Raw genomic sequence first — 55,339 nt, 5'->3', positions numbered from 1 at the left:
GGCCAGCTGCCGGTGGTCGACCGGGTCGAACTCGACGACCGTCTCCAGCGAGCAGCGGGCCGCACCGACCCGCCGGGCGACCAGACTCGGCGCCTGCTTGCCGACCGGCGACTGGCCACCGTGGACGCGCAGGTGCGAGGGGCGCGCCCGCAGGTCGACCCAGTCGGCGGTGGCCGGGCGGCGCAGCGTGGACCACCAGGTGGCCAGCCGCGGCGCGTCGAAGTGGTCGGTCGCGGGCTCGTCGGGCCACGGATGGGCGGGCAGGTCCGGGGCGGGGATCTCGGTGGCCGGCACGCCGCCGGGAATGGTGGGCCAGCCGCCGCGCGGCCAGTCGACCTTCTGGATGGCGGTCTCCCGCCCCAGCACGCAGTTGCCCAGCGGAGTGTAGGGACGTCCAACGAGGTGGGCGAGGTACCAGTCGCCCCGCTGGGTGCGTACCAGGCTGCCGTGACCGGCCTTCTGCAGCGCGAGGTCCGGCCGGCCGACGGAGGTGAGCAGCGGCCCGGCCGGATCGACCTCGTAGGGACCGAGCAGATCCCGCGACCGGGCGACGGTGACCTGGTGCTCCCAGCTGGTGCCGCCCTCGGCGGTGACCAGCCAGTACCAGCCCTCGTGGCGGTAGATGTGCGGCGCCTCCGTCAGGCCGGCGTCCGTACCGGTGAAGATGATCTTCGCGTCTCCCACCAACTGTCGCCGGGCGCGGTCGTAACGCTGGATCTCGATGCCGCCGAACCGGTCGCGTCCCGGCCGCCAGTCGGCGCTCATGGACAGCAGCCAGGTGGAGCCGTCCTCGTCGTGGAAGAGCGAGGCGTCGAAGCCGTGCGCGTGCAGCGCGACCGGATCCGACCAGGGGCCGGTGATGTCGGGGGCGGTGGCGAGGAAGTTCTGCGCGTCCCAGTAGCCGCTGGCGAAGCTGGCGACGTCGCTGTAGACCAGGTGGAACAGGCCGTCGTGATAGGACAGGTCGGGTGCCCACACCCCGTTGGAGTCGCCGCACCCGCGCAGGTCCAGCAGGCGACGCTCGGTGATGATCCCGCCCAGCGCACGCCAGTGCACGAGGTCCCTGGAGTGGTGCACGCGCACTCCCGGGTACCACTCGAACGTCGAGGTGGCCAGGTAGTAGTCGTCGCCCACGCGCAGGATCGACGGGTCCGGGTGGAAGCCGGTGAGGACGGGGTTGCGGATCGACCGGGTGGTGACTACCTCTGCGATCTCGGTCGACATGTTCGACTCCTTCAGGTTTCCTCCCGGCAGCTTTCCGGAAATCGTCGCCGGGCAGCGTCAGAATTCCGCTCACCGTAGCGGCTCGCGCCCGGACCCGAACACCCCTTTACCGCTGATGTTTCACAAGGAGGGCTCCGCCATCCTGCCGGCACGAGCGTCGACCGAGGCCTCGAAACTTTCGGCCCGACGGCTCCGGTGGGCTACCGCCACCGACATCAGGCAGATCACCGCCGCCGCGATGAGCGGCGGCCGCCCGCCGAGGTGGACGGCGGCGGAGCCGAGCGGGATGGCCACGGCGATCGGCCCGAACATCGCGGTGGTCGCCGTCCCGGCCACCCGGCCGAGCAGCGCCGCCGGCGTGTGCGTCTGCACCGCGGTCACCGCCGCGACCAGCGTCCAGGGCAGGCCGACACCGGCGGCGACCGACGCGGCCACCGTGACCGGCCACCACGGCAGGCACCGCGCCAGGCAGCCGACCGCGAAGAGCACGGTGCCGGCGACCGCGACGGCGACCGGGCCGCGCCGGGCGATGAGCCGACCGACGATCAGGCCGCCGACCAGGGACCCTGCCCCCTGCGCGCTGACCAGCACGCCGAGGAACGTCGTCGGCAGGCCCAGTTCGGTGACGACGATCGCGTACAACGCCGCGGTGGAGAAGCCGGACATGGCGATCGACACCGCGGCCAGCACCACCGGCACGCGGGTCACCCGCTGCCCGGCCAGCACGGCGAGCCCGGCGCGGAGGTTGCCCCGCTCGGGCGCCGGGGAGTCGGGTGGGGTGTGGACCAGTCGCACCGCCAGGTACAGGCCCGCGACCAGGACCGGCATGGCCGCGCTGAGCACGGCGACGGCGTGGCCGCCGTGCCAGGCGTACAGGCCGGCGCCGGCCGCGGGCGCTACCAACTTCATGCCCTCCTGGGCGCTGGAGCGCCACCCGTTGACGTCGCCGAGTTCGGCGGGCGACAGGGCGGCCGGCAGCAGCGCCGTCTCGCCCGCGTCGATGAGCACGTAGCTGAGGCCGTAGGCGCACGACACGGCGAACAGCAGCCAGGTCTGCCCGGGGCCCCGGACGGCGAGGAGGCTCAGCAGGACGGCGGCCAACGCCAGGTTGACGCCGATGACCAAGGGTCGGCGAGGCGCCCGGTCGAGCAGGGCGCCCAGCCACGGGCCGGCGAGGACCGGGGCGTACACGCACAGGCCGGCGAGGGCCGCGAGACTGGTGGAGCCGGTGAGGTCGAGGATCCAGATGCCGGCCACCAGGGCCATGGCGGTGCTGCCGAAGCCGGACAGCAACGAGATCGCCACGAACAGGCCCGCATTGCGGCGCATGACCCCTCCAAGGTTGAGCCGGGACGACTCACATCCTCAGGTCTTGAGCGCGATACAGGCAACATTGGCGGCGGTCGTCAATGAGCTGTTGACAGCGCGGCGTCGAGGGCAGCCGCGACCGTCCGAACGGGTGCGGGCAGGCGATCCCGCCCCGCCTCGGCGAGGTCGGCGGCGATCAGCAGCGCCAGCGCGTAGAGCGAGCCCGGCGGGGCGTCGAGGGCCGCCTCGGCGGTTCGGCGCACCAGCTCCGCCCGGCGGAACCGGGAGTCCCACCGCCGGTCCGTGTCGATCCATCGCCGCAGGTCGGACACGGCGCTCCGGATGGTGGCGATCGCCTCCGGGTAGTGCAGGTCGAGGCTGCGCCGGCGCGCCGACCGGGCGGCTGCCAGGCGTTGCCGGCGCTGCTCCGCGGCCTGCCGGCTGGCCAGGCCCAGCGCGGCGGCGACCTGCGCCCAGGTCGCGCCGCCGTAGCGCGCCCGGTCGATCAGTTCCAGCTCCTGCTCGTCCAGCCGGACGCGGGTGGCGCGCAGGTCGGCCAACCGGGCCAGCTCCGAGGTCACCTGTCAACGCTACATTGACAAGAGGTCAGACAGACCGCCCCGGCCCGGCCGGCCACCGGGCTCGGGGACCGCACACCGTCGACGAGGGCCCGGCGCGGTGTGACCGGCACGACCAGGGTCGGGGGACCAACGGCCCTGCCGGGACGGTCACCGGCGGAGCGACGCTGGCGTCCGTGAGCAGCCGTATCGCCAGGCCGGACGCCAGGTGCCCGCTTCGCCCCGGCGAGCCGTGCACCCTGTGCCAGCTCGACGTGACCGGCCCGCAGGACTGCCCGCTGGTCTACCTCGTCATGACCGACGAGGAGTTGCGCGACGGGGTGCACCGCACCCGGCCGGTCGCCGCGCCCCACCAGCGGTCCTGACCGAAGACCTACGGCCGGCCGGCGCGGAAGGCGGCGGCGAGTTCCTCGTCGTACGTGGCGATCGGCTGGCCGTCGGCGGCGTACGCGACCAGCCGCCCGTGCGCCATGGTCGCCGACCGGAAGGAGAACGTCCGGCTGCCCGGGTACGCGGCCAGCAGCGGGATCTCCCGGGGCGCCCCGCCCGGTGCCGAGTAGTAGGCCAGCCGCGCCACCCGCGGGGCGACCACCCCGTTGACCCGCACCTTGGTCTTCTCCACCCGGGTGCCGAAGGTGACCGGCGCGCCGGTGCCGAAGGCGGCGCACTCGGCCGGCCCGCGGCAGACGAAGAAGTACCGCGGGTTGACCACGTCGTCGAGGTCGTACGCCTTGAAGGTGGGGTCGGCGCCGGCGGGTAGCGGCTGCACGGCGAAGAACGCCAGCGTGGCGGCGGCCGCGACGCCGACCCGCAGCCAGGCCCGGCGCGGCGCCGCCGTGCGGGCGGTGCGGGTGGCGGCGACCGCCACCCCGCCGAACCCGGCCAGGCAGAGCAGGCACACGCCGAGCGTGCGCGCGTTCTCGAAGAGGAACTGCACGCCCGGCCGGGTCGAGATCGGGCTGAGCACGGCACCGAGCGACACCACCATGGTCACCAGCAGCGCGACGCCGGCCACCCGGCGGGCGACGCCGGAGAGCCCGATCAGCAGCATGGCGGCGAGCACCGGCCAGATCTGGTGGTGGGTCCAGGACACCGGGGAGGCGGCCACTGTCGCGCAGCCGACGAGCACCGCCGCGTGCCCCGGCCGGCCGTGCGCGGCCAGGTGCCGGGCGCGCAGCAGCGCCACCGCGCAGATCGCGGCCACCAGGGCGGCCCACACCAGCGGCAGGGCGGCCTCGTCGACGCCGACGCGCAGCAGCATGCCGTGCACCGACTGGTTGCCCAGCGAGGCCAGGTTGCCGATCCGGGACGTCTCCAGCATGGTGCCGGCCCAGTAGGTCCAGCTCTCCGTCGGCAGCACCACCGCGGCGATCGCAGCGCAGGCGACGAAGGCGGCCAGCGCGCGGGCAGCGTCCCGCCACCGGCCGGTGGCCAGGAAGTAGACCACGAACAACAGCGGCGTCAGCTTGATCGCCGCGGCCACCCCGACCAGGATCCCGCGCAGCCGGGCCGGCACGACGCCCATCCCGTCGAGCAACGCCGCCAGCACGATGAAGATGCTGACCTGCCCGAAGCGCAGGTTGCTCTGCACCGGCGCGGAGAGCAGCAGCCCGAGCGCCACCGCCGCGACCACCAGCGCCCGCCGGGACCGGCCGGCGGTCAGGGCGGCGCCGACCGGCACGGCGACGGCGACCACCGCGGCGTACGTGGCCAGCAGCCAGACCCCCTGCGCCACGCCCTCCGGTACGGCGGTGATCGGCCACAGCACCAGCGCCGCGAACGGCGGGTAGGTGAACGGGCCGCCGTTGTCCGCGACGTAGCCGTAGAGCGGGCGGCCGGCGCGCAGGTCGGCCAGGGCTCCGTAGTAGATGTGCAGGTCGGAGAGGCGGTCCTCGCGGCGCAGCACGAGCAGCGTGGACACCAGCGCGGTCACCGCGAACGCGGCCCAGAGCAGCACCACCCGCCGGTCTCGCATGACCCGAGGATAAAAGAGACAGCAGCGGCATGGGGTGCGTCGAACTCGGCCCCTGCACCCGGCTCGCGAGGCGTGCCGGCGCAGGTCGAACCCGGGCCGCAGGAGCGCCTCCGCCGGGCCACGGCCGAGGATCGCGATCTTTCCGCTGTCCGCTCCCCCTCCTACAGTGAGGGCCACCCGTCCCTCGACCCCGGAAGGTGCCATGAGCATCCGCGTGTACCGCAACGCCGCGATCCGCACCGGCGACCGCGCCAACCCGTTGGCCCAGGCGATGGCCGTGGACGGCGAGCGGCTGCTGGCCGTCGGCACCGAGGCCGAGGTGCGCGCGGCCGCCGGACCGGGGGCGGAGCTGGTCGACCTGGCCGGCGCCGCGGTGCTCCCCGGCCTCTACGACGCCCACATCCACACCGCGCAGTACGCGCAGAGCCTGGACGCGGTGGACCTACGGGACGCGCGCTCGCTGGACGATGCGCTGGCCCGGGTGGCCGCGCACGCGGCGCGGCTGCGACCCGGCGGGTGGCTGTTCGGGGGCCGGTGGGACAGCAACACCTGGGCTCCGCCGGTCCAGCCGGACCGGTACGCGCTGGACTCGGTCTGCCCCGAGCTGCCGGTCGCGCTGCCCAGCGTGGACGGCCACACGGTGTGGGCCAACTCGGCCGCGCTGCGGCTGGTCGGCATCGACGCCGACACCCTCGACCCGGTGGGCGGGGAGATCGTGCGGGACGAGCAGGGCGAACCGACCGGGATCCTGCGCGAGTCCGCCTGCCGGCCGCTGCGCGACCTGATGGTCTCCCCCGACCTGCGCGACCAGCTCCGCGCCGCGCAGGAGGAGTTGCTGGCGCTCGGCCTGACCAGCGTGCACGACATCGACGGCGAGGACTGCCGGGCGGCCTACCTGGAGCTGCGCGCCGCCGGCGAGTTGAAGCTGCGGGTGCACAAGGCGATCCCGATGAGCCACCTGGACGCCGCGATCGCCGAGGGCCGCCGCACCGGGCAGGGCGACGACTGGTTCCGCACCGGGCCGGTGAAGATCTTCAGCGACGGCGCGCTGGGCTCGCACACCTGCCACATGAGCGAGCCGTTCGCCGGCGAGCACGGCAACGTCGGCATCGCGGTCACCCCGTACGAGGATCTGGTCAAACTGTTCGGCCGGGCCGCGGAGGCCGGCATCGCGGTGGCCACGCACGCCATCGGCGACCAGGCCAACCACCTGGTGATCGACGCCTACCAGGCGATCGGGCGTACGCCGGGGCTGCGGCACCGGATCGAACACGCCCAGCACCTGCGGGCCGGCGACCTGCCCCGGATGGCCCGGCTGGGCATCGTCGCCTCGATGCAGCCGGTGCACTGCACCAGCGACATCGACCTGGTGGACACCCTGCTCGCCGGGCACGACCTGGCCTCGTACGCCTGGCGGGGGATGCTGGACGCCGGCGTGCCGCTCGCCTTCGGCTCCGACGCCCCGGTGGAGCACCCCAACCCGTTCCCCGCGCTCTACGCGGCGGTGACCCGCACCCGCCCCGACGGGACCCCGGCCGGCGGCTGGCAGCCTGAGCAGCGACTCAGCATGGCCGAGGCGCTCGCCGCGCACACCCTCGGCGCGGCCCGGGCCGCCGGTGAGGAGGAGCGCAAGGGCGTCCTCGCGCCCGGCATGCTCGCCGACTTCATCGCCGTCGACACCGATCCCCTGCGGGAGTCACCGGAGGCGGTGCTGCGCACCCGGGTGCTGACCACTGTCGTCGGCGGCGAGATCCGCTGGCAGCGCGGCTGACGGACCAGCTACCGGAATGCGGGCCAGTGCTGCGCCCTTCAGGGCGGGCGTGAAGGCCCGTCTTGGGAGCGTCGCCAAAGCCCGAGCAGTGCCTTACGCTTGCCAGCGCTGTCCACCCCAGCAGCAGTGACGATCGGCGGCAATCGCAGCTGACTTTCGGACAGCATTCAACATCCGGACAGCGCACGTGGCGAAGCCAGCCCTCACGGGCCGGAGCGAGCACCATGGTCAGATGACTGCAGAACCCGGAGTGTCGATCCCCTACCGCGCGGCATGGGTGCCGGACGACGATCCGGAACGAGATTGGGACACCGCCTCAGCGCTGGCCCTGCGGTGGCTGGATGCGGAAGCATCCCACTCGGGCGGCACCGTCGTTCTGGTGACCCACTCGTTCGACAACGGTGCGGGCAGCCAGGTGCTCAGCCGGTTCACCCGCGGTCGCAACCACCTCACCACGCGGTCCAGCTCGTTGCCCGGCGTCCGCGGCCCGGTCCTGGCGTACGTTCCCACTAGTGAGGTGCTCGCCCTGGCGATCGCCAGGGCGCAGGGGTCGGCGCTGTGTGTGGTGGAGAGCGTCTCCAATCCTATGCGCGGCTGGGCGATGGTCACCGGTGCCGTCAACTTGCTCACCGGGGAGACCGACGTACTCGACGAACGGCTGCGCGAGCACCTGGACCGCTTGAAGTTCTACGGCAACAACGGCTACGGCCCGAAGTTCGATCAGGATCGCGCCCGCAATGTGTTGGACGACCTCCGAACCGATGGTCTGCTCAACGTCGATGTCATCGTAAGCGCGCTCGCCGCGCTGAACGTCTCCGTGCGGGGGCAGGAGAAGATCCGCGAACTGGCGAAGAGGTAGAGGCTCCGACTCGCGCGGAGGGTAGGGGCAGCACGGGGTGCTGGTGGCCTGGTCCGGGCACGACAGCGCTGCCGGAGCGGAAAGGGCCCGGTGAGACGCATCCGGCGCCGGCCCTGCCGTGGTCGCCGTCAGCGGCGCATGAGTGCCGACCGCCGGGAACACCGGCGCGACGAATAGCCTTGGGGCAGGCGCACGGAGGTACTCGTTGGCGGGGTGAGGGCTAGCCTCTTGGGTCAGGTCCGTCCCTGCACCGCGTCCGTTGCTGTTCCTTGACGTGGACGGCACCGTTATCCCGTTCGGCACACCCAGGGCGGCTGGGCCGGGCATGCCGCATGGCCACCCCGAGGCGCCAGCTCTACCGGCCGATGCCCATCCCCTGCTGCACAAGGTCGATCCGGAACACGGCCGCCGGCTGGAGGCCCTGCCGTGTGATCTTGTGTGGGCGACGACCTGGATGAGCGACGCGAACGACGTGCTCGCGCCGCTGCTCGGGCTACCGCCTCTGCCCGTGGTGGACTGGCCCGACTCCGACGAGGTCGGGCTCATGCACTGGAAGACCCGTGGGCTGGTCGAGTGGGCGCAGGGACGCCCCTTCGTCTGGGTCGACGACGAGATCTCCCTCGCCGATCAGCAGTGGGTGTCGACTCATCACCACGGTCCGGCCCTCCTGCATCGGGTCGACCCCCGTCGGGGGCTGACCGAGCACGACTTCACTGTCATCGAGAGCTGGCTCATGCAGGCGCGGTAGAACAAGCTGGTTGCCGTCGCAATCGCTGTGCTTGAGCCGGTTGGGCTGCTCTACGGGAACGGAACATTCGGAAGCACGTCGTCGTCGCGTCCGGTCTGGGGTAGCCCGGCGGCAGCGGCGATGGCCTTGACCGCCTCGTTCAGCCCGGTGGTCTCGGGGAGGACGAGTTCGTCGGGCCAGCCCAGGACGTCGTGGGCGGCGTACCAGCCGCTCATGTGCTCGGCGGTGAACTCGGTGGTCTGCGGGCGGGTGAGGTGCCGGCGGAGGGTCTCGGGCAGGGACACGTCGAGGTAGCAGAACAGCGACCGGCCCCGGTGGCCGTCCTGCAGGGCGATCAGCGTGCTGCGGTAGGGGCTGGTGTGCATGATGCCCTCCAGCACGACGTGATAGCCGTGGTTTCAGCGCGAACCGAACGGTCTGCGCGATCAACGCCGGTGCCGTGCCGCCGGACAGGTCCCTCTCGCGCAGCACGATGCGGCGCAGGTAGTCCTGCTCGACCAAGGCGCAGCCCCGGCCGTGCCGGCGTCGTAGCTCGCGGGCGATGCTGCTCTTGCCTGAGCCGGAGTTGCCCCGGATGCAGACGAGGATCGTGTCCGGGCTGCCGTTGGGTTCAGCGAGCACGATGCGTCCTCGGCTTCAGTTGTTGCGGACGGTGAGGTCGAGGGCGGCGACGGTCAGCTGGGTGAGGTCGGGAACCTGGTCCTCGCCGAGGGTGACGCCGCGCAGGTTGTCCAGCGGCGTCTTGAGGCCGTGGAGGCGGCTGCCCCGCAGGTCGGTGCCGTCGAGGTGGCAGGAGTCTAGTTCCAGGCCGGCGAGGTCACAGGATCGCAGTGCGATGCGCGGTAGTCGGCAGGACGACCATGCGCCGTTGGTGAGAGTGCAGTCGGTGAACGCGACCGAGCCGGCGGCGGTGACGCGGTCGAGGGTGGCGTAGTCGAAGCGGCATCCGTCGAACAGGACGTCCTTGAGGCGTACGTCGGTGAGTCTGGTGCCGGTGAAACGGGAGTCGGTGATCGCGCACCGTTCGATGGTGATGCCGGTCAGGGTCGCGCCGGAGAAGTCGGTGCGGGTGATCTCGCAGCCGTAGAGGCTGCCGGCTTCCCAGGTGCTCTCGCTGAGGTCCACGCCGGTGATCAGGCTGCTGCGGATGGTGACGTCCTCAAGTTGCGCGCCGTGCCAAGCTGCGCCCTCGACGAGGGCCTCGGTGAGGGCGTCGGCAAGGTTCGTCGTGGTGTCGAGGTCATCCGGGTCGAGGTCCGGCAGCAGGACCTTCACGTCGCCGATCGTGGTGGTACGCATGTGTCCTCAACCTGTGTGGGCGCGGGGTGGGCACCACCCCGCGCGTCCCGTGGTGGGGGCTACTTCTTCTTGTTCCAGTTGTCCCAGCCGGGTCGGCTGTCGAACTTACCCTTGTTATCCCAGGTGGGACGGTTGTCGAACTTCGCCGCGTCGATCGACGCTACCGACCGCTCCGGGTCGACGCCGAGGCGGGAGAGTTGCTCGGGTGCGGCGTTGACGAGGGTCGCGAGTGCGTTGGTCATGGTGCTTCTCCTTGCGGGGTGAGGTGGTCCGCGGCTGCGCGGACGAGGGCCTGTCGGGTGGTTCGGCAGTAGGTCGTCTCTCGGGCGGTGAACGTCCCGTGCTCGAAGTAGCGGTTGCCGGCCTGCGCGCCCCGACAGAAGTCGTAAAAGGCGCAGTGGTCGGCGCAGTCGTTGAGGGCCGCTATGAACTCGGCGACGTAGTCCAGGTCGCCGGCGCCGGCGAGCATGGCGGTGATGGGCTGATGGAGGACGTTGCCGGCGATGAAGTCGCCGTATCGCGGCTCGGTGATGCCGAGCAGCTCCGGCGACAGCAGCACCACCTGCCCATCCCAGGAGACGGTCGGGATCGGCTCGTACGGCGCGTGGTCGACGCGCCCGGCGCGGGTGACGGCGAGATAGTCGGCCAGCCGGTCCACGTCGCGGATCCGCAGCGGGCTGCCGCCGACGCGACGTGCGATGAGGTGCTTCCAGAACCGATACGCGGCATCATCCGACACCGGTGCCCGGTCGGTGCCCTCCTGCTCTTCGATGTTGAAGCCCACCGACTGGCAACCAGACAGGCCGGTGAAGAAATCGACGAGGGCTTCCGCGTGGCCGATGGTTTCCGGTGTCACAACACAGATCACCGAATACCCCAGCCCCGCGTCGGCCAAGGTCTGCATGCCGCGCAGGGTGCGGGCGTCCGTCGACGTGCCGGCCCGGTCGAGGCGGTTCCGGTTCAACGCGCCCGGTCCGTCGATGCTGACCCCGACCTCGAAGCCGTGGCTGGCGAACAGCTCGCACCACTGGCGGTTGATCAGCGTCGCGTTCGTCTGGATCTCGTGACGCACCATCCCCGCGCGCCGCAGTTCTTCGAACGGGGCCAGCAGATCCCGGAACAGCCCGGTGGGTGTGGCGGTGGGTTCGCCCCCGTGCCACACGACACTCACCGGATAACCGCTGTTCTGCTGGGCGATCGACTCGGCGCAAGCCTGCGCGACCGCGCCGCTCATCAGGCGCAGGGATCTCCGGTCGGGCAGGTAGCAGTAGGTGCAGTCGAGGTTGCAGAAGCTCGTCGGCTGCACGACCAGGGTGTGGAAGCTGCCGGCGATCGCCGGCTGGCCGGTGGCGTTGATGAGGCCGATGCCGTTCACGACGAGGCCTCCTCGTTCCTTACGGCCGTGATGGTACGGACGCGGTAGGCGTGGATATGGCGGGCGGGCCAGCCGAGGAACCGGTCGAACATGTCCGCCGCGCTGCCCGTCACGCTCGGGTTCAGCCGGTGCAGATCGTCGATCGCGTCGTGCAGGCAGCCGGCCAGGTAAAGGAACAGGCTCACCAGGCTGTCCCGGTACTCGACCACCAGAGCCGCCTTCGCCGCCCCGCAGGGCCAGGGCTGCCCGCACCGGCGGCACAGCCACAGCCGACGCATTGGCAGATGCTCAAGCCGTGCCGGCACGGTCCGGTGGGCCGTGAGGCGGCGCTGCTGGCCGGTCACCGCCGATCACCCTTTGTGGTCTGCTGTTCGAACAGCTGACGCCACACATGGGTAAGCAACGGCGGATCAGCAGGCCGCAGCTGCCACTGCGAAGACGAGCACGAGGGCTCGGGCCGCCGGGGCTGGTCGGCCGTCGCGTTACGCGAGACGTACACGGTCATGCCTGCACCCCCGGTCGAGACGGCCGGCGGTGGGCTCGTCGGGGGAAAGGCGAGCCCACCGCCGCACCACGGCGGCTGGGAGCAGACCGCCGATCACCCACCCACGCAGCTCTCATGGCGGTACGCAGGCGAGGCCTCAGCCGCACGCGTAAGAGGGCGTCACACGATGGGGCCGGCCGACGCGCCGACGCATACCCATGCCGTCCGGTGGTCCCGTCGTTCATCTCGAGTCCCCTGGCGTGAGGCTGCGATTCGGTGCCGGCCGCCTACTCACCAAGAGCGGCGCACCGGCACGATTAGGTTCGCTCGGCGGGCACGGCGATGGGGATGTCCTGGCGGTGCACTCACGGTGCACCTGAAAGCACGCCGAGTGCCGTTACGATCGTCCGGCTGACAACTGTCGCAACGGGAAGGACGCGCGATGGCCGCGGTGACGACCTGGACCGGCCGGGAAGCAAACGCGCTGCGCCGGGCGTTGCGGATGAGTGTCACCGGCTTCGCGGAACACCTGGGCGCGGCCCGGCGGACGGTGGCCAAGTGGAGCAGCCAGGGCGACAAGATCTACCTGCGTGCCGATATGCAGGCTGCTCTGGACACCGTGCTGGCGCGGGCTACCCCGGACGTCCGCGAGCGCTTCGAAGCACTGGTGAGAGCAGGTACCGGCGGTGCACTTGCGGATCCCGCGAAGCCGTCCGTCGCCGCCACGCACGTCCATACTGTCGAAGGCAGCATTCACGACATCGACTCGGACGGCGACGTGCGGCGCAGAGACCTCTTGACGGGCGTGACGATCAGCGGCATGGCCCTGCCGAACGTCGCAGCGCTGCTCAATGCACTGGTCGCACCACCCTTCCGAAACACCGAGCCAGTTGCCCTACCGCTCCGGCAGTTCGCTCGAGACGTCGCCGCAGCCAAGACGGACTACCAGGCCTGCCGGTACGAGCAGGTTCTCGCCGGGCTCGTGGCCCTGTTGCCCGCCCTGGAACCGACTCGCGCGGAGGCCGAGCGCGAGCAGCGAGCGCAGGTCGACGCCCTGACCAGCGACCTGTACCACGTCGTCGGCAGCGTACTGCTCAAGGTCGGTGACAAGGGCATGGCTCTGGTTGCCGCTGAACGCAGCAACCGCGCCGCCTTGATCAGTCAAGACCCGGTGGCGATAGCCGCCAGCGCGCGGATCATGACCCACGCCCTTATGAGCAACGGCCACAGCAATCAGGCACGGCAGCTTGCCGAACACGCGGCCGAGACCCTTCAACGTGGCACCCGGCTCGCCTCGACCGACGCGGTCGCCGTCTACGGCGCGCTGCTGCTGCGCGGTGCTATCGCCGCAGCCCGTGACGACAACCGAGACAGCGCACAAGTCATGCTCGACGAGGCCTCCCACGCCGCAGGACGACTCGGCTACGACGGCAACGACCGGTGGACCGGGTTCGGTGCCACAAACGTCCTGCTGCACCGCGTCAACGTCGCGCTGGCCCTGGGCGACGCCGGCACCGCGATTGCTCTCGCCCGCAAGGTGCCGCTGGACAGGATCGACCTCGCCGAACGCAAGGCCTCCCTGTTCGTCGACGTGGCACGCGCCTACACGCAGTGGGGTCGCTACGAGCACGGTCTGAACGCGCTACGCAGCGCGTATGAGGTGGCCCCACAGGAGATCCGGTGCCGGCCAGCGGTGCAGCGCATCGCCAGCGACCTGGCAGTCCTCACCCACGGGCACGTCCGTACCGCCGTCATCGACTTCGCCCAGCAAGCCGGGATCCACGTATGACTCGCCGCCACCTGCAAATCGTCGTCTGCGCTGCCGGGCCCGCCGCAGACGTGACTCAACTGATCACCACCGCGACGCAACAGTCGTGGACAACGGCGGTCACCGCCACCCCCAGCGCCCTCGAGTTCATCGACATTGAAGCGATAGAGCGGCTGACCGGGCACCCGGTCCGTTCCACGTACCGGTCGTCTCCCGGCGCCCGCCGCTCGCTCCCCGCAGCGGACGCGCTCATCGTCGCCCCCGCCACCTACAACTCCGTCAACAAGATCGCCCTCGGCATCGCCGACAACTACGCGATGACAACAGTCGCCGAGCTGATCGGCCGGCAGGTCCCGACAGTGGTCGTCCCGTTCGTCAACGCCGCCCTGGCAGTCCGCGCGCCCTTTCAGCGCGCGGTGGCGGACCTCCGCGACGAGCGCGTAAGGATCTTCCTCGGGACAGACGACGGATGGGAGCCTCACCAGCCCGGCAGCGGCAGTAGTCGCCGAAGGGCGTTTCCTTGGGCGGCGGCGTTAGAAGCAGCGACCCGGATGACCAGCGGCGTGCCTGCCAGGAGCACCGATCAGGGCTGAGCCCGCCTTACGGTCAGCGCGGAGACAGCAAGCAAGATCAGACTCCGAGGTCGGCCAGTCGCCGGGCGTTGGCATCCCCGGGCAGCCTCCGCACCTGGTCATTGGGCCAGTGCCGATACACCATCTCCCTGGTAGTCACCGCTATCTGCGATCGCAGCGGATCGCGGATCATGTCATCCAGCAGTTGCTCTCCACGCTCGGCGTCCTGAGCGATGATCAACACGCCCCGACCGGCACCGCTCGGTCGCTACGCAGGTAGCCGGTCAGCAGCCCGCTCAGTCCCGAGGTCCGCCTCTCCCAGTCGGCGATGACGTCCTTTAGGGCGAAGAGGATGTCAATCACCCGGGCGGCGCTAGCGGCTCCCGGCGCAGCGCGGCGAGCTGGATCTGCAGCGCCAGCCGGGTACGCGCCGAGCCCAGGTCGACGGGGACGACCTCGGCGAGGCGGCGCATCCGGTACCGCAGCGTGTTGGGGTGCACGTGCAGCCGTCGGGCCGCCCGCGTCGGGTCACCCTGCTCCTCGATCCAGGCGGCGACCGTGGCCACGTAGTCGGTGCCGTGCTGCCGGTCGTGCGCGACGAGGGCGGGCAGCGGCCCGCCGACCAGCAGGTCGGCCCTCGGCACCGTGCTGACCACCCGGTGCACGACCACGTCCGCCCAGACGTCCTCGAACCGCAGCACCGGACCACGCCGGGCCGGGCCGTGCAGGGCGAGCAGTTCCGCCGCCTCGGCGCGGGAGCGCCGCAGGTCCGGCAGGGTGCGGGCGACACCGCCGGAGGCGGCGGACAGCGCCGGGTCGTGCCGGGCGATGTCGTGGATCAGCCGCTCCAGCCACAGCCAGGAACCGGGCGCCTCGCCGTCGGCGGCCACCACGGCGAACAGCACCTCGCCGAGGTCGGCGATCAGCGGTTGGCGCCACCCGTGCCGACGGGTGATCGACTCCCACAGGGCGAGGTTGTGCACCAGCTCCGCCGTACCGCCGTGGGCCCCGAGCGCGACCACCCGCCACGGACCGGCGGGCAGGCCCAGCTCCTCGCGGCCCAGCCGGCCGGGGTCGCGCAGCGCGGCGCGTAGCCGGTCGGCCGCCGCGCGGCGGGCGACGTCGGCCTGCACCCGCAGCCGGAGCAGGTGCAGCGCCAGCTGGGACGCGGTGCCCTGGAGGTCGCGCAGTCGCTCGTCCGGCACCGGGCCGTCGACCACCGCCCAGATCGAGCCGAGCAGCTCGCCGCCGGCCCGGATCGGGATCACCAGCCGGGGCAACGTCCCGTCCGGCCCCTGCGGTACGAAGATCAGGTCGCTGCCGGTGGCGAGCTTGCGGAACACGCCACGGGACCGGAAGTGCGCGATCACCTCGCCGGGCACCCGCCGCCCGACGATGGTGGAGACACGCGCCGGGTCGGTGCGGTCCTGGCGGGACGAGTAGGCGAGCACCCGGGACTGGGCGTCCTCGATGGTCACCGGCGCGTCGACGATGGCGGCGGTCGCGTCGGCGAGGGCGAACAGCTCGTCGTACACCCCGGCCTCGCCGCTCTCCGGCGGGCCGGGCGCGACCGCCCGGTCGATCACCCCGCGGAGCAGCCAGACGAGTTGCGCCCACGAGCCGTGGCTCTGCAGCTCGACCAGGGTCAGGTCGCGGTCGGCGGCGGCCGCCGTCACCTCGGGGTGGGTGGCCAGTGGCGGCTTCAGCACGAGGCCGGCCGCGGCGGTCTCCGCGCACCAGGTGACCACGCCGATGGCCTGCTCTCCGGTCGCGATGCCGGCGCCGAGGACGAGGTCACCCCGCTCGCCGGTCGTCGCGTCGTCGGGGTCGGCGAAGGTGACGTCGCGGACCTCCGCCGCGGCGCCGCGGACGACGACCTGGAGCAGCGCGGCACCGACGGCGTCCACCACGCCACCCACGGTGATCATGATGATGATTATGCCTTGGGCGTTGTCTGTTCCGACCAATGGCCGGAACGATCGTTGGCCTGGCCGGACAATGACGTTGCGGCCCGGCGCGGCCAGGATTGGGCCCGATCCCCCGTTGATCCGAAGGAGAGAACCGATGTCTGCCGCCGAGTCCGGGCCCGCGCCCCAGCACGTCGCCGTCATCGGCGCCGGGATGGTCGGGCTGGCCACCGCCTGGTTCCTCCAGGAGCGGGGGGTGCGGGTCACCGTGCTCGACCGGACCGGGGTGGCGGCTGGCGCGTCCTGGGGCAACGCCGGCTGGCTCACCCCCGGCATCACCACTCCTCTGCCCGAGCCCGCGGTGCTCCGCTACGGGCTGCGCGCCGTGCTCAGCCCGTCGTCGCCGGTGTACGTGCCGCCGCGCGCGGACGTCAAGCTGCTGCGGTTCCTGGCCGGCTTCACCCGGCACAGCACGGCCGCCAAGTGGCGCACCGCGATGCGGGCCTACATCCCGATGAACCGCCGCGCGCTGGAGACGTTCGAGGCGCTGGAGGCGGGCGGGGTCACCGCCCGGGCGAACGAGGCGAAGTCGTTCATCGCGGCGTACCGGACCGAGACCGAGCGGTCGGTGCTGCTGGACGAACTGGGGCACATCCACGCCGCCGGTCAGGAGATCGAGTTCGACGTGCTGACCGGCGCCGAGGCGCGCGAGGTGGAGCCCTCCCTCTCCGACCACGTCGGCGCCGCCATCCGCCTGCACGGCCAGCGCTTCGTCAACCCCGGCCAGTACGTGCACGCGCTCGCCGACTCCGTCCGCGCCCGCGGCGCCTCGATCGTGACGGGGGCGGACGTGGTGGACGTCCGCGACGAGGGCGCCGGGGTGCGGGTGGTGACAGCGACCGGCGCCGACGACCGGTACGACGCGGTGGTGCTGGCCACCGGCACCTGGTTCGGTGAGCTGGCCCGGCGATTCGGCGTCCGGACCGTCGTGCAGGCGGGCCGCGGGTACAGCTTCAGCGTCCCGATCGAGCACCTGCCGGCCGGGCCGGTGTACTTCCCGGCGCAGCGGGTGGCCTGCACGCCGCTCGGCGACCGGCTGCGGGTCGCCGGGATGATGGAGTTCCGCCGCGCCGAGGCGCCGCTGGACCGCCGCCGGATCACCGCCATCGCCGAGGCCGCCCGGCCGCTGCTGCGCGACGCCGACCTGGACGCCCGTACCGACGAGTGGGTGGGCTCGCGCCCCTGCACCCCGGACGGCCTGCCGCTGATCGGCCGGACCCGGTCGCCGCGGGTCTACGCGGCCGGCGGCCACGGCATGTGGGGCATCACCCTCGGCCCGCTGACCGGCACGCTACTCGCCGAGCAGATCACCACCGGCCGGCAGCCGGCGGAGCTGCGCCCCTTCGACCCGCTGCGCTGACCACCACTCAACGAGCGGGCGGAGCGCGGCGGCGCTCCGCCCGCTCTGCCATGTGCCCACCGGAGGGAAAGCCGACGTGTACGCCGTGAGCAGGCAGGACGAGCTGGGGGTGCTGCGGATCGTCCTGGAGGAGCAGTACGAGCGGCACACGACCCAGCTCGCGCTGCTGGCCCGGCAGGCCAGCCAGCTGCCCGGCGCCGATCCGGCGGCCGCCGCCGCGTTGACCGCCGCGTCGCGGCGGGCCCTGGGTGACATCGCCCGCGCCCTGCACTACCTGGAACAGGACGGCTACGGCAGTTGCGAGGGGTGCGCCGCTGACATCCCCATCGAGCAGCTCGCGCACCGCCCGGCGACCCGCTTCTGCACCGCCTGCCGGCCGGCACGAGGTGGGTACTGACGGCGCCCGACCCGGGCTGACGCGGCGAGTGTGGGACGGCGGGACGCGCGGACGAGCGGGCAGCGGCGACCCGTCAGCGGGCCGAGGGCGACACCACGGCGCGCGAGCGCCACAGCAGCCAGACGAAGTACGGCGTGCCGATCAGCGCGGTGACCAGGCCCGCCGGGATCTGCGCGGGCGCGATGACCGTCCGGCCCAGGGTGTCGGCGAGGCTGACCAGCAGCGCGCCGAGCAGCGCGGCGACCGGCAGCACCCGGCTGTGCCGGCCACCGACCAGCGCGCGGGCGGCGTGCGGGGCGACCAGCCCGACGAAGCCGATCACGCCGACCGCCGACACGGCGGTGGAGGTGAGCAGCGCCGCGGCGACCAGCGCGACCAGCCGGGTGCGTTCCAGCCGCACGCCGAGCACCCGTGGCGTGTCGTCGTCGAGGGCGAGCAGATCCAGCTCCCGCCGGGCGGCCACGACCGCCGGGGTGAGCAGCACCAGCGCGAGCGCGACCGGCAGCACCTGCGTCGCGGTCCGACTGTAGGTGGAGCCGGAGAGCCAGGTCAGCGCCTTGCCGGTGTTCCACGGGTCGAACACGACGATCAGGAACGTGATCACCGCCATGCCGCCGTACCAGGCGCCGAACCCGATCAGCACCAGCCGGTCGGAACTCAGCCCACCCCGCCAGGCCGCGCCGTAGACCAGCGCGAAGGCGAGGATCGCGCCGACACCGGCGACGCCGGAGACGGCCCACACGCCGGCCAACGGCACGAAGGTGAGCAGCGAGACCGCGCCGAGGCCGGCGCCGGCGGTGATGCCGAGGATGCCCGGCTCGGCGAGCGGGTTGCGACAGACCGCCTGCACGGTGGTGCCGGCGACCGCGAGCGCCGCGCCGGCCAGCACCGCCGCGGCGACCCGCGGCCACCGCTGGTCCAGCACGAAGGTGTACGCCGGCCCGGTGCGTCCCTGCATCCAGTTGACGATGTCGCCGAGCAGCACCCAGGTGTCGCCGGCCAGCATGCCGACGACGACCGCGGTGCCGGCGAGCACGGCGCAGCAGGCGACCACGGCACGGTGGAAGGTCGCGGACCGCACTGCCGCGTGGCCGCCGGGCGGGCGGCGGGTCGGCCCGGCGTCGCGGTGCCGGCGGGCCAGCCAGATCAGGATCGCCGCGCCGAACAGCGTGGTGACCACGCCGGTGGGGATGTCCACCCCGGCCTGCGCGCCCATCACGGCGCGCAGCAGCACGTCGGAGCCGAGCACGATGATGGTGCCGGCGATGCCGGAGAGCGGCAGCAGCACGCGGTGCCGGTGCACGCCGGGCACCAGCGGCCCGAGCAGCCGGACGATGACCGGCGCGCAGAGCCCGACGAAGCCGACCGGGCCGGTCAGGGTCACCGCGGCGGCGGAGAGCAGGACGGCCAGCACGGTGACGATCAGCCGGGTACGCCGTACGTCGAGACCGAGCACGGTGGCGGTGTCGTCGCCGAGGGCCAGGATGTCGAGGCGGTGCCCGAGCAGCACCAGGGCGACCACGGCGATGCCGATCACCGGGGCGAGCTGGGTCAGCGCGTCCAGGTCGCTCTGCACGAGCGAACCGTTGCCCCAGGCGAACAGGCCGATGGTGGCCTGATCGAACAGGATCAGCAGCAGCATGGTGGCCGAGTTCAACGCCAGCGCGGTGGCGGAGCCGGCGAGGATGAGCCGGGTGGTGTTCGACTGGCCGCCGGCGGACATCGCCATCACCAGGGCAGCCGCGGCCAGCCCGCCGAACAGGGCGAGCCCGCCCGCGGGCAGCACGGGCAGCGAGATGCCGAACGCGGCGACCGTCACGATGGCCAGGTGCGCGCCGGCGTTGACGGCGAGGGTGTCCGGTGAGGCGAGCGGGTTGCGGGCGATGGACTGCAGGGCGACGCCGGCGAAACCGAGGGCGACGCCGATGGCGAGCCCGGCGAGCAGGCGCGGGATCCGGGAGGCGACCAGGACCCGGGCCGCCTCGCCCTCGCCGCCGGTGACCAGCCGCAGCAGGTCGAGGGCGCCGACGGTCGAAGTGCCCTGGGTCAGGTGCACCGCCGCGACCACGAGCAGCAGCAGCGCCCCGACGACGAGCGCCCCGACCACCCGGGGCGCGGACAGCGGCCCGGCCGGAGCCGGCCGGGTGGCCGGCTCCGGGCGCGGGCGCGGGGGCGCGGTCAGCGTGGTCACACCGTGTAGGTCTTCACGAGCTGGTCGATGTACTGCTTGCCGGAGAGCGGCCCGCCGAAGGTCCAGATGCCGTCCGGCATCCGGTGCAGGTTGCCCTGCTTGACGAAGGGCAGCGACTTCCAGATGGCGTTGCTGGCGAGACCGTCGGCGAAGACGTCGTCGCCGTCGGAGGCGTTGTAGAAGAAGTGCAGGTTCGGGTCCTTGAGCCCGGTCAGGCCCTCGACGTCGGTCTGGCCCAGGCCCCACACCTCGTCGGTCTTGCCGGTCCACGCGTTGGTGAGGCCCAACTGGATGCCGAGCTGGGAGACGAGCGCGCCCTGACCGAACATCCGGATGCTGACCGTGCTGCCCTCCTTCCAGCCGTCGGCGATGGCGAACGGCCGGCCGGCGGCCCCGGCGTCGGCGATCTTCTTCTTCCCGTCGGCGATGGCGGCGTCGAAGTCGGCGAGCAGCTTCTCCGCCTCGGTGGTCCGGCCGACCGCCTGGGCGATCATGTTGAGGTCCGACCGCATCCGGCCGAGATTGTCCTTGGCGTCGCTGCCCTTGGTGACGATCACCGGGACGTACTTCTCCAGCTGGGTGACCAGGGCACCGCCCCGGTCGTCCTCCATCACGACCAGGTCGGGCTGGAGGGCGACGATGGAGTCCACACTGGGCTCGGCCCGGGTGCCGACGTCCTTCACCCCGGCGTCGAGCTTGGCCGCGGTGACCCAGGTGGCGTAGCCCTTGGTGTCGGCGACGCCGACCGGCATGACGCCGAGGCTGACGAGCATCTCGACCTCGCCCCACTCCAGGCCGACGACCTTGGTCGCCGGAGCCTTGAGGGTGACCTGCTTGCCCCGGCTGTCGGTGACGGTCACCGGGCCGCTGGCGGAGGAGCTGGACGACGCCGGGCTGGCGGCGTTCTCGGTGGTGCCGCAGGCGCTGAGCAGCAGCGCGGCCGTCGCGGCGACCAGGGCGGTGACACGGATACGGGTCATGGTGATCTTTCTCGGGTACGAACGGGACTGACGGGTCAGGCCGGCAGCCGGGTCAGGTGCCGGCCCACCGGGCGGGTGGTGACGATTCCGCTGACCGGATCGGTGGTCACCTCGATCCGGATGCCGTACGTCTCGGTGAGGGCGTCCTCGGTGAGGACGTCGACGGGAGCGCCGGCGGCGCGGACCCGACCGTCGTGCAGCAGCACCACCTCGTCGGCGACAGCGGCGGCCTGGTTGAGGTCGTGCAGGACGACACCCACGGCGACGTGGTGGTCGTCGGCGAGATCCCGCATCAGGTCGAGGATCTCCACCTGGTAGCGCAGGTCGAGGAAGGTGGTCGGCTCGTCCAGGAGCAGCACCGGGGTGTCCTGCGCCAGGCAGGTGGCGAGCCAGACCCGCTGGAGTTCGCCGCCGGAGAGCTCGTCCACCGGACGGTCGGCCATCGCCGTGACGCCGGTGACCTCCATGGCGCGGCTGACCGCGGCCGGCCCGTCCGGGTCGTCGGCCCGCCAGCGCCCCCGGTACGGGTGCCGGCCGTAGCCGACCACGTCCCGGACGGTGACCCCGCTGGGCACCGGCCGGCTCTGGGCCAGCAGGGTGACCCGCCGGGCGAACTCCCGGGCCGGCAGCCCGGCGGCGATGCCGTCGGCGAGCAGCACCGAGCCGCCGCCGATCGGGTGCAGCCGGGCCAGCGCCCGCAGCAGGGTGGACTTTCCGCTGCCGTTCGGGCCGACCAGCGCGGTGACCACTCCCGGCCGCAGCGCGATGGACGCACCCCGCACCACGGTGGCGCCGTGGTAACCCAGGTGCAGGTCGACACCACGCAGGCTCTCGTCGCGGGGCAACGCTCGGTCGTCGGACACGCGCTTAGGTTAGCCTAACCTTTGAGGGTGCCAAGCAGCCCCCCGCCGCACCCCACCCCGCGTGGGTAATTGATGTGCGGCTGACGGCCCGGGGGCCTAGGGTGCCGCGGTGACCATCGACATCATGAGCCTGGCGGACCGCCCGGACCTGGCCCCGCTGCTGGAAGAGGACTTCCCCGGGGCGTGGCCGCCGTTCATGCTCTGGGATCCGATGGGCGGGGTGTACTACAGCGTCGCCCACGAGCTGTACCCCGAGTTCGTGTTCGCCGCCGTCGACTCGGACGAGCCGGAACGCGCCGTCGCAAAGGCGTACGCCGTGCCGCTGCGCTGGACCGAGCCGGAGCTTCCCGACGGCGGCTGGGACCGGATGATCCAGCGGGCCACCGTCAACCGGCTCACCGGCGCCCCCCCGAACCTCGTGTCGGCCCTGGAGATCTGCATCCGGCCCGACCGGCGCGGCACCGGCCTGTCCGCGCGGATGCTCGACGCCATGCGGCAGACGGTCGCGAAGCGGGGTTACGACACGCTGGTCGCGCCGGTCCGCCCGAACGGCAAGCACAACCAGCCCGACGTGCCGATGACCGAGTACGCCACGCAGGTCCGCGCGGACGGCCTGCCGGTCGACCCGTGGCTGCGGGTGCACGTCCGCGCGGGCGGTCGTATCGAGCGGGTGGCGCCCCGGTCGATGGTGATCAGCGGGACGCTGGACGACTGGCGCGGCTGGACCGGCCTGCCCTTCGACACCGACGGGCCGGTCCACGTGCCGGGCGCGCTGGTGCCGGTGCAGTGCGACCTGACGCACGGCCACGCCGTCTACGTCGAACCCAACGTCTGGGTCCGGCACCGGCTGTGACGCGGGGGGCGCACCGGCCGCGGTCGACGCTGACCGTGGATCCGTGCCGGTGCGTTCCCCCGCGCCGTTCCCGGTGCCCGGCGGTCACTCCGCCGGGCTGACCGGGGTCAGCGGTGGCGCAGCGGCGCGAGCGCGCCGCTCCAGGCCACCACCTGGTCGAGGGTGGTGTTGAGCGCGCCACGCTGGAACTCGTTGGGCGTGAAGACGCTGAAGTTCTCGAAGTCGGTAAAGAGCGACAGCGCGACCTGGGCGCGTACGTCGGCCATCTGGAGCTCGCCGGCGATCAGCCGCAGGTGCTCCACCGCCCGGGTGCCGCCGGCCGAGCCGTAGCTGACGAACCCGACCGCCTTGTTGTTCCACTCCGCGTAGAGGAAGTCGATGGCGTTCTTCAGTGCGCCGGAGGTGGAGTGGTTGTACTCGGGCGTGACCATCACGAAGCCGTCGAACGAGGCGATGGTGCTCGCCCAGCGCTGAGTGTGTGGCTGGGTGTACTGGCCCAGCGAGGGCGGGATGCTCTCGTCGAGGTGGGGCAGCTGGTAGTCGAGCAGGTCGACGAGCTCGAACTCGGCGTCGGTGCGCTGCTTGGCGACGTCGAGGACCCAGCGGGCCACCGCTTCGCCGTTCCGCCCGGGGCGGGTGCTGCCGAGGATGATGCCGATCCTGGTCATCGTGGTGCCTTTCTGACATGGGGGTCGAGCCCTGCTGGGCCCACGATACAGAACTTGCTTCGTCAAGCAACTTCTTCCCGGCATGGCGCCGGTCACAGGCTGGTTGTTCGGTCAAGCAACTATGCTGGTCGGTATGGCCGACGAGCGTCCGCAGCCGCTGAACCCGGAGGAGGAGGCGTTGGTCCGTGCGCTGCGCCGGGTGATGTACGTCCTCCCCCGCGCCATCGACGCCGACATGACCGGCGACGGACAGCTGCCACTCACCGAGTACACCGCCCTGATGCACCTCTCCGAGACGCCCGACCGGCAGCTGCGGATGAACGAACTGGCGGCGGCGTGCGAACTCTCGCTCAGCGGGATGACCCGCACCATCAACCGCCTGGAGGGCCAGGGCCTGGTCGAGCGGGTCAAGTGCGCCGACGACGCCCGGGGCTGGAACGCCGTCCTCACCGACGCCGGCCTCGCGCGGCTGGAGCGCTCCTGGCCGAGCCACCTGGCCGCGGTACGGCGACGGTTCCTCGACCACTTCCAGGGCTTCGACCTCGCTCGACTGGCCCACGCGTTCGAGCGGGTCGGCACGGCCGACTGACCCCGCACCGGACAGGAACCGGCCGCGAATCGCCCGCCGCGGCGGCGCAGGGACCTGGCCGGGCCGCCATAGAATCGATGGCGGTTCATGCCCCGCGGGCCGGGGCGTCCCGGGCGGGTACGGCGGAGGGCGGTGCGGGCATGGGGCCGGACGAGCGGAAACGGCTGTTCGAGCAGGCGCGCGAGTACTCCACCCGGCAGCACATGTGGACGGAGGCGGACCGCCTCTGGGTCAAGGTGATCGACGCCTACCGGGACGCCACCCGCCGTCCCGGACCGGTCGACTCCGAGGACCGGCGACAACTGGCCCGGGCGCTGTGGCGGCGGGCGATGCTGCTGTCGGCGCTGGGCCGCCCCGGCCCCGGGATGGTGCCCGGGCGTGAGGCGGTGGCGATCTTCGAGCAGCTCAACGATGCGGCGCGGGGCACCGGCCAGGACCATGCCGCGCCCCGCCCCGACGAGGCGTTGGCCGAGCTGGTCACCGCCGTGGTCGACGTCGCCGAGATCGCCTTCGCGGCCGGGCAACCCGCCGCCCGGGTCCAGTTGCTGGAGCGGGCGATCGCCGCGGGGCTGCTCACGGTCGGCTCCCCGACGGCCGCCGGCCCCCGCACCCGGGAGGCGCTCGGCACGGCGTACCACAACCAGGCGACTGCGCTGCTGCACCGCGCCCTGACCGGGTCGACCGGCGACCTGGCGGAGGCGGCGCTGGCCGCCTCCCGCGCCTGCGAGCTGCGCCAGGGTCTGCTCGACCCGACCCGTCCGCTCAGCCGCTGGGAGCTGGCCAACACCTACGGCCTGTACGCGCAGTGCCTGGTGCTCATCGGCGACGTCGACCGGGCCGGCACCGTGCTGAAGCTGGGCAACCGGTTGACCGGCACGCTCGGGCCGGCCGGCGCCGAACCGGCGTTGAAGCTGCGCGTCGCCGCCGAGATGCTGGCCCAGCAGCGGGGCGGGGTGCCCCGGCCGCGCCGCTGGGGCTGGCGGCGCCGCTGAGCCGAGACCTGACGCCCAACCACGCCGTCCACGTCGAACCCGACGTCCGGGCCGGACGCCGGTTGCGGCCGTCGTCCCGTCGAGCACCAGCCCTCGCCCACCGATCAGGTCCGGCGCGCGTTGACATCGGAGGAAGGCTTCTTCGCCATTCGCGCGGACACGGCGATGACGAACCCGAGCGGCACGATCAACAGTGCCGGTGCCCAGGCCGGCAGGCGGAGGGCGACCAACGCACCGACAGCGGCTCCGCTCATCAGGGCCAGCAGGACGTGCGTCTTCGGCCGAAGGCTGTGCCACGGCTTTCGAGCGGCGACGCCGGCGATCAGACTGGTGAGTGTGCCGGTCAGGTAGGTGGAGGAGAGGCCAGGGACGCCGAACCGCTGGATGGCGCTGCTCTGCACTCCCAGCGCCGCTGCCGACAGCATGAGGAGCGTGAGATCGACGTGCTCCGAGCGGTCGGAGAGGTCGATCTCCCAGACGACGAGGAACACGACGAACACCAGGAACTCCAGCACGAGCGCTCCGGTGACCCGCCGTGGCCACACGGGATCGTCAGGTTGAGCCGCGCCGGCGAGCCGCGCGCCCGCGAGGACACCGGCGATGAAGCTGACGATGGCGCTGCCCGAGGTCAGGGCGAGCTCGGCCTCGCCGCGGCCCGCCGAGAGCCCGAGCAGCACCATGTTGCCCGTCATGACGCTCGCGAAGGCCCCACCGAGGGAGAGGAAGCCGAGTGCGTCGGCGCTTCCGGTCAGGAAGGTGAGCACGACGACGAGGGCGTGCCGGCGCCGAAGCAGATCCGGTTGCCCTCCCGGCATGACTCGTGAACGTATGACTCGTGGCACTGTTCTCAGCACTGTCAGCCATCCCTAGACCGATTGTTCTTCGTATACACTTCGCCATGGACGGTTCACGGAGAGGCGATCGGGTTGACTGAAGACCTGCGGGACAAGCTCGGCGCTCAACACCTGCCGCTACGCGACCAGGTCCTCGCCGCACTACGGACCGCCATCATCAACGGCGACTACCTTCCCGGAGAGCGGCTGACCGAAGACCGGTTGGCCGAGGACTTCGGTGTCTCCCGTAACCCGGTTCGGGAGGCGCTGCGCGTCGCTGAGGCGGAGGGTTTCGTCGTGATCCTGCCCCGCCGCGGGGCCGTCGTCGCCTCGCCGAGCAGCGGCACCATCGCCGACATGTTCGCCGTACGCGAGCGTCTGGAGGCGCTGGCCGCCCGGTTGGCGGCCGAGCGGGCCACCGCGGCGGACGTGGCCGCGCTGCGGAACCTGCTGGACCAGGGCCGCGAGGCGACGCAACGGCAGGATCTGCGCCGGGTCGCCGAACTGAACAGCGCCCTGCACCTGCGAATCCTCCAGATCAGCGGAAACCCCTGGCTGTCGTCGATAGCCAAGGCGCTGTACCTCCATGTGCAGTGGGTCTTCCGGCTGGGGGCCGCGCAACGGGCGCCGCACTCGTGGGCCGAGCACATCCAGCTGGTCGACGCGATCGAGTCCGGCGACGGCGACCGGGCCGAACGGGCCGCACTCGCCCACCTCGACGCCGCGTCCGCGGCGGCGTACGAGAACGCCGAGGGCGGGTACGGGGCCCGCTGACGGCTACCGACCGCAGGCGTAGCCCTGCATGCCGCGGGGGTTCGCTCCGGCTGCGAGCACTCCGCTGGTCGGGTCGCGGGTCACGGCGCAGAGCCGGCCGAGGCTCCACGGGTCGGACAGCCGCACCTCGTGCCCGTATGCCCGCAGGGCCGCCAGCACCTCCGGGTCCAGGCGGTCCTCCATCACCAGGACGCCGGGTTCGACGTCGCGCGGGTAGAACGACGCCGGCAGGCTGGCGGTGTGCCACATGGGCGCGTCGATGGCCTCCTGCAGGGACTGTCCCCCGGCGAGATGGCGGAGCAGGAACAGCAGCTGCCACTGGTCCTGCTGATCGCCGCCGGGCGTGCCGCACGCCAGTACGGGCTCCCCGTCGCGGTGCACCATCGTCGGGCTCAGGGTGGTACGCGGTCGGCGTCCCGGCGCGAGCGACGACGCGACACCTTCCTCCAGCCAGAACATCTGCAGCCGGCTGCCGAGCGGGAAGCCGAGATCCGGAATGGTGGGAGAGCTCTGCAGCCAGCCGCCGCTCGGCGTCGCGGAGATCATGTTCCCCCAGCTGTCGACCACGTCGACGTGACAGGTGTCGCCGCGGGTCACGCCGTCCGACTTCACCGTCGGCTCCCCCGTCGTGGGATCCGCCGGGTCGGCGCGACGTCCGGCACCGCGGCAGACCTGGCGCGGCAGAACGGGATCTGCCCCGTCGGGGCGCCCCGGCCGCAGCTCCGCCGACGCCCGTTGCCCGATCAGGGCTGCCCGCTCCCTGGCGTACTCCCGGGACAGGAGTGCCTTCGCGGGCACGTCACCATCGCCGTACCAGGCCTCGCGGTCGGCGAAGGCAAGTTTGAGCGCTTCGGCCTGGGCGTGGATGCCGGCCGCGGTCGCCGGGTCGTACACCCGGTGGTCGTCGAGCGCGTCGAGTACGGACAGCGTCTCCAGCAGTACCGGGCCCTGGCCCCAGAAGCCGGTCTTTGCCACCGAGTAACCGTGCCAGTCGAGGGTGACCGGCTCCTCCCAGGTGGCGGAGAAGGCGGCCATGTCTGCGCCGGTGACGAGGCCGGCGTGGGAACGCCCGCTGGAGTCCTGGAACGGCTGCCGACTGAACCGGTCGATCGCCTCAGCGACGAAACCTTCCCGCCAGGCGCGACGTGCGGCCTCGATCTGTGCCTCGCGGTCGGGGCCGCTCGTCCGGCCGGCGTCGACCAGTCTTCGCAGGGTCCGCGCGTAGGCCGGGTTGGCGAACAACTTCCCCGCCGTCGGCGGCTTGCCGTTGCGCAGCCATAGCTGAGCGGAGGTGGGCCAATGCTCCTCGAACAACGAGCGCACGGCGGCGACCGTGTCGCCGACCCTGCCGACCAGCGGGTGACCGGCGCCGGCGTAACCGATCGCCGGTTCCAGCACCTCCTCCAGGGAGGACGTGCCATGGTCCCGCAGCAGAAGCAACCAGGCGTCCACGGCACCCGGCACGGCCGCCGCGAGCGGGCCGGCCCCGGGAATGAGCTCCATCCCGAGCGACCGGAAGTGCGCGATGGTGGCGCCGGCGGGCGCCGGCCCCTGCCCGCACAGCACCTTCGGCGCCGGGTCCTGGGCCGTCGCCACGATCGCCGGCACCTCACCGCCGGGCCCGTTGAGATGCGGTTCGACGACGTGCAGGACGAATCCCGCGGCGACGGCCGCGTCGAAGGCGTTCCCACCGCGCTCGAGGATGCCCATGGCCGCCTGGCTGGCGAGCCAGTGCGTCGAGGAGACCATCCCGAAGGTTCCCTGCAACGTCGGCCTGGTGGTGAACGTCATGACAACACCTCATTCGGGTCGGTGGCCCGGACATCGGGCCGGCTGCCGTCCGCCTGGACCAGGTGGCAGGCGGCCATGCCCCCACCGACCTCCACCTGCTCCGGCACCTCAGCCGCACACCGATCGAACGCGAGCGGGCACCGGGTACGGAAGCGGCAGCCGGACGGAGGATCCAGCGCCGACGGCAGGTCGTCGCCGAGCAGGACCGGCTGACGCCGGCGTTGGCGGACCGGATCGGCCACCGGTGCGGCCGCCAGCAGCGCCTGGGTGTAGGGGTGAGCGGGTCGCGTGAAGATCTGCTCGCGGGAACCTTTCTCGACGAGCTGGCCGAGGTACATGACGGCGATGTCGTCGGCCAGGTACTCCACCGCGGACAGGTCGTGGGTGATGAAGAGGCAGGCGAATCCGATGTCCCGCTGCAGGTCGGCGAGGAGGTTGAGCACCGACGCCTGCACGGACACGTCGAGCGCGCTGGTGGGTTCGTCCGCGATGAGCAGCATGGGCTCGGAGATCAGTGCCCGGGCGATGCTGACGCGCTGGCGTTGCCCTCCGGAAAGCTCGTGGGGATATCGGCGGGCGACCTCGGGTCGGAGGCCGACCCTGCCCAGTTCCGTGGCAACGCGAGCCTCCCGGTCACGTCGCGAGAACCGCCCACCGGACAGGCGTAGCGGCTCCGCCACGATGTCACCCACCAGCATCCGCGGGTCGAGCGAGCCGGCGGGGTCCTGGAAGACGATCGACACGGTGCTCCGGTACGGGCGCAGCTGTCGCCGGGACAGGTGGGTGACGTCCGTTCCGGCTATCCTGACCACGCCCGCGGTGGGCTCCACGAGCCGCACCACGCATCGACCGACTGTCGACTTGCCGGAGCCGCTCTCCCCCACCAACGCGGTGACTCGACCCTTGGGGATGGCGAGCGAGACGCCGTCCACGGCCCGCACCGGCCCGAAGTGCATCACCAGGTCCTCGAGTTCGAGGGCGTTCGGCTGCGGCGTCATGTGTTCGTCTCCTCAGGTTGCGTCCGAGGCGTCGGGCAGGGATGCCAGCAGGCCGCCAGGTGGTCCGTCGCCGCGGGCGTGGTTCCGGTCCGGACGACCTCGAGCGCCGGGGCGTTGGTGCGGCACCGCGAGTCCGCGGTTGGGCAGCGGTCCGCGAACGTGCAGGCATCGGGCTGGGCCGACAGCACCGGCACGAGACCGGGTATTTCCTGTAGGCGCTCGGTGCCGGCGTGCCTGCCGGGCGTCGGCGAAGCCGACAGGAGCCCGGCCGTGTACCGGTGGCACGGGTGCGCGAACAGGTCGGTGACCTGCGCTCGTTCGACCACCCGCCCGGCGTACATGACGACGACGCGGTCCGCGATGTCGGCGATCACGCCGAGGTCGTGCGTGATGATGAGGATGGTCGTGCCCAGCCGGTCGCGCAGGTCTCGGAGCACCTGGAGAATGCCGGCCTGGACCGTGACGTCCAGGGCGGTGGTCGGCTCGTCGGCCACCAGCACCTTCGGGCCGCAGGCCACCGCCATCGCGATCATCACCCGCTGGCGCATGCCCCCGGAGAGCTGATGGGGATAGTTGTCGACTCGCGTCGGGGCGGACGGGATACCGACCAGCGACAGCAGTTCGACGGCCCGGGCCCGGGCGGCGCGCCGGGACATCCGCTCGTGGACCTGGAGCACCTCTGCGATCTGGCGCCCGACGGTGAGCACCGGATTCAACGACGTCATCGGTTCCTGGAAGATGTAGGCGATCTCCTTGCCACGCACCCGGCGCAGCACCGACTCGCGGCTGCCGACGAGCTCGGTCCCGTTCAGCCGCACGGAGCCGGAGATTCGGGCGCTGTCAGGGAGCAGGCCCGCGATGCTCATCGCCGTGACGCTCTTTCCGCAACCCGACTCGCCCACCATTCCGACGATCTCTCCGGAGACAAGATCCAGGTTCACCCGGTCCACCGCCGAGACGGTTCCGCCCTCGGTCGTGAACACGATCGAGAGATCGCGTACCGCCAGCACGGGTGTGCCGACCGCGGCGCCGGCACCGGCTCGTTCAACCGTCGTCATCACCGGTCTCCCTTCGGGTCGAGCGCGTCCCGCAGGGCGTCGCCGAAGACGTTGAACGCCAGCGCCAGCCCCATGATCACGACACCGGGGAGGACCGCTGCCCACGGGGCGCGAGCCGCGAACTGCTGGGCGGTGGCCAGCATGGTTCCGAGACTGGGGGCCGGGGGTTGGATGCCGAGGCCGAGGAAGGACAGCACCGCCTCGCCCAGGATCGCGGCCGGGATCGCGACCGTGGCCTGCACCAGGATCACCGACGTCGCGTTGGGCATGATGTGCCGGGCGAGCACCCACAGGTCACTCGCGCCGTCCACGACGGCCGCCGCGACGAAGTCCAGCGACTTGAGCCGCAGGGTGTCCGAACGCACCACGCGGATCACACCCGGGATCTGGGCCACCCCGATGGCCACAGCGGCGTTGCCGAGGCTGGCGCCCCGGATGGCGGCCAGCCCCACCGCCATGATCAGGAACGGGAACGCGAGCAGCAGGTCGGTGAAGCGCGAGATCACGGCGTCCCAGGCCCGGAAGTAGCCCGCCGCGAGCCCGAGCGGAACCCCGATGGCCAGGGAGGTGGCTACCGCCAGGAGGGCCACCTGCAGGGAGGCCCGCGCTCCGAGCATGATGCGGGACAGGACGTCACGACCCAGGTCGTCGGTTCCCAGCACGTGCCCCGGCGTGCCCGGGGGCGAGAACGTGTGGGCGAAGTCGGTCTGCTCGACTGAGTAGGGGGCGATCCAGGGCGACAGCAGGGCGATGACGGCCGCCACCGCGAGGACGACGAAGCTCACGACGGCGAGCGGGTTCCTCCGCAACCGCCGCAGGACCCGGGTCCGCCGGGTGATGCTGGCGGGGCCGGTCTCCGCCATCGGAACAGAGAGGACGCTCATGCCGGGTCCCCCGTCACCCTTATCCGTGGGTCGATGACCGAGTAGAGCAGATCCACCAGGAAATTGATCACGATGTAGGCCGTCGCGGTGAGCAGGACGACGGCCTGGATGACCGGGTAGTCCCGCTGGAAGACCGCGTCGATGGTCATCTTGCCGAAGCCCGGGAGCCCGAAGATCTGCTCGGTCACGACCGCTCCGGAGATCAGCCCTCCGAGTTGGAGGCCCACGATCGTCACCACCACGATCAGACTGTTCCGTAGGGCATGCCGAGTGATGACGGCCCGTGGTCGAAGGCCCTTCGCCTTCGCCGTACGCACGTAGTCGGAGGAGAGCGAGTCGAGCATCGCCGAGCGCGTCTGTCGCATGATGATGGCGGCGAGGCCCGTGCCGAGGATCACGGCCGGCAGGACGATGTGGTGCAGGTTGTCCAGCGGATCCTCCAGGAACGGCACGAATCCGGAGGCCGGAAAGAGCCCTGTGGCCACGGAGAGGTAGAGGATCGCGAGCAGACCGAGCCAGAAGTGCGGCACCGACAGGCCGACGAGGGCCAGCCCGTTGGCGAGCCACTCCGCCGGATGCCCGCGGCGCACCGCCGCGAGCACTCCGGCGCCGACGCCCAGCGCCGCGGCGATGAGGATCGCCAGGACGGAGAGCTCGGCCGTGACGGGCAGGGCGGTGGTGAGCATCGACGAGACCGGGATGCCGGTTCGGATCGACTCGCCGAAGTCGCCCTGCACGACGCGTTCGACGTACTGCGCGAACTGCAGTGGCAACGGTTGGTCCAGGCCGTAGTGGTGACGGATGGCCGCCAGCGCCTCCGGGGACCGGTCCTCCCCCGCGAGGGCGAGGGCCGGGTCCCCGGGGAGGGCCCGCACACCGAGGAACACCACGACGGTCGACAGCAGCAGAGTCAGCGCTGAGTGCCAGGCGCGCGTGATCAGATACCGGGCCACGAGACCTACTTGGTGAACCCGGCGAAGGCCGCACGGATCACGCCGTCCGGGAAGACCTGCAGGCCCTGGACGGTCTTGGAGACGGCGGTCAGGTTCCGCTGCCGGTAGAGATAGATCAGCGCGTCATCCTGCTGGAGGATCGTCACCGCCTGGCCGTACAGCTTCTTGCGCTCCTCGAGGTCGTTGGACTGACGAGCCTGGGTCAGCACGGCGTCGAGCTGGGGGTTGCTGTAGCCAGAGACGTTCTGGCTCCCGCCGGTGCCCACGAAGTTCGTGATGTTGGCGTCCGGGTCGATCCGGCCGCTCCAGCCCAGTTGCAGCAGCTCGAAGTTGCCACGGTCCTGCTCGTCGAGGAGGGAGGAGTACTCCACCGGGTTTATCTTGAGGTCGAATCCGCCGTCCTTGACCATCGCCTGGAGCGCCTGCGCCAGACGCAGCGTGTCGGGCGTGTTCGACGCGAGCATCGTCACCGGGTACGGCGTCTGGACGCCCGCTTCGGCGAGCAGTTGCTTGGCCTTCGCCGGGTCGTGCGCCGGGCAGGCCTGCGCCTCCGGTGACGAGAACGGGCTCGCGGGCGAGATCGGTGAACAGGCGACGGCGGGGATGCCGTTGAAGACCGCCTGGACCAGCGCCTTCCGGTCGATCGCGTGCTCGAAGGCCTGCCGGACCTTGGCGTTCTGGGCGATGGGGCGGTTGATGGGCTTGGGTGTGGTACCGACGCCATCGACGTTGCCGATGTTGAAGGTGAGCCCCTGGTAGCCGAGGGACTGCGACTGCAGGACGGAGAGCGAGCTGTCGGCCTGCAACGCGGCGACGTCCTGGGTGGAGACGCTGTCAGCGACCTGGGCATCGCCGGAGCGCAGGTTGGCCGCGCGGATGCTCGCATCGCTGAGGATGCGCCACGAGATGGCGTCGAGGTGGACCTTGGCGGCGTCGTAGTAGTTCGGGTCCTTCACGACGTCGATGGAGTTCTGCGGCACCCGCTTGGCGAACTTGAAGGGCCCGACGCAGACCGGGGCCGAGGCGAAGTCGTCGCCCAGGCTCTGCAGTGCCTTCGGGCTCATGATCATGCCGGCCCGGTCCGCCAGCGCGCCGAGCAGCGGCGCGAACGGCTGCTTCAGGCGTACGACGACGGTCTGGGCGTCGGGCGTGTCCACGCTCTCGATCGGGCCGAGTTCGCTCTTGCGCGCCGACCGGGCGTTGGTCAGGTGTCGTTGCAGCGTGGCCTTGACCGCGGCGGAGTCGAACGGCGTGCCGTCCGCGAAACGCGCGCCCTGACGTAGCGGAATCGTCACTGATCGGCCGTCGCTGCTGGTGGTGGGTAGTGCCGTCGCCAGTTGCGGCACCACCTGCGCCCGCTCGTCGACGTCGTAGAGCTTCTGGCACATCGCCTGGAAGACGTAGCGCGAGTAGAGGCTCCGGGAGAGGGTCGGGTCCAGCGCGTCGGGTTCCGCCGAGAGCGCGATGACGAGCTTGCCGCCCTGCTTCACCGCGGCCGGGTCTGCCGGTGCACCGAAGAAGTCCTGGCCGGTCGGCTGGCCGTCACCGGACTGCGTGCCACTCCCGCTGTTCGACACCGGCGAGCAGGCCGCGACGGCACAGACGACAGCGACCGCCGCCACAGTGGCCCGGAGTGGACGGAGCCAACGCGGGCTCGTTTCGCTGACGGAGAGGTTCGTCATTGGGAGCTCCTCGAGTGGGCGATTCGGGGAGCGTATGTTGTATACGAAGCCTGGCGCAAGACCTTCGTCGATGGCTGCCGAACCTCGCGTTCGCAGGGCGATGAGGGACGGGACCCGACCGTAGGAGCCGCCGCGCGGCCACTGCGGCGACGACCTCGATTGCTACTCGGCGCCGGACAGCGCGGCGGCGCGGCGTACGTCGTCCAGCAGGACCGCCATGTCCGACCGGGTGGTGCGGTAGTTGAGCACACAACCGCGCAACGCGAAGCGACCGTTGACGGTCGCGTTCGACAGGTACGAACTGCCGGCCTGCTGCAACGACACCATGATGCGCTCGTTGAGGCGGTCCAGCTCCTCCTCGTCGGCCTCGGACCGGGACCCGGTCCGCGCCGCCGGCGGCAGGTAGCGGAAGCAGAAGATGGAGAGCCCGACCGGGGCGAGCAGCTCGAAGTCGTCGCTCGCCTCGACGAGTTCCGCGACGTAGCGGGCACAGTCCAGGTTGGCCTCGATCGCCTCCCCGATCGCCCGGGAACCGGCGTGCCCCAGCAGCATCCACACCTTGAGGGCCCGGAAGCGCCGGGAAAGCTCCAGGCCGTAGTCCCAGAACGCGAACGCCTCGGCGGGCTCGGTCTGCGTGACCCGGGTGTAGTCGGCGTCCAGGCTGAAGGCGGCGCGCGCCGCCTCGGGATCGCGGTAGATCAGGCAGCCGCAGTCGGCGGGCAGGTAGAGCCACTTGTGCGGATCGAGGGCGATCGAGTCGGCCTCCGCCAGGCCGTCGAAGAGTGGGCGGGCCGAGGGGGCCAGCCGGGCGAAGCCGCCGTAGCACGCGTCGACGTGCATCCACAGCCCGTACCGGCGGGCGACCGCCGCGATCTCCGGCAGCGGGTCGACCGCCCCGGTGACGACCGTGCCCGCGGTCGCCACCACGCAGAACGGTTCCGCGCCCGCCGCCCGGTCCGCCTCGATGGCGCGTACGAGGTCGTCGACGTCCATCCGGAACCGGGCGTCGACCGCCACCTCTCGTACGTTCGCCCGGCCGATGCCGAGCAGCGCGGCAGCCTTGTGCACCGAGTGGTGGGTCTCCGTGGAGACGTAGACGCGCAACGGTGCGGGGTGGGCGCTCGCGCCACGGGTGGCGACCTCGTCGCCGCAGTGGCGGTGCCGGGCGGCGGCGAGCGCCGTGAAGTTGGCCATCGAGCCACCGCTGGTGAAGAGGCCGCCGGCGCTCGGGTGACACCCGAGCGCTTCCTTGATCCAGTCGATCGTGACGTGCTCCAGCTCGGTGGGCGCGGGCGCCGATCGCCAGGCGGGCAGATTCGCGTTCAGCGTCGACGCGAGGAGGTCCGCGACCGACGCGACCGCCGTGCCCGGCGCCGAGACGTACCCGAAGAAGCGCGGATGCCCGTTGTGCCGGCTGCCCGGCACGATCACCTCGCGGAAGACCTCGAGCAGGTCGGCGAAGTCGCGACCCTCGACGGGCAGCGGCTCGGCGAGTTGCTCCCGCACCGCGGCGGCAGTGGCGCGCGGAGCGATGGGCAGGTCGCGGAGCGAGGCGTGGTAGGCGGCCATCCACTCCACGGCCTGGCCGGCCAGCTCGCTGATCGTTGCGGGTGAGGGGTCCAACGCGGAGTCGACGCCGCGCCGCTCGGGAGACGTGGAACTCATGGCGGGAGAGTAGTTCGACCGGGCGACATTCCTCCGTGCCCGCTGGTGCCTCGACCGCCGTCCGGGCCCGTATCCTCGACGACCATGACGGCCGAACCCGAGGAGCCCGGACGCTGCGCGCATGCCCTGCTCCGCGAACGGGTCCGCCGGTTCGCCGAGGACCGCGACTGGCAGCCGTTCCACACGCCGAAGAACCTCGCCATGGCGCTCGCCGGTGAGGTGGGTGAGCTGCTCGCCGAGTTCCAGTGGCTCACCGCCGAACAGTCCGCCGAGGTGCTCGCCGACCCGGCGGCCGGCGCCCGGGTGCGGGCGGAGATCGGCGACGTGATGATCTACCTGACCCGCCTCGCCGACGTGCTCGGCGTCGACCTGGCCGAGGCCGCCCTGGCCAAACTGGACGCGGCCGCCGCCCGCTACCCGGTCGAGGAGGCGAAGGGTTCGGCTGCCAAGCGGTGACCCCGGGTGGCGGATTGACACCGGCGTCTCCCCGGGATTCCACTGGTGGGAGCGGCTCCCGAGCCCGCCGGTAGCGGGTGCGACGGTTGGCCGGCCACGTCAGCCGGCGCGCAGCGGCGCCGCTGTGACACCTGGGAGGGATCATGGACTCCTCGCCCGTCAGGCCACCGCAGGACGCCCAGACCATCCGCCGGCTGCGCCTCGGCGTCGGGGTGGTCGGGATCGCGCTGCCGTTCGTGCTGACCGTCGGCCACGCGCTGGTCACCGGCACGCCGGCCCTGCTCACCTCGATCAGCGCCTACTACTACACCGAACTGCGGGACGTCTTCGTCGGCAGCATGTGCGCGGTCGGGGTCTTCCTCATCTCCTACCGGCAGCGCAAGGTCGACGACCTGCTCGGCACGATCGCCGGGGTGCTGGCCATCGCGGTCGCGCTGTTCCCGGCCGCGACGCACGACCCGGGCGGCCCGGTCACCGCCACCGACGTGCTGGTCGGTCGGGTGCACCAGGTCTCGGCCGCGGCGCTGTTCGTGCTCCTCGCGATCTTCTGCATCGTCCTGTTCCCGCGCACCGATCCGCGTATCGGTGAGGCGCGGACCCGGGTCCGCGATGGCCTGTACCGCGCCTGCGGTGGGGTCATCCTGGCCGCCATCGCGCTCGCCGTGGCGAGCAACGCGCTGCCGGAATCCACTCGCGACACGCTGCGGCCGCTGTTCTGGTGCGAGGCGGTCGCGGTGCTCGCCTTCGGGATCGCGTGGTTCGTCAAGGGCGAGGCGATGTTCCGGCACGCGCGGGAGGCCCGGCGCGGAAAGCAGGACGGGCTGGCGCGCGCCCCGGATCCGGCACCGAGCCCGGCACCCGGTGCGCCGTAGCGTCGAGCGCGCGGGTCAGTCCGGACGCGGGGCCGTGACGAGCTGCGCGAACAGGTCGGCGGCCGCGTCCAGCACCTCCCGGTCACCGGTGACCAGCAGGTCCAGCAGCAGGCCACGGGTGGCGGCGAGGGCGAGCCGGGCCCGCTGGCGGGCCTGCGCCGCGTCGAAGCCGAGGCGCACGAACAGGTCCTCGACGGGACCGGCCCAGGCGGCGATGACGGTGGCCCGGAACGACTCGGTCCAGCTACGACCGAACAGTGCCTGCGCGTAGATCTCGAAGAACAGCCGCTCCGCCGGGGCCAGTTCGGGATCCGCGAGGCGCCGCCAGAACCGCCGGCTCACCTCGACCGGGTCGTCCAGCCCGTCGGCAAGTGCGGCGAGCGCCGCGCGCTGCTCGGCCTCGATCCGCCGGACGACCTCGGCGAGCAGGCCCTCCCGGCTGCCGAAGTGGTAGATCAGCATGCGGTGGCTGGTGCCCGTACCGACGGCGATCTCGCGCAGGCTGAGCTGGCTGAACCCGCCCTCGGTCAGGAAGGCGACGCAGCGGTCGAGCAGCGCCGCGCGGGCGTCACCGGCCACCGGTGGGCGCCGCGCCGTCGCCGGCCGCCGCAGCGGCCGGGTCCTCGGCGGCCGCGGCGAGGCCGGCCGCCTCCATCCGCAGGTAGCGTCGGGTCTTCGCCGCGGTCAGCAGCGCGACCAGCCCGGCGAGGGCACCGGTCTGCCGGATGCCCACGGTGATCCGGGTGGCTCCGTCCGGCTGGCGTTCGACGCGGTGGTACGCGACGGTGTGCACGCCCGGCGCCGTTGCCTCCCAGGCGAACGACGCGCCCTCCCGGAGGTCGCAGACCCGCCACACAGTGGTCGGGAGGCCGGGCTGCCGGACCCGGAACCGGCTGCCGGTCACGAGCGCCGGCCCGTCGAGGGGCTCCACCGAGGACATCGACGCCGTCCACCGGGGATATTCCGTCACGTTCCGCACCGCCGCCCACGCGCGGGCGGGGTCGGCGGCGGTGGTGATGGTCTCCTCGTAGTCCATGTACCAGATGGTACATGGACCGGGGTAGTCACTCGAAGCGGGACGGGTCCCCGGCGCCCCGGCGCAGGATCTCCGGCTCCGGCTGCGACAGGTCGACCACGGTCGTCGGCTCCTTGCCGCAGTCACCGGCGTCGAGCACGGCGTCGACCAGGTGGTCGAGCCGTTCCTTGATCTCCCAGCCCTGGGTCAGCGGCTCGTCCTCCCCCGGCAGCACCAGGGTGCTCGACAGCAGCGGCTCGCCCAGTTCGGCCAGCAGCGCCTGGGCGACCGTGTGGTCCGGCACCCGTACGCCGACGGTGCGCTTGCGGGGATGCAGCAACCGGCGCGGCACCTCGCGGGTCGCCGGCAGGATGAACGTGTAGCTGCCCGGGGTGCTCGCCTTCACCAGCCGGAAGGCCGCGTTGCTCACCTTGACGAGCTGGCCGAGCTGGGCGAAGTCCCGGCACACCAGCGTGAAGTGGTGCCGGTCGTCCAGGTGCCGGATCTCCCGGATCCGCTCCAGCCCGTCGCGGTTGCCCAGCTGACAGCCCAGGGCGTAGCAGGAGTCCGTGGGGTAGGCGACCAGCCCGCCGTCGCGGATCAGGTCGACGACCTGCCGCAGGGCCCGGGGCTGGGGGTTGTCCGGGTGCACGTCGTAGTACCTCGCCATCCACCGAGACTAGGCGCTTCCCGGCGGCCCTGCCCTCCCCCGGCAGGCTGGTGACCGCCGCGGCCGGCACCGGCCCGGTCAGTACCGGCCGCCACTGCCGACCCGCGCGGCCACCCGGTCGTGCAGCGCGGCCAGCGCCGGGCTCACCGCGGCGGTGAGCGGCGTCGGGTCGGCCAGCCGCCGCGCCGCCTCCGGCAGCCAGGCGAGGTCGGCGTCGAAGCGGGCGCGGGCGGCGCGGACCTCACCGGCCGGGTCGGCCGGGTCGAGGCGCCGGCCGCCGCGCATCACCGGCACCAGCAGCGGCTCCCGGTCGCCCGGCGGCGGCTCGTCGCGCAGCCCCACCACGTCGCCGCTGGCGCCGGTGGGATCGCGGAAGACCTGCTTCGGTCCGGGCAGGGTGGCCTTGCCCGGGGACAGCTTGAGCACCGGCCGGTCGCCGACCGCCACCAGCTTGTACGCGCTGTCCAGCGACGGCGCGTCGTAGGAGACGCCCATCCGGGTGCCCACGCCGTACCCGTCGATCGGTGCGCCGGCGGCGACGAGCGCGGCGATGACGTCCTCGTCGAGGCTGCCGCTGGCCACGATCTGCGCCCGGGGCAGCCCGGCGTCGTCCAGGATCGCCCGGGTCTGCTTGGCCAGCGCGGCCAGGTCGCCGGAGTCGAGCCGGACGCCGAGCGGCCCGGTCAGGCCGAGTTCGGCGACCACGTCGACGGCCGCCCGCACGCCGGCCGGCGTGTCGTAGGTGTCGACCAGGAAGATCGGGTTGGTCGGGAAGTCGGTGGCGAACGCCCGGAACGCCGCCCGCTCGTCCGGAAACGCCTCGACGTACGAGTGGGCCATCGTGCCGGACGGCTTGAGCCCGTAGCGCCGGGCGGCCTCGACGTGGCTGGTGGCGGCGAAGCCGGCGATGGCCGAGGCGCGGGCCACCCCCGCCCCCGCCTCGATGCCGTGGGTACGGCGGAAGGCGAAGTCGATCAGCTGGGCGTCACCGGCGGCGAGCCGGCAGCGGGCAGCCTTGCTGGCGACGGTGGTCTGGAAGGTGATCAGGTTCAGCACGCCGGTCTCCACGAGCTGCGCCTCGGCGAGCGGCGCGGTGATCTCCAGCAACGGCTCGTCGGCGAAGACCACCCGTCCCTCCGGCACGGCCCGGACGTCGCCGGTGAACCGGATCCCGGCCAGCGCGGTCAGGGTCTGCTCGTCGAAGCCGCCGACGTCGCGCAGGTAGGCCAGGTCGTCGTCGTCGAACGCGAAGCTCTCCAGGAAGGTCAGCGCGTCGGCCAGCCCGGCCGCCACCAGGAAGCCGCGCCGCGCGGGCAGGCGGCGGGCGAACAGGCTGAAGGTGGCGGGCTCGACCAGGCCGCGGCGCAGGTAGCTGGCCGCCATCCGCAGCTCGTACAGGTCGGTCCGCAACCCGGTCATGCCGTCTCCTCGACCACGCCCCCACTGTGGCCGAGCGGGTGCGGCCACGTACCGCGAACGGAAGAACCGGCGGCCCGGGGCCGGGCGGGGCGGGGTGGCCCGGCTCAGCGTGCGGCGGGATGGCGCCGCTCGGCGTGGGCGGCCGCGTCCTCGATCAGCCGGGCCAGCCGGATCGGGTCGGCCAGCACCGTGACGTGGCCGGTGCGTGGCAGCCGGATCAGCCGACCGTCGCGGCAGGCGGCCAGGTACGACCGCTCGTCGGCGCGGAACGGGTCCCGGTCGCCGTTGACCAGCCAGACCGGGCCGGGATAGGCGGCCAGGGCGCCGAGCTGGTCGTGGCCGGCGACCGCCGCGACCACCGCCGGCATCACCTCGCTGGACAGGCCGCCGGCCACGACGGCGTCCGCCGCCGGGCGCGGCAGGGCGCGGCGGAAGGCGTACGCGCTGAGCTGGTTGGCCTGCTCCGGGAAGCGCGCGGCGAGCGCGGCCGCCCCGCGGTAGAGCCCGACGAGCCGGGTGGGCCGTGCGGTGCAGCCGATGGCGACCAGCCCGGCCACCCGCTCGGGGAAGCGGCCGGCGGCGGCGATGCCGACGAAGCCGCCGAGCGACAGGCCGGCGACCAGCGCCCGCCCGCCGACGTGGTCGACCGCGGCGGCGACCGCCTCGGTGGCGGCGGCCATGGTGAAGGGCTCGCCGCGGCGGGCGCCGTGGCCGGGCAGATCGACCGCGTGCGCGGGCCGGTCGAGTTGGCCGACCACCGGCTCCCACATGGTGCGGCTGACCCGGATGCCGTGGACGAGGACGATGGGCAGGGCCATCTGCGCTCCTTTCAACCGCAACGCAACGGTGCGTTGCGGTACCAGTAGAACACAACGCAACGGTGCGTTGCTATCCTGCTCGGCGTGGCACCACGCAGGCAGCAGGAGATCTTCGACAGCACGCTCACGCTGCTGGCCGAGAAGGGCTACGACGGCCTCACCATCGAGGCGGTGGCCGAGCGCGCCGGGGTGAACAAGACGACGATCTACCGGTGGTGGCCGTCCAAGGCCGCGCTGCTGGCGGACGCGCTCGTCGAAGCGCCGCTGCTCGACCTCCACACCCCGGACACCGGCACCCTGCGCGGTGACCTGACGGCGGTCGTGGGCGCCATCGTCGCGCTCCTCACCACGCCGCCCTCATCGGACGTGGCCGTCGCGGCGCTCGCCGCCTCCGCCCACCGGGCCGAGCTGGCGTCGGCCACCCAGCGGTTCTTCGCCGACCGGCTGGCCCGCGAGCGTCCCATCTTCGAACGGGCCGTCCGCCGGGGCGAGCTGACCCCCGACGCCGATCCCATGACGATCATGGACGCGCTCGCCGGAGCCGTGTGGTGCCGCGCGGTGTTCCGGGGGCGGCCGATCGACGACGCCTTCGTCGACCGCACGGTGGCGATGGTCCTGCACGGCGTGGCCGACTGACCGGCGACACCAGCCTCGGGGCGGCACCCGGTCCGCGCGGCCCGCCCGCGACCGCCGGCCCACTTACACCGAACGGAGCAGCACAAACAGCGGCAACCGGGGTAAGCAGCGCCGCGCGGGGATCCCGCGACGCAGGATCGGTTGCCGGCAGGAGCTGCTTGACGTGCGTACGTCCGAGGGGGCCGGGGTGGCTCCACGGCTCGGGAGGACCCTCCCGCTGCTCACGCTGGCCGCCGTCCCGCCCGCGCTGGAGGCCGCCGTGCTGGCGGCGCTCAGCTTCTACTCCGCGAGCGGGCTCGCGCCGCAGGCCACCGCCGTCTGGCCGTACGACTCCTACCACGACCTACGCTGGCTGCTGGTCTACCACAACTCCTGGTCGACGTTCCTGCTCGGCCTGCTGGCGGTGACCGCGGTGCGGGGTCTGCTGTCGGCGTGGATGACCGGCCTCGCGTGGCCCGCGCACACGCCCCGCCCGTCGTACCGCTGGCTGATCCGGCGCAACATCGAGGTGGCCGCCCTCGCCACGGTGATCATCTCGCCGTGGGCCGCCCTCGCCGTGGCGTACTCGGCGGTCGCGCTGTCGTGGTATCTGCTGGCGTCGCTGCTGCCCATGCTCGTGCTGGCGCCGTTCCTGGCCCGCGGCGGCGTGGTCAGCCGGTGGTGGCGCGGCCTGCCCTCGGCGGCCCTGTTCGGCTGGTCGCTGCTCAACTTCGTGGTCCTCACCGCCGCCGGGGCGATCATGTCGGCCGTGCCGCTGTGGTGGGGCGTGCCGATCGCCGCCGCAGCCGGCGCGGCCAACGGGCTGCTCTGGCGAAGCACGGTCGCCGCCGCGGCGTTCCAGGCGCCGGTGCGCCTGCAACGGGTGCCCGTGGCGCCGCTGGCGATCGTCGTCACCATGGCCGGCTCGGTCTTCGCCGAGGCCGGCGTCGGCATCGCGGCCGGCGGGTCGGGCGACTGGCGGGCTCCGGTGCTCACGGAGCATCTCGAGGAGCGGATCCCCTACGCCGTGATCGCCATCGCCGGGCACGACTCCAGCTACGACGGCCGCCCCGCGGTGGACCCGCGGGTGGAACGGTTCTCCTACCGCGGCCTGGACGACCGGGAGCGCCCGCTGCCCTACCAACCGCAGGACACGCACCAGTCGGTGGGCTCCAGCGCCGCGCTGCTCTCCCAGCACATCGACTCGCTGCAACGCCGGACCGGCCGGCCGGTGGCGCTGCTCGGCGAGAGCGAGGGTGCCATGGTGGCCCGGATGTACCTGGAACGGTGGCCGGAGTCACCGGTGGACGCGGTCATCATGTTCAGCCCGCTGACCCGCCCCGGCCGGGTCTACTACCCGCCGGCCGGGTACGACGGCTGGGGCGTGGTCGCCGGATGGGAACTGCGGCTGGTCGCGGCGCTGTCCAACCTCACCAAGGAGGTCGACAGCGACCCGGACGAGCCGTTCGTCCGGTCGGTGCTCGCGGATGCGCCCTTCTACCGCAACCGCACGCTGTGCCCGGTTGCCGGAGTCCGCATGATCGCGTACCTACCGACCGTCTCCGCCGTCGAGGCACCGCCGGGCGAGTACTCCCGGATCCCCACCGTCGAGGTGCCCGGGCTGCACGCGTTCCCGCTCGACCAGGCACTGGTGCAGGAGACCGTGATGGCCTTCCTGGCCAACGAGCCGGTCGACCGGCCCCGCCGGGAGTACCGGCTCTTCCAGCACCTCGGCGCCGCCTGGCAGGCGCCGCCCCTCGCCATCGGGCTCAACCCCATCTGGTCGGCGAACCGCGAGGCCGACCCGGCCTTCAGCGGGCGGATCTGCGAAGCCCAGTGACCGAGGGCGGTCAGCCGGGTTCTTGGGTGACCAGGCTGTCGAGGGCGACGCCGGGGTCGGCCAGCCGGTCGGGGTCGACCGGCTGCCGGGAGCGGATCAGCTCCTTGATCGGGTGGGTCACGTCCCACACGTTGACGTTCATGCCCGCCAGCACCCGCCCCCGGGAGGTCCAGAACGCGATGAACGCGCCGCCGTCGAGGTCACCGCGGACGACCACCCGGTCGTACGAGCCCGGCGGGGCGTGGCCGGTGTACTCCATGCCCAGCTCGTACTGGTCGGTGTAGAAGTAGGGCAGCCGGTCGTAGCTGACCGGCCGGCCGAGCAGGCCGCGGGCGGCGGCCGGCCCGGAGTGCAGGGCGTTGGCCCAGTGCTCGACGCGGACCCGGGTGCCGAGCAGCGGGTGCTGGGCGTTGGCCAGGTCGCCGGCGGCCCAGATGTGCGGGTCGTCGGTGCGCAGGGTGTGGTCGACGAGGACGCCGTCGTCGACCGCGAGGCCGGCCCGCTCGGCGAGTTCGGTGGCGGGCCGCACCCCGACGCCGACGACCACGAGGTCGGCCGGGAGGGTGGTGCCGTCGGCCAGCCGGACGGCACTGACCCGACCCGTCCCCTGGAAATCTTGCACCTGCGCCCGGAAGTGGAAGGTGACCCCGTGGTCGCGGTGCAGGTCGGCGAAGACGGTGGCGAGCCGGTCGCCGAGCACCCGGTGCAGGGGCAGGTCGGCGACCTCGACGACGGTGACGGTGGCGCCGCGGGTGCGCGCGGCGGCCGCCACCTCCAGGCCGATCCACCCGGCGCCGACCACCACCACGTTCGCGCCGTCGACCAGCGCCTGGCCGACCCGGTCGCTGTCGGCGAGGGTACGCAGCCGCAGCACCCCGTCGAGGTCCGCGCCGGGTACCGGCAGGGTGCGCGCCCGCGCCCCGGTGGCCAGCAGCAGCCCGCCGTAGCGCAGGCGCTGCCCGTCGGCCGTCTCGACCGCACGCGACACCCGGTCCAGCCCGGTCACCCGGGTGCCGGTGCGCAGGTCGACGTCGTGTTCGGGATACCAGCCGGCGTCGTGCACGTGGACGCTGTCCCGCTCGGCGGTGCCCAGCAGCAGGCCCTTGGACAGCGCCGGCCGTTCGTACGGGCGCTCGGCCTCCTCGCCGAGCAGGACGACGTCGCCGTCGTACCCCTCCTCGCGCAGCGTCTGGGCGGCCCGGGCGCCGGCCAGGCCGGCGCCCACGATCACGATCGGACCTTGCTCGGTCACTGTTCCTCCTCGTACGGATTCACGGGCGGGCGCCGACGCCGGTCAGCGCGAAGAACTCGGCGCGCGAGCGCGGGTCGTCGCGCAGCGTGCCGAGCAGCGTCGAGGTGACGGTGGTGGCGCCGACCGCGCGCACCCCGCGCAGGCTCATGCAGAGGTGCTCGGCCTCGACGACCACCCCGACCCCCTTCGGCCGCAGCTGCGCGGCGAGCCAGTCGGCGATCTGCCGGGTCAGCCGTTCCTGGACCTGCGGGCCGTGCGCGAAGAGCTCCACCACCCGGGCGAGCTTGGACAGCCCGAGGATCCGCCGGCCGGGCAGGTAGCCGACGTGGGCGACGCCGAGGAACGGCAGGAAGTGGTGTTCGCACACCGAGCGGATCGGGATGGAGCGGGCGACGACGAGTTCGTCGTAGCCCTCGTCGTTGTCGAAGGTGGTGAGCCGGAACTCGCGCGGGGTGAGCAGTTCGGCGTAGGCGCGCGCCATCCGGCCCGGCGTGTCGGCCAGCCCGTCGGCGTCGACGTCGACGCCGAGCGCCGCGAGGAAGGCGGCCGCGGCCCGTTCGGCGGCGGCCAGGTCCCGGCCGGGCCGACGCCGCAGCACCCGCAGCGGGCCCGGTCCGGCCTCGTCCTCGGCGACCGACGCACCGTCGGTCGTGGACGCCGGGTCCATCAGGTCCATGTCGGCCACCCATCCGTTTTCGCCAACCACCATTGTCGTTATTCATGCTGGACCCGGCGCGGCGGAATTTCAATAGCGAGCGCTGGTGATAATCTCGGGGGGTGCCGGACCGGTGGACCGCCGTGGCCGCGCTCGCCGATCCGTCCCGGCGGGCGCTGTACGACCACGTCCGTCACCAGGACCACCCGGTCAGCCGCGAGGAGGCCGCCGACGCCACCGGGATCACCCGCGGGCTGGCCGCCTTCCACCTCGACAAGCTCGTCGACGCCGGCCTGCTGCGCGCCCACTACCAGGCGCCACCGGACCAGCCCCGGGGCCGGGGCCGCAGCCCCAAGGTGTACGAGCCGGCCGGCGACGGGCTCGCCGTGACGATCCCGGAACGCCGCTACGAGTTGATCGCCGAGATCCTCGCCGACGCGGTCGCCGAGGACCCGACCCGCGCCGACGACGCCGCACGTCGCCTCGCCGGGCAGCGGGGCCGCGACCTCGGTGCCGGCCTGGCCGCGGACGGCTGCGGGATCCTGTCCGCGCTGGACGGGCTCGGCTTCGAGCCGCGGCCCGACGCGTCGCGCCGGGTGCTGCTGCACAACTGCCCGTTCCACGCCCTGGCCACCCGGCACACCGCGCTGGTCTGCGGGCTCAACCACGCCTTCCTCACCGGGTTGCTCGACGGGCTCGGCGCGGCGGGCGCCGAGGCCCGGCTGGCGCCCCGCCCCGGGGCCTGCTGCGTGCAGCTGGATCTGCCGTCCTGAACTCCGGTTCAGGACGGGGGCAGCAGCGGCAGGACGCTCTCCACATGGTCCAGCTCGCGTTCCAGCACCCGCATGTCGGCGTCGGCGAGCCGGCCCGCGTCCCGCCAGGCGAGCAGTTCCTCCCGCTCGGCGTCGATCATCTCCCGCCGGGCCCGCAGCGCGGCCCGGTACTCCTCGTCGGTCGGCAGCATCTGGTCCTCGACCGCGGAGAGCAGCTCGACCCGGGTGGTGTACCGCTGCTGGCGGACCTCGGCCGCGCGACGCAGCGGCGCCGCGATCTTCCCGACGGTGGGGTCGGCCGCGGCGAGCGACTCCAGCCGCTGCAGGGCGGCCTGCACGGCGGCGGCGCGCGCCTGGTTGCGGGTCAGCGCCCGACTGACCTCGGTGCCCGGCAGCCGCAGCCGGCGCAGCAGCGGGGCGAAGGTCAGCCCCTGGCCGATCAGGGTCACCAGCACCACCAGATAGGCGCAGAAGAGCAGTAGGTCCCGGGCGGGGGTGTCGGCGGGCAGGGTGAACGCCGCGGCCAGGGTGATCACCCCACGGGTGCCGGCCCAACTCAGCGCGAGCAGTTCCCGCCCGGACAGCGGCGGGTTGCCCGGGCGCGGGTCGCCGCCCAGCCGGGCGTGCATCCGCGTGGGCAGGTGCGCCGCCAGCAGCAGCCACAGCGGCCGTACCAGCAGCACCGTGCCGACGGTGACCGCGGCGGCGGTGACGACCGTGCTGACGTCGTAGTCACGCAGGCCGCGGACGACCGCCGGCAGTTGCTGGCCGATCAGCAGGAACACGTAGCCCTCGAGGAGGAACTCCACCAGGTGCCACACCGCGCGGGTCTGCAGGCGCGCCCGGCTGGACTGCAGCGACGCGCTGCGGTGGCCGAGCCACAGGCCGGCCACGACGACCGCGAGCACCCCGGACACGTGCAGCTTCTCGGCCGCCAGGTAGGCGGCGAACGGGGTGCCCAGTGACAACGCGTTGTCGATCAGCGGGTCGCTGACCTTCTTCCGGACCTGGGCGATGGCCGCGGCGAGGACCAGGCCGACCAGCAGCCCGCCGGTGGCCACGACGAGGAAGTCCCCCACCGCGTGGCCGACGGAGAACGCCCCGCCGACCGCCGCCGCGACGGCGACCTGCAGGATCGTCAGGGCGGTGGCGTCGTTGAGCAGCCCCTCCCCCTCGACCAGCGTGATCAGCCGGGGCGGCAGGCCGGCGCGCCGACCGATCGACAGCGCCGCGACCGGGTCCGGCGGCGAGACCGCCGCGCCCACCGCGATACCGACGCTCAACGGCACTGCGGCCACCGTCGCGTTGAGCCCGAACCCGACGGCGAGCGCGGTGACCAGCACCAGGGCCACCGACAGGCCGGCCACCGTACGGGCGTTGGTGCGCAGCGCGGTCAGGCTCGACTGCAACGCGGCGGCGTAGAGCAGCGGCGGGATGACCAGGTAGAGCACGGCCTCGGGGTCGAGGGTGAGGTTCGGGCCGGGCAGGTAGCCGTAGCCGATGCCGGCGAGGACCAGCAGCACCGAGGCCGGCACGCCGCTGCGGTGGGCCACCGCGTTGACGGCCATGACCACCACCAGACCGCCGAGCACCAGCGCCAACGCGGTCACCATCCGAGCCGATCCCTCCTGTCCGGCGGCCGGGGTCCGGCGTTCGCGCCGGCGGCCGGGTCACCAGCCCACGCTCCCACGGACGCGGGCGCGACCGGGCGGCGGGTGGCGCGTCGGACAGCAGGTAGGGCGGCGCGGGCCGGCCCGCTCGGGGGCCGGCCCGCGTCGGTCGTACGGGTCAGGAGGCCTCGGGGCTCGTGGCCGCCTGCCGCTCGGCGGCGAGGGTCAGGGCGCGCAACTCCGGGGCCATCGTCGCGGTGGCGGGTTCCCGACGCAGTTCACGGAGCAACCCGACGACCATGCCGACCATCACGAACAGGAACGGCAGGGCGGCGAGGATGGTCAGCGACTGCAGCGCGGACAGCCCACCGGCGAGCAGCAGCACCGCGGCCACCAGCCCGGTCAGCACCCCCCACATGGCGACCAGCCAGTTCTTCGGCTCGATGTCGCCGCGGGAGGAGAGCGTGCCCATCACCACCGAGGCGGCGTCCGCGCCGCTGACGAAGAAGAGCGCCACCAGCACCATCACCACGATCGCGGTGACGGTGAAGAGCGGGAACTCCCGCAGTACCGCGAAGAGCGCCGCCTCCGGGCTCTCCGCCACCGCGGCGGACAGGTCGGTGCCGCCGAGCTGCAGGTTGATGGCGGTGCCACCGAACACCGAGAACCAGACGAAGCTGACCAGGCTCGGAATGGCCACCACGCCGAGGACGAACTGGCGGATCGTGCGGCCCCGGGAGATCCGGGCGATGAACGCGCCGACGAACGGCGTCCAGGAGATCCACCACGCCCAGTAGAAGATGGTCCAGCCGGCCATCCACTCCTCGCCGCCGAAGGCGCCGGTGCGGAAGCTCATCGGGATGAGGTCGTAGAGGTAGCCGCCGGTCGACGCGGTGAGCGTGTTGAAGATGAAGACGGTCGGGCCCACCACGAGCAGGAAGAACAGCAGCGCCACCGCGAGCACCATGTTGGTGTTCGACAGGAACTGGATGCCGCGCTTGACGCCGGTGATGGCGGAGACCACGAACGCCGCGGTGAGCACCGCGATGATGCCGATCGCCAACGGGGTGGAGTTCGGCACGTCCCACAGGTTCGTCAGCCCGCTGTTGATCTGAAGGGCGCCCAGGCCGAGCGAGACCGCGGAGCCGAACAGCGTCGCGAAGATCGCGAAGATGTCGATGGCCTTGCCGGGACCGCGGTTGGCGCGCTCGCCGATGAGCGGGAAGAAGGCGCTGCTGATCAGGCCGCGCCGGCCCTTGCGGAAGGTGAAGTAGGCGATCGCCAGGCCGACCACGGCGTAGATCGCCCACGGGTGCAGCGCCCAGTGGAAGAACGAGTACTCCATGGCCACCCGGGCGGCCTGCTGGGAGTTCGGCTCGGTGAGCCCGCGCGGCGGGGTGCCCAGGTGGGACAGCGGCTCGGCGGCGCCCCAGAACATCAGGCCGATGCCCATGCCGGCGCTGAACATCATCGCCACCCAGGACACGGTGGAGAACTCGGGCTTCTCGTCGTCCCGGCCGAGCTTGATCCGGCCGTACCGGCTGAGCGCCAGCCAGATCGACAGCGCCACGAAGCCCGCGCTGCCCAGTACGAAGACCCAGCCGAACACGCTGACGACCCAGTCGAGCGCCGTCCCGGTGACCGACGCCAGGTTGTCGGTCGCCAGGATGCCCCACAGGACGAAGAGCACCGACGCCGCGGCGGCCACGCCGAGCACGGTCCGGTCGATGCCTCGCTGGCCGCCGTCCGGCCCGATGGGCGGACCGCCTGGCTCGGTGTTGTCCTCGGTTGTCGCCGGTTTGGCAGACACGGTCATGGTCTGTGGACCCTCCGTGGTCTCACGGGACGCGGGCCACCTGCCTGGGCGCGATCGCGCGTCCGTCCCCGCGTCCCTGTCTCGGCCCTGCCGACCGGAGCGGCCCGGGCACTCGGGAAGCAGTCGCGGCGGGCGGCGTTCGCTGGACTGCGACCAGCGCGACGCCGCGACTGTGCGGCCACCACTCTCGGAGCCGATCGTGGAGGCGACCCTGCGGTTCCATGACAGTTGTGTGACAAGATCGGCTCGCGAGCGACCCAGACGGGGCCAGGGGGACCCTTCGTGGTTGAAAGCGCCGCGCCGGTGGCGGATGCTGTGGATACATCTACGTTCACGAATATAGGAGGGGTCGGATGCGCCGCCTGCCGATCGTCGCCCTCGTCCTGGCCACCCTGCTGCTCGGCGGACCACCCGCCGCCCACGCCGCCGCTCCCGCCCCCGCACCTGCCGCCGGCGACGCCGCAACGGCGCTGGCCGGGATCCGCACCCCCGGCACCGCCTGGGGCGTCGACCCGGCCACCGGCCGGCAGACCGTCACCATCGACGACACCGTCACCGGCACCGACCTCGCGGCGCTGCGCACGACCGCCGCCCGGGCCGGCGCCGCGCTCCGGCACGAGCCAGGGCGGTTGCGCATCCTCATCGCCGCCGGCCAGGCCGTCTACGGCAGCGGCGGCGGGCGCTGCTCGCTCGGCGCGAACGTGCGCAGCGGCAGCACCTACTACTTCGTCACCGCCGGGCACTGCACCACGACGGCCGCGACCTGGTACGCCGACGCCGCGCACAGCACCGCGATCGGCTCCCGGGTCGGCAGCAGCTTCCCGACCAACGACTACGGCCTGGTGCGCTACACCGGCCGGATCGCCCACCCCAGCGCCGTCTACACCCACCCCGGCCTGCTCACCGTCCACAGCGCCGGCAACGCGTACGTCGGGCAGGCGGTGTGCCGCAGCGGCGCCACCACGGGTGTACGGTGCGGCCTGGTCACCGCCCTCAACCAGACGGTGAACTACGCCCAGGGCAGCGTGTCCGGCCTGATCCGCACCAACATCTGCGCCGAGCCCGGCGACAGCGGCGGCCCGCTCTACGTGGCTGCCACCGGCACGATCATCGGCATCCTCTCCGGCGGCAGCGGCAACTGCACCACCGGTGGCACCACCTACTACCAGCCGATCACCGAGGTCCTCGCCGCGTACGGCCTCACCATCCCCTGAGCCCGCACCGGCGCGGCAGCACCCCGCTTCCCCCGGCGCACCATCGGGAGTACGGTGACCGGTGGTGCGCCGGGAAGCCTGGTCGGCAGTCGTGACACGTCGTCGACCGGAGGCGCCGCATGGCCACCCCTGCCGTCCGCACCGCACATCTGACCAAGCGCTACGGGTCGCTGCTCGCCCTCGACGGGCTGGATCTCACCGTGCCGGCCGGCGAGGTGTTCGGGTTCCTCGGCCCGAACGGCGCCGGGAAGTCCACCACCATCCGGCTGCTGCTCGGCCTGGCGCGGCCCACCGCCGGCCGCGCCTGGATCTTCGACACCGACGCCGGTGACGTCGCCGCCCACCGCCGGTTGGCCTACGTGCCCGCCGACGTCGCGCTGTGGCCGCAGCTCACCGGCGCGGAGACCCTCGAACTGCTCGCCGCCACCGGGCCCGGCGTCGACCGCGCCTACCGCGACGAACTGATCGACCGGTTCGCCCTCGACCCGGCCAAGCCCGGCCGGACGTACTCGACCGGGAACCGGCAGAAGGTCGCGCTGGTCGCCGCGTTCGCCACCCGCGCGCCGCTGCTGGTCCTCGACGAACCGACCAGCGGCCTCGACCCGCTGATGGAGCGGGAGTTCCGTCGGGCCGTCGCGCACGCCCGCGACCGGGGCCAGACCGTCTTCCTCTGCTCGCACCAGCTCGCCGAGGTCGAGGCGGTCTGCGACCGGGTGGCGATCCTGCGCGCCGGCCGGCTGGTCGACGTGGCCGGCGTGCCCGAGCTGCGCCGGCTGCACCGCACCGAGGTGACCGCCCGCTTCACCGGCCCCGCGCCCGACCTGCGCGGCCTCGCCGGCGTCGACATCCTCACGGCGGATCCCGAGCTACTCCGGCTCACCCTGACCGGGCCGCCCGCGCCGGCCCTGCGCGCCCTCGCGGCAGCCGAGGTCACCGCGCTCACCGTCCGCGAGCCCAGCCTGGAGGAGATCTTCCTCGACTACTACGGCGAGGCGGACCGGTGACCGCCACCGCGCAACCCGCCACCACCCACCCCGGTCGCACCTCCACCGGAGCCGGCGCCGCCGCCACCCGGCTCGCGGTACGCCAGGTCCGCCGGACGGCGCTCGTCGTCCTGACGCTGACCGTCGGCATGTCGACGCTGGTCGCCACCACCTACGCCAGCACCGTCGGCGACGACGGGCTCGACACCGCCTCGCTGGCCGCGCTGGCCCGCAACCCGGCGGTCCGCACCCTGTTCGGCGAACCCGTCGCCCTCGACACCGCCGGCGGCTTCACCGCGTGGCGCACCGGCACCGTGCTGGCCGTCCTGCTGTCGGTGTGGGGCCTGCTCGCCACCACCCGGATCACCCGCGGCGAGGAGGAGGCCGGCCGCTGGGACCTGCTGCTCGCCGGCCGGCTGACCCCGGCCGGGGTGCTCGGCCGGCACCTCGCGGTGCTGGCGGGCACCCTGGCCGGGACCGGGATCGCGCTCGCCGCGGCGCTCACCGCCGCCGGCACGCCGGCTCGGGGGGCTGCCCTGCACGCCACCGGCCTGGCGCTGGTCGGTGCGTACGCCGTCGCGGCCGCCGCCCTCGCCGCGCAGGTCTTCCCCACCCGGGCCGGTGCCACGGGCGGTGCCCTGGCCCTGCTGGGTGTCGCCCTGCTGGCCCGGATGGTGGGCGACGGCGTCGCCCCGCTCGGTTGGCTGCGCTGGCTGCCCCCGTACGGCCCGCTCGCGCTGACCCGCCCGTACCAGGACGACCGGTGGGCGCCGCTGGCCGTCGTCGCCGTCACCACCGTCGCACTGGCCGGCGGCGCGCTCGCCCTGGCCGGCCGGCGGGACGTCCGGGACGGGCTGCTCAGCCCTCCTGCGGGTCGGCCGCCCCGCCTGCGGCTGCTCGGCTCGGTCGGGGCCTTCGCCGTGCGGCGGCTGCTGCGGCCGCTCGCCGGCTGGTCCGCCGGGATCGGCGCGTACTTCCTGCTGATCGGGCTGCTCGCCGACTCGATGACCGCCTTCCTGGCCGAGAACCCCCGCTTCGCCGACCTGGCCGCGCAGGCGGGCTTCACCGGCCTCGGCACCGTCCGCGGCTACGCCGCCACCCTGTTCGCCCTGCTCGCCGTCCCGGTCGGCGCGTTCGCCGCGGTCCGGCTCGCCGCGTTCGCCGCCGCCGAGACGGACGGACGGCTGACCCTGCTCCAGGCCGGCCTGAGCGGCCGGACCCGGCTGCTCGCCGCCGAGGCGGTGACCACGACCGTCGGGGTGGCCGTCCTGGTCACCGTCGCGGCGGTGGCGACCTGGCTCGGCGCGGTCACGGTCGGCGCGGACCTGCCGCTGGCCGCGGCGCTCGCCGGCACCTGGAACGTGGTCCCGCTGGTGCTGCTCGGCCTAGGCGCCGCGGTGCTCGCTCTCGGCCTGGGCACCCGGGCGGTGGCGGCCCTGGGCATGCTGCCGACGGCCGGCGGGTTCCTGCTCAAGGTGGTCGCGGACAGTCTGACGGCGCCGGGCTGGGTGAGCCGGCTGTCCCCGTACGCCCATCTGGCGGCCGTGCCGGAGGTGGCGCCGAACGGGCCGGCGGCGGCCGTCATGCTCGCCCTCGCCGGCGCGGCCCTGGTCGCCGGCGCCTGGGGCTACCGCCGCCGAGACCTGCGTCCGTAGCTGTACACATCCGGGACGTTGGTCAATCTCGTGACGGGCGGCTGGCTCCGGCCAGCCGCCGCCGACGTGTAGGGATTCGCGGTGCTCGGGGGTCCCGGGTGCCAGCGGTTGTTTCGGCGTCCCGGAGGGCTCCGGTGGTGACCCGGGAGGCGAGCAGGAGCGCGGCGAGCACGAGGCCGAGGGCTGCCGCGATGAAGGGTGCGCGGATCCCCAGGCTGCGCCCGAGCAGGCCGCCGGCGAGGGCGCCGAAGGGGACGACACCCAGGACGACCAGGCGGTAGGCGGCGGTGACGCGGCCGAGGAGTACGTCGGGGACCGCTGCTTGGCGCAGGGTGCTGACGACGATCTGGTTCAGCGAGGTGGCGATGGCAGCGCAGAACATGCTGGCAAGGGCGAGGGGTGTGGTGTGCCCCAGGCCGAGGATGGCGTAGCTGGCGGCCGGGGCGAGGGCGGCGAGCCAGGTGATCGGGCCGCCGCCGATGCGGGGCACGACGTGTTCGGCGAGCAGCGAGCCGGCGATCGCACCGGCGGCGGGAACCGCGATGAACAGACCGTAGTGCGCCATGGGCAGCTGGTAGGGGCCGGTGATCAGCAGAACGAGCAACCCGCCGGTGGCCGCGCCGAAGAAGTTGATCGCCGCCGAGATGAACGCGACTCGGCGCAGCAGGTCGTGGCGCCAGAAGTGGGCCCATCCGGAGCGGATGTCCTGGGTGATGGTGGTCGGGGTCGAGCGGCGGCGCTCGTGTTCCTCGCCGGTGGGGCGCAGCGCGGGCAGTAGCAGAGCCATCAGGCCGGCGAGGGCGAACGCGGCCGCGCCGGTGTAGAAGGCCGCCGATGCCGCCAGCGCGAACAACGCCGCCCCGGCAGGCGGACCGATGAAGGTGTTGATGACGGACTGGGTCGCGAACAACCGGCCGTTGGCGCGCTCGAGCTGCTCGCGTGGCAGAAGGCGGGGCGGGATGGTCAGGGCGGCGTTGTCGACCATCGTCTCGGCGCAACCGGCCAGGAACACCGCGGCGTACAGCAGTGCGACGTGCCGCCATCCGTTCGCCAGGGCCACGGCGAGCAGCGCGAACCCTGCCGCGCGCAGGCAGTTGCCAGCGACAAGTATCCGACGTCTGTCCATCCGGTCGGCCAACGCGCCGGCGGGGAGGGTTGCGACCAGCCAGGGCAGGAACTGCACCACCGTCATGCCCGCCACCAGGAGCGGGTCACGGGTCAGCGTGGCGACGAGCAGCGGCGCCGCGGCTTGTAGCAGCCCGTCGGCGAGATTCGAGGACGCCTGGGACGCCCACAGGGCCGTGAACGATCTGCGTGGGGCGGCGGCAGGCACGATCATCTCCGGGCGATCCTCTCATGGGTGATTAGCTGATTGGGCGTGAGTATGCAGGGAGCGTGTCTCACATGCAACAATGCTTTTGACCATGAGAGGAGCTGATGGTGAGGTTCGGCCACATCGCGGGCGACCCCATGCTCGACCTGGTGAACACCGTCGACTGGCGCCTCGGCGGGTACGAACGCACGGAGAACCTGAAGTCCTTCTCGGACGTCGTGGACTGGTGCGTCGAGTCCGGCCTGATCAGCGAGGCAGAGGCCATGGCCCTGCGCGACCTCGCCAGCCGGGACGACGCCCGGGCCGAGCGGGAGCGGCAACAGGTCATCGCAGCGCGCGAGCGGGTCTACGCGGCTCTCTTCGAGGACGACCCGGAAGCCGCCGCGGACCTCGCGGACATGTACCGGGCGGCGATCGCCGCGGCCGACCTGGTTCGCACGGGCGACCGCTGGCAATGGCGAGACCGGGAAATCGACCTCCACCTGCCTCGCAATCGCATCGTCCGCGGACTCGTGGCTCTCACCCAGCGTGACGACCTCGACCGCCTGCACCAGTGCGAGGACGCCAGGTGCGGCTGGGTCTATCTCGACACGTCACCGCGGCGGAACCGCCGCTGGTGCAACACGAAGGACTGTGGCGACCGCAACCGCGCCCGCGCCTACTACGCCCGGCAGAAGGCGAAGGCCCAGCGGCCCTGATTCGGACCACCCCGGGTGGTCGTCCTCGGGGTCGATCCGCACACTGGGTCCGTGGCTGGTCGGCGGGAGCGGCGGCGGCGCCGGTGGGCGTCCGGGAAGCAGCGGGAGATCCTCGGCCGGCCGACGCTGCGCGGGCCGAAGCCGGGACGCCGGACCCGGGGCCTCGACTTCGACCGGCCGGGCTGG

Annotated in this window: 56 protein-coding genes and 1 pseudogene (2 of these 57 cut by a window edge); 22 read left to right on the top strand and 35 right to left on the bottom strand. The window is 72.7% G+C overall.

Annotation, left to right across the window (positions count from 1 at the left end):
- The 3 genes from FHX32_RS33940 to FHX32_RS33930 form a co-directional block, all read right to left on the bottom strand.
- On the bottom strand, window positions 1–1,224 hold the 5' portion of the coding sequence (locus FHX32_RS33940; RefSeq protein ID WP_167192148.1) for a glycoside hydrolase family 43 protein. It extends 399 nt beyond the left edge of the window; 1,224 of the gene's 1,623 nt are visible here — the first part of the coding sequence; it begins with the start codon at window positions 1,222–1,224; its stop codon lies off the left edge, out of view.
- A 120-nt stretch (window positions 1,225–1,344) separates the two neighbouring features.
- A complete protein-coding gene (locus tag FHX32_RS33935) occupies window positions 1,345–2,553 on the bottom strand; it encodes an MFS transporter (protein WP_167192146.1) in 1,209 nt (402 codons plus the stop codon).
- A gap of 77 nt (window positions 2,554–2,630) precedes the next feature.
- Window positions 2,631–3,113 (bottom strand): hypothetical protein, encoded by a 483-nt coding sequence (locus tag FHX32_RS33930; RefSeq protein ID WP_109899324.1) that lies wholly within the window; start codon window positions 3,111–3,113, stop codon window positions 2,631–2,633.
- A 173-nt stretch (window positions 3,114–3,286) separates the two neighbouring features.
- Here FHX32_RS33930 and FHX32_RS33925 point away from each other — a divergent pair, with 173 nt between their 5' ends.
- Window positions 3,287–3,475: a DUF6767 domain-containing protein gene (locus FHX32_RS33925; protein ID WP_109899323.1), complete on the top strand. Its 189-nt coding sequence runs from the start codon at window positions 3,287–3,289 to the stop codon at window positions 3,473–3,475.
- Between the two features lie 8 nt (window positions 3,476–3,483).
- Here FHX32_RS33925 and FHX32_RS33920 read toward each other — a convergent pair whose 3' ends face one another.
- Complete coding sequence (locus FHX32_RS33920; protein ID WP_167192144.1) at window positions 3,484–5,085, bottom strand: glycosyltransferase 87 family protein; 1,602 nt, start codon at window positions 5,083–5,085, stop codon at window positions 3,484–3,486.
- A gap of 202 nt (window positions 5,086–5,287) precedes the next feature.
- Here FHX32_RS33920 and FHX32_RS33915 point away from each other — a divergent pair, with 202 nt between their 5' ends.
- The 3 genes from FHX32_RS33915 to FHX32_RS33905 all read left to right on the top strand — a co-directional run bounded on the left by FHX32_RS33915 (window position 5,288) and on the right by FHX32_RS33905 (window position 8,463).
- The gene (locus FHX32_RS33915; protein WP_109899321.1) at window positions 5,288–6,856 is read left to right on the top strand and encodes an amidohydrolase; all 1,569 of its coding nucleotides are present in this window, start codon (window positions 5,288–5,290) and stop codon (window positions 6,854–6,856) included.
- 232 nt (window positions 6,857–7,088) lie between these two features.
- Window positions 7,089–7,715 (top strand): hypothetical protein, encoded by a 627-nt coding sequence (locus FHX32_RS33910; RefSeq protein ID WP_146228044.1) that lies wholly within the window; start codon window positions 7,089–7,091, stop codon window positions 7,713–7,715.
- A gap of 259 nt (window positions 7,716–7,974) precedes the next feature.
- Entirely contained in the window at window positions 7,975–8,463 is a 489-nt protein-coding gene (locus tag FHX32_RS33905) for an HAD domain-containing protein (protein WP_167192142.1), read from the top strand.
- 50 nt (window positions 8,464–8,513) lie between these two features.
- Here the strand turns inward: FHX32_RS33905 and FHX32_RS35630 are convergent.
- The 6 genes and pseudogenes from FHX32_RS35630 to amcA (FHX32_RS35625) form a co-directional block, all read right to left on the bottom strand.
- Window positions 8,514–9,084: pseudogene (locus tag FHX32_RS35630) on the bottom strand (kinase).
- A 15-nt stretch (window positions 9,085–9,099) separates the two neighbouring features.
- On the bottom strand, window positions 9,100–9,762 hold the full coding sequence (locus tag FHX32_RS33895) for a pentapeptide repeat-containing protein (RefSeq protein ID WP_109899318.1): 663 nt from the start codon (window positions 9,760–9,762) through the stop codon (window positions 9,100–9,102).
- Between the two features lie 59 nt (window positions 9,763–9,821).
- Window positions 9,822–10,004, bottom strand: coding sequence for a multiple cyclophane-containing RiPP AmcA (gene amcA, locus FHX32_RS33890; RefSeq protein WP_109899317.1), 183 nt, complete (start codon window positions 10,002–10,004; stop codon window positions 9,822–9,824).
- Window positions 10,001–11,137 carry a cyclophane-forming radical SAM peptide maturase AmcB gene (amcB, locus tag FHX32_RS33885; protein WP_109899316.1) on the bottom strand — a complete coding sequence of 379 codons (1,137 nt, stop codon included), beginning with the start codon at window positions 11,135–11,137 and terminating at the stop codon, window positions 10,001–10,003. The genes amcA (FHX32_RS33890) and amcB overlap by 4 nt, the downstream gene beginning before the upstream one ends.
- Window positions 11,134–11,481 (bottom strand): hypothetical protein, encoded by a 348-nt coding sequence (locus FHX32_RS33880; protein ID WP_109899315.1) that lies wholly within the window; start codon window positions 11,479–11,481, stop codon window positions 11,134–11,136. The genes amcB and FHX32_RS33880 overlap by 4 nt, the downstream gene beginning before the upstream one ends.
- Window positions 11,478–11,642 carry a multiple cyclophane-containing RiPP AmcA gene (gene amcA, locus FHX32_RS35625; RefSeq protein WP_342447630.1) on the bottom strand — a complete coding sequence of 55 codons (165 nt, stop codon included), beginning with the start codon at window positions 11,640–11,642 and terminating at the stop codon, window positions 11,478–11,480. Before amcA (FHX32_RS35625) ends, FHX32_RS33880 begins: the two co-directional genes overlap by 4 nt.
- 421 nt (window positions 11,643–12,063) lie before the next feature.
- Here amcA (FHX32_RS35625) and FHX32_RS33875 point away from each other — a divergent pair, with 421 nt between their 5' ends.
- Together FHX32_RS33875 and FHX32_RS33870 are read left to right on the top strand one after the other, a co-directional pair.
- On the top strand, window positions 12,064–13,410 hold the full coding sequence (locus FHX32_RS33875; RefSeq protein WP_167192140.1) for a hypothetical protein: 1,347 nt from the start codon (window positions 12,064–12,066) through the stop codon (window positions 13,408–13,410).
- Entirely contained in the window at window positions 13,407–13,982 is a 576-nt protein-coding gene (locus FHX32_RS33870; RefSeq protein WP_167192138.1) for a flavoprotein, read from the top strand. The genes FHX32_RS33875 and FHX32_RS33870 overlap by 4 nt, the downstream gene beginning before the upstream one ends.
- Window positions 13,983–14,019: 37 nt before the next feature.
- On the opposite strand, the gene FHX32_RS33865 is transcribed toward FHX32_RS33870, so the two are convergent.
- The 3 genes from FHX32_RS33865 to FHX32_RS33860 are packed head-to-tail and all read right to left on the bottom strand — an operon-like array spanning window position 14,020 to window position 15,889.
- Complete coding sequence (locus FHX32_RS33865) at window positions 14,020–14,205, bottom strand: hypothetical protein (protein WP_109899311.1); 186 nt, start codon at window positions 14,203–14,205, stop codon at window positions 14,020–14,022.
- On the bottom strand, window positions 14,199–14,324 hold the full coding sequence (locus FHX32_RS35620) for a hypothetical protein (RefSeq protein ID WP_255562286.1): 126 nt from the start codon (window positions 14,322–14,324) through the stop codon (window positions 14,199–14,201). The genes FHX32_RS33865 and FHX32_RS35620 overlap by 7 nt, the downstream gene beginning before the upstream one ends.
- Entirely contained in the window at window positions 14,321–15,889 is a 1,569-nt protein-coding gene (locus FHX32_RS33860) for a helix-turn-helix domain-containing protein (RefSeq protein WP_109899310.1), read from the bottom strand. Before FHX32_RS33860 ends, FHX32_RS35620 begins: the two co-directional genes overlap by 4 nt.
- A 136-nt stretch (window positions 15,890–16,025) precedes the next feature.
- On the opposite strand from FHX32_RS33860, the gene FHX32_RS33855 reads away from it, so the two are divergent.
- Both FHX32_RS33855 and FHX32_RS33850 read left to right on the top strand, forming a co-directional pair.
- Window positions 16,026–17,288, top strand: a complete 1,263-nt coding sequence (locus tag FHX32_RS33855; RefSeq protein WP_109899309.1) for an NAD(P)/FAD-dependent oxidoreductase — start codon at window positions 16,026–16,028, stop codon at window positions 17,286–17,288.
- 85 nt (window positions 17,289–17,373) lie between these two features.
- Complete coding sequence (locus FHX32_RS33850; protein ID WP_146228043.1) at window positions 17,374–17,685, top strand: TraR/DksA C4-type zinc finger protein; 312 nt, start codon at window positions 17,374–17,376, stop codon at window positions 17,683–17,685.
- 73 nt (window positions 17,686–17,758) lie between these two features.
- On the opposite strand, the gene FHX32_RS33845 is transcribed toward FHX32_RS33850, so the two are convergent.
- From FHX32_RS33845 to FHX32_RS33835, 3 genes are read right to left on the bottom strand one after another with little or no spacing between them, the layout of a single operon-like run.
- The gene (locus FHX32_RS33845) at window positions 17,759–19,876 is read right to left on the bottom strand and encodes an iron ABC transporter permease (RefSeq protein ID WP_486481465.1); all 2,118 of its coding nucleotides are present in this window, start codon (window positions 19,874–19,876) and stop codon (window positions 17,759–17,761) included.
- Window positions 19,873–20,856, bottom strand: coding sequence for an iron-siderophore ABC transporter substrate-binding protein (locus tag FHX32_RS33840; RefSeq protein ID WP_167192136.1), 984 nt, complete (start codon window positions 20,854–20,856; stop codon window positions 19,873–19,875). Before FHX32_RS33840 ends, FHX32_RS33845 begins: the two co-directional genes overlap by 4 nt.
- Before the next feature lie 35 nt (window positions 20,857–20,891).
- Window positions 20,892–21,719: an ABC transporter ATP-binding protein gene (locus tag FHX32_RS33835; protein WP_486481464.1), complete on the bottom strand. Its 828-nt coding sequence runs from the start codon at window positions 21,717–21,719 to the stop codon at window positions 20,892–20,894.
- A gap of 109 nt (window positions 21,720–21,828) precedes the next feature.
- Here FHX32_RS33835 and FHX32_RS33830 point away from each other — a divergent pair, with 109 nt between their 5' ends.
- Window positions 21,829–22,572, top strand: a complete 744-nt coding sequence (locus FHX32_RS33830; protein WP_167192134.1) for an N-acetyltransferase — start codon at window positions 21,829–21,831, stop codon at window positions 22,570–22,572.
- Window positions 22,573–22,679: 107 nt separating this feature from the next.
- On the opposite strand, the gene FHX32_RS33825 is transcribed toward FHX32_RS33830, so the two are convergent.
- Window positions 22,680–23,240, bottom strand: a complete 561-nt coding sequence (locus FHX32_RS33825; protein ID WP_109899306.1) for an NADPH-dependent FMN reductase — start codon at window positions 23,238–23,240, stop codon at window positions 22,680–22,682.
- Between the two features lie 133 nt (window positions 23,241–23,373).
- On the opposite strand from FHX32_RS33825, the gene FHX32_RS33820 reads away from it, so the two are divergent.
- Both FHX32_RS33820 and FHX32_RS33815 read left to right on the top strand, forming a co-directional pair.
- Window positions 23,374–23,829 carry a MarR family winged helix-turn-helix transcriptional regulator gene (locus FHX32_RS33820; protein ID WP_167192132.1) on the top strand — a complete coding sequence of 152 codons (456 nt, stop codon included), beginning with the start codon at window positions 23,374–23,376 and terminating at the stop codon, window positions 23,827–23,829.
- A gap of 140 nt (window positions 23,830–23,969) precedes the next feature.
- The gene (locus tag FHX32_RS33815; protein ID WP_208419662.1) at window positions 23,970–24,821 is read left to right on the top strand and encodes a hypothetical protein; all 852 of its coding nucleotides are present in this window, start codon (window positions 23,970–23,972) and stop codon (window positions 24,819–24,821) included.
- Between the two features lie 104 nt (window positions 24,822–24,925).
- On the opposite strand, the gene FHX32_RS33810 is transcribed toward FHX32_RS33815, so the two are convergent.
- A complete protein-coding gene (locus tag FHX32_RS33810; RefSeq protein ID WP_208419661.1) occupies window positions 24,926–25,636 on the bottom strand; it encodes a DUF1275 family protein in 711 nt (236 codons plus the stop codon).
- Between the two features lie 111 nt (window positions 25,637–25,747).
- Here FHX32_RS33810 and FHX32_RS33805 point away from each other — a divergent pair, with 111 nt between their 5' ends.
- On the top strand, window positions 25,748–26,428 hold the full coding sequence (locus tag FHX32_RS33805; RefSeq protein ID WP_167192126.1) for a GntR family transcriptional regulator: 681 nt from the start codon (window positions 25,748–25,750) through the stop codon (window positions 26,426–26,428).
- Window positions 26,429–26,431: 3 nt separating this feature from the next.
- Here the strand turns inward: FHX32_RS33805 and FHX32_RS33800 are convergent, their stop codons facing one another.
- The 7 genes from FHX32_RS33800 to FHX32_RS33770 all read right to left on the bottom strand — a co-directional run bounded on the left by FHX32_RS33800 (window position 26,432) and on the right by FHX32_RS33770 (window position 35,459).
- The gene (locus tag FHX32_RS33800; protein WP_167192124.1) at window positions 26,432–28,219 is read right to left on the bottom strand and encodes a gamma-glutamyltransferase family protein; all 1,788 of its coding nucleotides are present in this window, start codon (window positions 28,217–28,219) and stop codon (window positions 26,432–26,434) included.
- Window positions 28,216–29,217 (bottom strand): oligopeptide/dipeptide ABC transporter ATP-binding protein, encoded by a 1,002-nt coding sequence (locus tag FHX32_RS33795; protein WP_167192122.1) that lies wholly within the window; start codon window positions 29,215–29,217, stop codon window positions 28,216–28,218. Before FHX32_RS33795 ends, FHX32_RS33800 begins: the two co-directional genes overlap by 4 nt.
- The gene (locus tag FHX32_RS33790) at window positions 29,214–30,275 is read right to left on the bottom strand and encodes an ABC transporter ATP-binding protein (protein ID WP_167192120.1); all 1,062 of its coding nucleotides are present in this window, start codon (window positions 30,273–30,275) and stop codon (window positions 29,214–29,216) included. The genes FHX32_RS33795 and FHX32_RS33790 overlap by 4 nt, the downstream gene beginning before the upstream one ends.
- Window positions 30,275–31,159, bottom strand: coding sequence for an ABC transporter permease (locus FHX32_RS33785; RefSeq protein ID WP_167192117.1), 885 nt, complete (start codon window positions 31,157–31,159; stop codon window positions 30,275–30,277). Before FHX32_RS33785 ends, FHX32_RS33790 begins: the two co-directional genes overlap by 1 nt.
- A complete protein-coding gene (locus FHX32_RS33780; RefSeq protein ID WP_167192115.1) occupies window positions 31,156–32,112 on the bottom strand; it encodes an ABC transporter permease in 957 nt (318 codons plus the stop codon). Before FHX32_RS33780 ends, FHX32_RS33785 begins: the two co-directional genes overlap by 4 nt.
- Window positions 32,113–32,117: 5 nt before the next feature.
- Window positions 32,118–33,794 (bottom strand): ABC transporter substrate-binding protein, encoded by a 1,677-nt coding sequence (locus tag FHX32_RS33775; RefSeq protein WP_167192113.1) that lies wholly within the window; start codon window positions 33,792–33,794, stop codon window positions 32,118–32,120.
- 162 nt (window positions 33,795–33,956) lie between these two features.
- Window positions 33,957–35,459 carry a pyridoxal phosphate-dependent decarboxylase family protein gene (locus FHX32_RS33770; RefSeq protein ID WP_167192111.1) on the bottom strand — a complete coding sequence of 501 codons (1,503 nt, stop codon included), beginning with the start codon at window positions 35,457–35,459 and terminating at the stop codon, window positions 33,957–33,959.
- An 84-nt stretch (window positions 35,460–35,543) separates the two neighbouring features.
- Between FHX32_RS33770 and FHX32_RS33765 the strand changes: the two genes are divergently transcribed.
- Window positions 35,544–35,915 carry a nucleotide pyrophosphohydrolase gene (locus tag FHX32_RS33765; RefSeq protein WP_167192109.1) on the top strand — a complete coding sequence of 124 codons (372 nt, stop codon included), beginning with the start codon at window positions 35,544–35,546 and terminating at the stop codon, window positions 35,913–35,915.
- 143 nt (window positions 35,916–36,058) lie between these two features.
- Complete coding sequence (locus tag FHX32_RS33760; RefSeq protein ID WP_199235731.1) at window positions 36,059–36,787, top strand: DUF998 domain-containing protein; 729 nt, start codon at window positions 36,059–36,061, stop codon at window positions 36,785–36,787.
- 15 nt (window positions 36,788–36,802) lie between these two features.
- Here FHX32_RS33760 and FHX32_RS33755 read toward each other — a convergent pair whose 3' ends face one another.
- From FHX32_RS33755 to FHX32_RS33735, 5 genes are all read right to left on the bottom strand, one after another.
- On the bottom strand, window positions 36,803–37,366 hold the full coding sequence (locus tag FHX32_RS33755) for a TetR/AcrR family transcriptional regulator (protein WP_167192107.1): 564 nt from the start codon (window positions 37,364–37,366) through the stop codon (window positions 36,803–36,805).
- Window positions 37,356–37,823 (bottom strand): SRPBCC family protein, encoded by a 468-nt coding sequence (locus tag FHX32_RS33750; RefSeq protein WP_109899296.1) that lies wholly within the window; start codon window positions 37,821–37,823, stop codon window positions 37,356–37,358. Before FHX32_RS33750 ends, FHX32_RS33755 begins: the two co-directional genes overlap by 11 nt.
- Before the next feature lie 28 nt (window positions 37,824–37,851).
- A complete protein-coding gene (locus tag FHX32_RS33745; protein WP_167192105.1) occupies window positions 37,852–38,472 on the bottom strand; it encodes an L-threonylcarbamoyladenylate synthase in 621 nt (206 codons plus the stop codon).
- A 78-nt stretch (window positions 38,473–38,550) separates the two neighbouring features.
- Window positions 38,551–39,891, bottom strand: a complete 1,341-nt coding sequence (locus tag FHX32_RS33740; protein ID WP_167192103.1) for a nicotinate phosphoribosyltransferase — start codon at window positions 39,889–39,891, stop codon at window positions 38,551–38,553.
- 104 nt (window positions 39,892–39,995) lie between these two features.
- The gene (locus tag FHX32_RS33735; RefSeq protein WP_167192101.1) at window positions 39,996–40,709 is read right to left on the bottom strand and encodes an alpha/beta fold hydrolase; all 714 of its coding nucleotides are present in this window, start codon (window positions 40,707–40,709) and stop codon (window positions 39,996–39,998) included.
- 84 nt (window positions 40,710–40,793) lie between these two features.
- On the opposite strand from FHX32_RS33735, the gene FHX32_RS33730 reads away from it, so the two are divergent.
- Both FHX32_RS33730 and FHX32_RS33725 read left to right on the top strand, forming a co-directional pair.
- Window positions 40,794–41,345, top strand: a complete 552-nt coding sequence (locus tag FHX32_RS33730) for a TetR/AcrR family transcriptional regulator (protein WP_167192099.1) — start codon at window positions 40,794–40,796, stop codon at window positions 41,343–41,345.
- A 163-nt stretch (window positions 41,346–41,508) separates the two neighbouring features.
- Entirely contained in the window at window positions 41,509–43,164 is a 1,656-nt protein-coding gene (locus tag FHX32_RS33725) for a hypothetical protein (protein ID WP_486481463.1), read from the top strand.
- A gap of 10 nt (window positions 43,165–43,174) precedes the next feature.
- Here FHX32_RS33725 and FHX32_RS33720 read toward each other — a convergent pair whose 3' ends face one another.
- Entirely contained in the window at window positions 43,175–44,416 is a 1,242-nt protein-coding gene (locus FHX32_RS33720) for an FAD-dependent oxidoreductase (protein ID WP_167192097.1), read from the bottom strand.
- A gap of 19 nt (window positions 44,417–44,435) precedes the next feature.
- The gene (gene folE / locus FHX32_RS33715) at window positions 44,436–45,092 is read right to left on the bottom strand and encodes a GTP cyclohydrolase I FolE (protein ID WP_449560166.1); all 657 of its coding nucleotides are present in this window, start codon (window positions 45,090–45,092) and stop codon (window positions 44,436–44,438) included.
- Window positions 45,093–45,193: 101 nt separating this feature from the next.
- Here folE and FHX32_RS33710 point away from each other — a divergent pair, with 101 nt between their 5' ends.
- Window positions 45,194–45,844, top strand: coding sequence for a helix-turn-helix domain-containing protein (locus FHX32_RS33710; protein WP_167192095.1), 651 nt, complete (start codon window positions 45,194–45,196; stop codon window positions 45,842–45,844).
- Window positions 45,845–45,852: 8 nt separating this feature from the next.
- Here the strand turns inward: FHX32_RS33710 and FHX32_RS33705 are convergent, their stop codons facing one another.
- Window positions 45,853–47,457, bottom strand: coding sequence for a Na+/H+ antiporter (locus FHX32_RS33705; RefSeq protein ID WP_167192093.1), 1,605 nt, complete (start codon window positions 47,455–47,457; stop codon window positions 45,853–45,855).
- A 175-nt stretch (window positions 47,458–47,632) separates the two neighbouring features.
- Complete coding sequence (locus tag FHX32_RS33700; RefSeq protein ID WP_167192091.1) at window positions 47,633–49,270, bottom strand: BCCT family transporter; 1,638 nt, start codon at window positions 49,268–49,270, stop codon at window positions 47,633–47,635.
- A 353-nt stretch (window positions 49,271–49,623) separates the two neighbouring features.
- Here FHX32_RS33700 and FHX32_RS33695 point away from each other — a divergent pair, with 353 nt between their 5' ends.
- The 3 genes from FHX32_RS33695 to FHX32_RS33685 all read left to right on the top strand — a co-directional run bounded on the left by FHX32_RS33695 (window position 49,624) and on the right by FHX32_RS33685 (window position 53,122).
- Window positions 49,624–50,484 (top strand): trypsin-like serine protease, encoded by an 861-nt coding sequence (locus FHX32_RS33695; RefSeq protein WP_167192089.1) that lies wholly within the window; start codon window positions 49,624–49,626, stop codon window positions 50,482–50,484.
- 119 nt (window positions 50,485–50,603) lie between these two features.
- The gene (locus tag FHX32_RS33690) at window positions 50,604–51,488 is read left to right on the top strand and encodes an ABC transporter ATP-binding protein (RefSeq protein WP_167192087.1); all 885 of its coding nucleotides are present in this window, start codon (window positions 50,604–50,606) and stop codon (window positions 51,486–51,488) included.
- The gene (locus FHX32_RS33685) at window positions 51,485–53,122 is read left to right on the top strand and encodes an ABC-2 transporter permease (RefSeq protein WP_167192085.1); all 1,638 of its coding nucleotides are present in this window, start codon (window positions 51,485–51,487) and stop codon (window positions 53,120–53,122) included. The genes FHX32_RS33690 and FHX32_RS33685 overlap by 4 nt, the downstream gene beginning before the upstream one ends.
- 22 nt (window positions 53,123–53,144) lie before the next feature.
- On the opposite strand, the gene FHX32_RS33680 is transcribed toward FHX32_RS33685, so the two are convergent.
- Complete coding sequence (locus FHX32_RS33680; RefSeq protein ID WP_167192083.1) at window positions 53,145–54,461, bottom strand: MFS transporter; 1,317 nt, start codon at window positions 54,459–54,461, stop codon at window positions 53,145–53,147.
- A gap of 98 nt (window positions 54,462–54,559) precedes the next feature.
- On the opposite strand from FHX32_RS33680, the gene FHX32_RS33675 reads away from it, so the two are divergent.
- Together FHX32_RS33675 and FHX32_RS33670 are read left to right on the top strand one after the other, a co-directional pair.
- Window positions 54,560–55,153: a CGNR zinc finger domain-containing protein gene (locus FHX32_RS33675; RefSeq protein ID WP_109899281.1), complete on the top strand. Its 594-nt coding sequence runs from the start codon at window positions 54,560–54,562 to the stop codon at window positions 55,151–55,153.
- 51 nt (window positions 55,154–55,204) lie between these two features.
- On the top strand, window positions 55,205–55,339 hold the 5' end (the start) of the coding sequence (locus tag FHX32_RS33670; protein WP_158289791.1) for a DUF3592 domain-containing protein. 399 nt of this gene lie beyond the right edge of the window; the window shows 135 of its 534 coding nt (coding positions 1–135); it begins with the start codon at window positions 55,205–55,207; its stop codon lies off the right edge, out of view.

Source organism: Micromonospora sp. CNZ280 (assembly GCF_011759515.1).
The sequence above is the reverse complement of the archived record's forward strand: the minus strand, read 5'-3'. Positions and strand labels throughout refer to the sequence as shown.

Coding starts and splice junctions, on each gene's coding strand:
- FHX32_RS33935 (WP_167192146.1), bottom strand. CDS start 2,553: ATGCGCCGCAATGCGGGCCTGTTCGTGGCGATCTCGTTGCTGTCCGGC.
- FHX32_RS33920 (WP_167192144.1), bottom strand. CDS start 5,085: ATGCGAGACCGGCGGGTGGTGCTGCTCTGGGCCGCGTTCGCGGTGACC.
- FHX32_RS33915 (WP_109899321.1), top strand. CDS start 5,288: ATGAGCATCCGCGTGTACCGCAACGCCGCGATCCGCACCGGCGACCGC.
- FHX32_RS33910 (WP_146228044.1), top strand. CDS start 7,089: ATGACTGCAGAACCCGGAGTGTCGATCCCCTACCGCGCGGCATGGGTG.
- FHX32_RS33895 (WP_109899318.1), bottom strand. CDS start 9,762: ATGCGTACCACCACGATCGGCGACGTGAAGGTCCTGCTGCCGGACCTC.
- amcA (WP_109899317.1), bottom strand. CDS start 10,004: ATGACCAACGCACTCGCGACCCTCGTCAACGCCGCACCCGAGCAACTC.
- amcA (WP_342447630.1), bottom strand. CDS start 11,642: ATGACCGTGTACGTCTCGCGTAACGCGACGGCCGACCAGCCCCGGCGG.
- FHX32_RS33875 (WP_167192140.1), top strand. CDS start 12,064: ATGGCCGCGGTGACGACCTGGACCGGCCGGGAAGCAAACGCGCTGCGC.
- FHX32_RS33870 (WP_167192138.1), top strand. CDS start 13,407: ATGACTCGCCGCCACCTGCAAATCGTCGTCTGCGCTGCCGGGCCCGCC.
- FHX32_RS33860 (WP_109899310.1), bottom strand. CDS start 15,889: ATGATCACCGTGGGTGGCGTGGTGGACGCCGTCGGTGCCGCGCTGCTC.
- FHX32_RS33855 (WP_109899309.1), top strand. CDS start 16,026: ATGTCTGCCGCCGAGTCCGGGCCCGCGCCCCAGCACGTCGCCGTCATC.
- FHX32_RS33840 (WP_167192136.1), bottom strand. CDS start 20,856: ATGACCCGTATCCGTGTCACCGCCCTGGTCGCCGCGACGGCCGCGCTG.
- FHX32_RS33825 (WP_109899306.1), bottom strand. CDS start 23,240: ATGACCAGGATCGGCATCATCCTCGGCAGCACCCGCCCCGGGCGGAAC.
- FHX32_RS33820 (WP_167192132.1), top strand. CDS start 23,374: ATGGCCGACGAGCGTCCGCAGCCGCTGAACCCGGAGGAGGAGGCGTTG.
- FHX32_RS33815 (WP_208419662.1), top strand. CDS start 23,970: ATGGGGCCGGACGAGCGGAAACGGCTGTTCGAGCAGGCGCGCGAGTAC.
- FHX32_RS33810 (WP_208419661.1), bottom strand. CDS start 25,636: ATGCCGGGAGGGCAACCGGATCTGCTTCGGCGCCGGCACGCCCTCGTC.
- FHX32_RS33800 (WP_167192124.1), bottom strand. CDS start 28,219: ATGACGTTCACCACCAGGCCGACGTTGCAGGGAACCTTCGGGATGGTC.
- FHX32_RS33795 (WP_167192122.1), bottom strand. CDS start 29,217: ATGACGCCGCAGCCGAACGCCCTCGAACTCGAGGACCTGGTGATGCAC.
- FHX32_RS33790 (WP_167192120.1), bottom strand. CDS start 30,275: ATGACGACGGTTGAACGAGCCGGTGCCGGCGCCGCGGTCGGCACACCC.
- FHX32_RS33785 (WP_167192117.1), bottom strand. CDS start 31,159: ATGAGCGTCCTCTCTGTTCCGATGGCGGAGACCGGCCCCGCCAGCATC.
- FHX32_RS33775 (WP_167192113.1), bottom strand. CDS start 33,794: ATGACGAACCTCTCCGTCAGCGAAACGAGCCCGCGTTGGCTCCGTCCA.
- FHX32_RS33770 (WP_167192111.1), bottom strand. CDS start 35,459: ATGAGTTCCACGTCTCCCGAGCGGCGCGGCGTCGACTCCGCGTTGGAC.
- FHX32_RS33765 (WP_167192109.1), top strand. CDS start 35,544: ATGACGGCCGAACCCGAGGAGCCCGGACGCTGCGCGCATGCCCTGCTC.
- FHX32_RS33760 (WP_199235731.1), top strand. CDS start 36,059: ATGGACTCCTCGCCCGTCAGGCCACCGCAGGACGCCCAGACCATCCGC.
- FHX32_RS33750 (WP_109899296.1), bottom strand. CDS start 37,823: ATGGACTACGAGGAGACCATCACCACCGCCGCCGACCCCGCCCGCGCG.
- FHX32_RS33745 (WP_167192105.1), bottom strand. CDS start 38,472: ATGGCGAGGTACTACGACGTGCACCCGGACAACCCCCAGCCCCGGGCC.
- FHX32_RS33740 (WP_167192103.1), bottom strand. CDS start 39,891: ATGACCGGGTTGCGGACCGACCTGTACGAGCTGCGGATGGCGGCCAGC.
- FHX32_RS33735 (WP_167192101.1), bottom strand. CDS start 40,709: ATGGCCCTGCCCATCGTCCTCGTCCACGGCATCCGGGTCAGCCGCACC.
- folE (WP_449560166.1), bottom strand. CDS start 45,092: ATGGACCTGATGGACCCGGCGTCCACGACCGACGGTGCGTCGGTCGCC.
- FHX32_RS33705 (WP_167192093.1), bottom strand. CDS start 47,457: ATGGTGACCGCGTTGGCGCTGGTGCTCGGCGGTCTGGTGGTGGTCATG.
- FHX32_RS33700 (WP_167192091.1), bottom strand. CDS start 49,270: ATGACCGTGTCTGCCAAACCGGCGACAACCGAGGACAACACCGAGCCA.
- FHX32_RS33695 (WP_167192089.1), top strand. CDS start 49,624: ATGCGCCGCCTGCCGATCGTCGCCCTCGTCCTGGCCACCCTGCTGCTC.
- FHX32_RS33690 (WP_167192087.1), top strand. CDS start 50,604: ATGGCCACCCCTGCCGTCCGCACCGCACATCTGACCAAGCGCTACGGG.
- FHX32_RS33680 (WP_167192083.1), bottom strand. CDS start 54,461: ATGATCGTGCCTGCCGCCGCCCCACGCAGATCGTTCACGGCCCTGTGG.
- FHX32_RS33675 (WP_109899281.1), top strand. CDS start 54,560: ATGGTGAGGTTCGGCCACATCGCGGGCGACCCCATGCTCGACCTGGTG.